48 protein-coding genes (2 of these 48 cut by a window edge) are annotated in these 57,671 nt (G+C 67.1%); 19 read left to right on the top strand and 29 right to left on the bottom strand.

The annotated features are described in order from the left end of the window. On the bottom strand, positions 1 to 349 hold the 5' portion of the coding sequence (gene folE / locus IP65_RS13240) for a GTP cyclohydrolase I FolE (RefSeq protein ID WP_231627709.1). Its footprint begins 338 nt before the window's first position; 349 of the gene's 687 nt are visible here — the first part of the coding sequence; it begins with the start codon at positions 347 to 349; its stop codon lies beyond the left edge, outside the window. A gap of 150 nt (positions 350 to 499) precedes the next feature. On the opposite strand from folE, the gene IP65_RS13245 reads away from it, so the two are divergent. After that, a complete protein-coding gene (locus IP65_RS13245) occupies positions 500 to 1,105 on the top strand; it encodes a PAS domain-containing protein (protein ID WP_022677006.1) in 606 nt (201 codons plus the stop codon). A gap of 58 nt (positions 1,106 to 1,163) precedes the next feature. On the opposite strand, the gene IP65_RS13250 is transcribed toward IP65_RS13245, so the two are convergent. Continuing rightward, positions 1,164 to 1,517 carry an energy transducer TonB gene (locus IP65_RS13250; RefSeq protein WP_156306613.1) on the bottom strand — a complete coding sequence of 118 codons (354 nt, stop codon included), beginning with the start codon at positions 1,515 to 1,517 and terminating at the stop codon, positions 1,164 to 1,166. Between the two features lie 151 nt (positions 1,518 to 1,668). After that, positions 1,669 to 3,579: a methyl-accepting chemotaxis protein gene (locus IP65_RS13255; RefSeq protein WP_054132042.1), complete on the bottom strand. Its 1,911-nt coding sequence runs from the start codon at positions 3,577 to 3,579 to the stop codon at positions 1,669 to 1,671. 160 nt (positions 3,580 to 3,739) lie between these two features. Here IP65_RS13255 and IP65_RS13260 point away from each other — a divergent pair, with 160 nt between their 5' ends. Then, positions 3,740 to 4,450 carry a peptidylprolyl isomerase gene (locus tag IP65_RS13260; RefSeq protein WP_054132123.1) on the top strand — a complete coding sequence of 237 codons (711 nt, stop codon included), beginning with the start codon at positions 3,740 to 3,742 and terminating at the stop codon, positions 4,448 to 4,450. Here IP65_RS13260 and IP65_RS13265 read toward each other — a convergent pair whose 3' ends face one another. Beyond that, positions 4,451 to 6,235 carry a hypothetical protein gene (locus IP65_RS13265; protein WP_054132043.1) on the bottom strand — a complete coding sequence of 595 codons (1,785 nt, stop codon included), beginning with the start codon at positions 6,233 to 6,235 and terminating at the stop codon, positions 4,451 to 4,453. It lies immediately after the preceding gene. A gap of 257 nt (positions 6,236 to 6,492) precedes the next feature. Between IP65_RS13265 and IP65_RS13270 the strand changes: the two genes are divergently transcribed. From IP65_RS13270 to IP65_RS13280, 3 genes are all read left to right on the top strand, one after another. Further along, positions 6,493 to 7,761, top strand: a complete 1,269-nt coding sequence (locus tag IP65_RS13270) for a hypothetical protein (protein WP_054132044.1) — start codon at positions 6,493 to 6,495, stop codon at positions 7,759 to 7,761. A 297-nt stretch (positions 7,762 to 8,058) separates the two neighbouring features. Next, positions 8,059 to 8,217 (top strand): hypothetical protein, encoded by a 159-nt coding sequence (locus IP65_RS13275; protein WP_211183277.1) that lies wholly within the window; start codon positions 8,059 to 8,061, stop codon positions 8,215 to 8,217. 120 nt (positions 8,218 to 8,337) lie between these two features. Further along, positions 8,338 to 8,583, top strand: coding sequence for a hypothetical protein (locus tag IP65_RS13280; protein ID WP_022677013.1), 246 nt, complete (start codon positions 8,338 to 8,340; stop codon positions 8,581 to 8,583). A gap of 13 nt (positions 8,584 to 8,596) precedes the next feature. Here IP65_RS13280 and IP65_RS13285 read toward each other — a convergent pair whose 3' ends face one another. The 4 genes from IP65_RS13285 to bioB are packed head-to-tail and all read right to left on the bottom strand — an operon-like array spanning position 8,597 to position 12,687. Further along, the gene (locus IP65_RS13285) at positions 8,597 to 9,865 is read right to left on the bottom strand and encodes an adenosylmethionine--8-amino-7-oxononanoate transaminase (RefSeq protein WP_054132046.1); all 1,269 of its coding nucleotides are present in this window, start codon (positions 9,863 to 9,865) and stop codon (positions 8,597 to 8,599) included. Further along, positions 9,862 to 10,482 (bottom strand): dethiobiotin synthase, encoded by a 621-nt coding sequence (gene bioD, locus IP65_RS13290; RefSeq protein WP_054132047.1) that lies wholly within the window; start codon positions 10,480 to 10,482, stop codon positions 9,862 to 9,864. Before bioD ends, IP65_RS13285 begins: the two co-directional genes overlap by 4 nt. After that, the gene (locus tag IP65_RS13295; RefSeq protein ID WP_054132048.1) at positions 10,482 to 11,621 is read right to left on the bottom strand and encodes an 8-amino-7-oxononanoate synthase; all 1,140 of its coding nucleotides are present in this window, start codon (positions 11,619 to 11,621) and stop codon (positions 10,482 to 10,484) included. The genes bioD and IP65_RS13295 overlap by 1 nt, the downstream gene beginning before the upstream one ends. 4 nt (positions 11,622 to 11,625) lie before the next feature. Further along, entirely contained in the window at positions 11,626 to 12,687 is a 1,062-nt protein-coding gene (gene bioB, locus IP65_RS13300; RefSeq protein WP_054132049.1) for a biotin synthase BioB, read from the bottom strand. Positions 12,688 to 12,890: 203 nt separating this feature from the next. On the opposite strand from bioB, the gene IP65_RS13305 reads away from it, so the two are divergent. Beyond that, on the top strand, positions 12,891 to 14,198 hold the full coding sequence (locus tag IP65_RS13305; protein WP_231627710.1) for a nucleotide sugar dehydrogenase: 1,308 nt from the start codon (positions 12,891 to 12,893) through the stop codon (positions 14,196 to 14,198). On the opposite strand, the gene IP65_RS13310 is transcribed toward IP65_RS13305, so the two are convergent. From IP65_RS13310 to IP65_RS13355, 10 genes are all read right to left on the bottom strand, one after another. Beyond that, positions 14,152 to 15,567, bottom strand: a complete 1,416-nt coding sequence (locus IP65_RS13310) for a capsule biosynthesis protein (protein WP_082350144.1) — start codon at positions 15,565 to 15,567, stop codon at positions 14,152 to 14,154. The two genes, IP65_RS13305 and IP65_RS13310, sit on opposite strands and share 47 nt — an antisense overlap. Positions 15,568 to 15,803: 236 nt before the next feature. Then, a complete protein-coding gene (locus IP65_RS13315; RefSeq protein WP_197279252.1) occupies positions 15,804 to 16,823 on the bottom strand; it encodes a glycosyltransferase in 1,020 nt (339 codons plus the stop codon). After that, on the bottom strand, positions 16,820 to 17,815 hold the full coding sequence (locus tag IP65_RS21725) for a hypothetical protein (protein ID WP_054132051.1): 996 nt from the start codon (positions 17,813 to 17,815) through the stop codon (positions 16,820 to 16,822). Before IP65_RS21725 ends, IP65_RS13315 begins: the two co-directional genes overlap by 4 nt. Next, positions 17,812 to 18,660 (bottom strand): hypothetical protein, encoded by an 849-nt coding sequence (locus tag IP65_RS13325; RefSeq protein ID WP_054132052.1) that lies wholly within the window; start codon positions 18,658 to 18,660, stop codon positions 17,812 to 17,814. The genes IP65_RS21725 and IP65_RS13325 overlap by 4 nt, the downstream gene beginning before the upstream one ends. 32 nt (positions 18,661 to 18,692) lie before the next feature. Then, positions 18,693 to 19,724: a GSCFA domain-containing protein gene (locus IP65_RS13330; RefSeq protein WP_054132053.1), complete on the bottom strand. Its 1,032-nt coding sequence runs from the start codon at positions 19,722 to 19,724 to the stop codon at positions 18,693 to 18,695. Then, positions 19,724 to 20,773 (bottom strand): hypothetical protein, encoded by a 1,050-nt coding sequence (locus IP65_RS13335; RefSeq protein ID WP_054132054.1) that lies wholly within the window; start codon positions 20,771 to 20,773, stop codon positions 19,724 to 19,726. The genes IP65_RS13330 and IP65_RS13335 overlap by 1 nt, the downstream gene beginning before the upstream one ends. Then, positions 20,770 to 26,994, bottom strand: a complete 6,225-nt coding sequence (locus IP65_RS13340; RefSeq protein ID WP_082350146.1) for a glycosyltransferase — start codon at positions 26,992 to 26,994, stop codon at positions 20,770 to 20,772. The genes IP65_RS13335 and IP65_RS13340 overlap by 4 nt, the downstream gene beginning before the upstream one ends. Before the next feature lie 70 nt (positions 26,995 to 27,064). Further along, positions 27,065 to 28,348: a UDP-N-acetyl-D-mannosamine dehydrogenase gene (gene wecC / locus IP65_RS13345; RefSeq protein WP_197279253.1), complete on the bottom strand. Its 1,284-nt coding sequence runs from the start codon at positions 28,346 to 28,348 to the stop codon at positions 27,065 to 27,067. Between the two features lie 498 nt (positions 28,349 to 28,846). Further along, positions 28,847 to 30,025, bottom strand: coding sequence for a DUF2252 family protein (locus IP65_RS13350; protein WP_054132056.1), 1,179 nt, complete (start codon positions 30,023 to 30,025; stop codon positions 28,847 to 28,849). Next, entirely contained in the window at positions 30,022 to 30,258 is a 237-nt protein-coding gene (locus tag IP65_RS13355; protein WP_028657447.1) for a hypothetical protein, read from the bottom strand. The genes IP65_RS13350 and IP65_RS13355 overlap by 4 nt, the downstream gene beginning before the upstream one ends. 171 nt (positions 30,259 to 30,429) lie before the next feature. Between IP65_RS13355 and IP65_RS13360 the strand changes: the two genes are divergently transcribed. Continuing rightward, complete coding sequence (locus IP65_RS13360; RefSeq protein WP_054132057.1) at positions 30,430 to 32,094, top strand: family 43 glycosylhydrolase; 1,665 nt, start codon at positions 30,430 to 30,432, stop codon at positions 32,092 to 32,094. A gap of 12 nt (positions 32,095 to 32,106) precedes the next feature. Here IP65_RS13360 and IP65_RS13365 read toward each other — a convergent pair whose 3' ends face one another. Genes IP65_RS13365 through IP65_RS13390 form a run of 6 tightly spaced genes read right to left on the bottom strand, consistent with a single transcriptional unit; the run spans position 32,107 to position 39,989 of the window. Next, positions 32,107 to 34,182: a TonB-dependent receptor gene (locus IP65_RS13365; protein WP_171800886.1), complete on the bottom strand. Its 2,076-nt coding sequence runs from the start codon at positions 34,180 to 34,182 to the stop codon at positions 32,107 to 32,109. 51 nt (positions 34,183 to 34,233) lie between these two features. Then, a complete protein-coding gene (locus tag IP65_RS13370; protein WP_197279254.1) occupies positions 34,234 to 36,060 on the bottom strand; it encodes a polysaccharide biosynthesis/export family protein in 1,827 nt (608 codons plus the stop codon). A gap of 41 nt (positions 36,061 to 36,101) precedes the next feature. Further along, positions 36,102 to 37,391: a hypothetical protein gene (locus IP65_RS13375; RefSeq protein ID WP_054132059.1), complete on the bottom strand. Its 1,290-nt coding sequence runs from the start codon at positions 37,389 to 37,391 to the stop codon at positions 36,102 to 36,104. Further along, entirely contained in the window at positions 37,388 to 38,053 is a 666-nt protein-coding gene (locus IP65_RS13380) for an ABC transporter ATP-binding protein (protein ID WP_054132060.1), read from the bottom strand. Before IP65_RS13380 ends, IP65_RS13375 begins: the two co-directional genes overlap by 4 nt. Further along, positions 38,050 to 38,880 carry an ABC transporter permease gene (locus IP65_RS13385; protein WP_082350148.1) on the bottom strand — a complete coding sequence of 277 codons (831 nt, stop codon included), beginning with the start codon at positions 38,878 to 38,880 and terminating at the stop codon, positions 38,050 to 38,052. Before IP65_RS13385 ends, IP65_RS13380 begins: the two co-directional genes overlap by 4 nt. 5 nt (positions 38,881 to 38,885) lie before the next feature. Beyond that, a complete protein-coding gene (locus IP65_RS13390; protein ID WP_231627711.1) occupies positions 38,886 to 39,989 on the bottom strand; it encodes an SIS domain-containing protein in 1,104 nt (367 codons plus the stop codon). 248 nt (positions 39,990 to 40,237) lie between these two features. Between IP65_RS13390 and IP65_RS13395 the strand changes: the two genes are divergently transcribed. The 7 genes from IP65_RS13395 (at position 40,238) to fdhD (ending at position 47,724) form a co-directional block, all read left to right on the top strand. Further along, the gene (locus tag IP65_RS13395; protein ID WP_054132062.1) at positions 40,238 to 41,122 is read left to right on the top strand and encodes a LysR family transcriptional regulator; all 885 of its coding nucleotides are present in this window, start codon (positions 40,238 to 40,240) and stop codon (positions 41,120 to 41,122) included. Positions 41,123 to 41,192: 70 nt separating this feature from the next. Beyond that, entirely contained in the window at positions 41,193 to 41,615 is a 423-nt protein-coding gene (locus IP65_RS13400) for an NAD(P)H-dependent oxidoreductase subunit E (protein WP_054132128.1), read from the top strand. An 11-nt stretch (positions 41,616 to 41,626) separates the two neighbouring features. Continuing rightward, positions 41,627 to 43,171 (top strand): NADH-ubiquinone oxidoreductase-F iron-sulfur binding region domain-containing protein, encoded by a 1,545-nt coding sequence (locus tag IP65_RS13405; RefSeq protein ID WP_054132129.1) that lies wholly within the window; start codon positions 41,627 to 41,629, stop codon positions 43,169 to 43,171. Positions 43,172 to 43,289: 118 nt separating this feature from the next. Then, the gene (locus IP65_RS13410) at positions 43,290 to 43,823 is read left to right on the top strand and encodes a molybdenum cofactor guanylyltransferase (protein WP_054132063.1); all 534 of its coding nucleotides are present in this window, start codon (positions 43,290 to 43,292) and stop codon (positions 43,821 to 43,823) included. Next, positions 43,813 to 46,665, top strand: a complete 2,853-nt coding sequence (fdhF, locus tag IP65_RS13415) for a formate dehydrogenase subunit alpha (protein ID WP_054132064.1) — start codon at positions 43,813 to 43,815, stop codon at positions 46,663 to 46,665. Before IP65_RS13410 ends, fdhF begins: the two co-directional genes overlap by 11 nt. Further along, positions 46,662 to 46,940, top strand: a complete 279-nt coding sequence (locus IP65_RS13420; protein WP_082350149.1) for a formate dehydrogenase subunit delta — start codon at positions 46,662 to 46,664, stop codon at positions 46,938 to 46,940. Before fdhF ends, IP65_RS13420 begins: the two co-directional genes overlap by 4 nt. After that, positions 46,921 to 47,724, top strand: a complete 804-nt coding sequence (gene fdhD, locus IP65_RS13425) for a formate dehydrogenase accessory sulfurtransferase FdhD (protein ID WP_054132065.1) — start codon at positions 46,921 to 46,923, stop codon at positions 47,722 to 47,724. Before IP65_RS13420 ends, fdhD begins: the two co-directional genes overlap by 20 nt. 46 nt (positions 47,725 to 47,770) lie before the next feature. Here the strand turns inward: fdhD and IP65_RS13430 are convergent, their stop codons facing one another. Further along, a complete protein-coding gene (locus tag IP65_RS13430; protein ID WP_022677483.1) occupies positions 47,771 to 48,124 on the bottom strand; it encodes a response regulator in 354 nt (117 codons plus the stop codon). A gap of 220 nt (positions 48,125 to 48,344) precedes the next feature. On the opposite strand from IP65_RS13430, the gene IP65_RS13435 reads away from it, so the two are divergent. The 4 genes from IP65_RS13435 (at position 48,345) to IP65_RS13450 (ending at position 53,538) form a co-directional block, all read left to right on the top strand. Then, positions 48,345 to 49,103 carry a TonB family protein gene (locus IP65_RS13435; protein WP_054132066.1) on the top strand — a complete coding sequence of 253 codons (759 nt, stop codon included), beginning with the start codon at positions 48,345 to 48,347 and terminating at the stop codon, positions 49,101 to 49,103. Positions 49,104 to 49,333: 230 nt separating this feature from the next. After that, a complete protein-coding gene (locus IP65_RS13440; RefSeq protein WP_369801292.1) occupies positions 49,334 to 51,718 on the top strand; it encodes a glycosyltransferase family 4 protein in 2,385 nt (794 codons plus the stop codon). 52 nt (positions 51,719 to 51,770) lie between these two features. Then, positions 51,771 to 53,048, top strand: a complete 1,278-nt coding sequence (locus IP65_RS13445; RefSeq protein ID WP_054132130.1) for a glycoside hydrolase family 130 protein — start codon at positions 51,771 to 51,773, stop codon at positions 53,046 to 53,048. 43 nt (positions 53,049 to 53,091) lie between these two features. Then, entirely contained in the window at positions 53,092 to 53,538 is a 447-nt protein-coding gene (locus IP65_RS13450; protein ID WP_022677479.1) for a DUF2721 domain-containing protein, read from the top strand. A gap of 48 nt (positions 53,539 to 53,586) precedes the next feature. Here IP65_RS13450 and IP65_RS13455 read toward each other — a convergent pair whose 3' ends face one another. From IP65_RS13455 to IP65_RS13465, 3 genes are all read right to left on the bottom strand, one after another. Next, entirely contained in the window at positions 53,587 to 53,895 is a 309-nt protein-coding gene (locus tag IP65_RS13455) for a polyhydroxyalkanoic acid system family protein (RefSeq protein ID WP_022677478.1), read from the bottom strand. Then, a complete protein-coding gene (locus IP65_RS13460) occupies positions 53,892 to 54,671 on the bottom strand; it encodes a hypothetical protein (RefSeq protein WP_231627712.1) in 780 nt (259 codons plus the stop codon). Before IP65_RS13460 ends, IP65_RS13455 begins: the two co-directional genes overlap by 4 nt. Positions 54,672 to 54,855: 184 nt before the next feature. Beyond that, entirely contained in the window at positions 54,856 to 56,070 is a 1,215-nt protein-coding gene (locus IP65_RS13465) for a toxic anion resistance protein (protein ID WP_054132067.1), read from the bottom strand. Between the two features lie 182 nt (positions 56,071 to 56,252). Here IP65_RS13465 and IP65_RS13470 point away from each other — a divergent pair, with 182 nt between their 5' ends. Beyond that, on the top strand, positions 56,253 to 56,996 hold the full coding sequence (locus IP65_RS13470) for an SDR family NAD(P)-dependent oxidoreductase (RefSeq protein WP_054132068.1): 744 nt from the start codon (positions 56,253 to 56,255) through the stop codon (positions 56,994 to 56,996). 119 nt (positions 56,997 to 57,115) lie between these two features. On the opposite strand, the gene IP65_RS13475 is transcribed toward IP65_RS13470, so the two are convergent. After that, positions 57,116 to 57,671, bottom strand: the final stretch of a protein-coding gene (locus IP65_RS13475) for a fatty acyl-AMP ligase (protein ID WP_054132069.1). The gene runs 1,202 nt beyond the window's last position; 556 of the gene's 1,758 nt are visible here — the last part of the coding sequence; its start codon lies beyond the right edge, outside the window; its stop codon occupies positions 57,116 to 57,118.

Genomic DNA, 57,671 nt, shown 5'->3' on the forward strand with positions numbered 1-57,671 from the left:
GCGACTGGAACGGAATATCGCGCAGCAGCACGATCTCGTCATAGCCGCCCACTTCCTCGAACGTGCGGGTCAGGTGCACGCTGGGATCTTCGCGATAGCCCTGGCAATATTCCAGCCAGGCGCGGCCAACGCGCGCCGGCGTATCGATCAGGCCTTCGCGGCTGGGATCTTCGCCAGCAAACCGCAGCAGCGTGCGGATCGCTTCCTGCACCGGCTCGGGCACGGCAGGCTTGGCCGCCGGGGCATGCTGGTGGGCGGTGTTGTCGTGGGCAGCGTGGTTGTGGCTGGCGTCATCGCAACCGTCGTGGCTGTCTTGCGCGGAGGCGAAATCGAGTGTCATCAGGTTCATGGCGGAATTCTCCGGCCCGGGGAGGCTGCGCGCAGATGCGCATCAGAGCAAGACCGGGCATGCACTTCGGACTTGCAGTTGGCAGCGGGCCGCTACAACATGGCCGAAAGGACACTGGAGCGAAGCGCGCGCCGTGCCACATGAGGAAACATGCTGATATCCGAGATGATAACGGCAAGCCCGGTCGCTGCGGTCATCAGCAACCCTCGCTTGCCTGATAACCCGATCGTGGAATGCAATGCCGCGTTCGAAGCACTGACCGGCTATGAGCGGGACGAGATCATCGGCCGCAACTGCCGCTTCTTGCGTGGGCCAGGCACCGAGCCTGACCTGACGGCAGAGCTGCGCGCCGGCATCCGCGAAGGCCGGCCGGTCTTGGTCGAGATCATCAACTACAAGAAGGACGGCACGCCGTTCCGCAATGCCGTGATGGTCGCGCCGATCTTCGACGCCCAGGGGGAGCTGGAATATTTCCTTGGTTCCCAAGTGGATGTCAGCAAAGCTGCCGATCTCGAGGCCGGCAATACGGCTGGCGCTGCCCGCGCCCAGGCGGCGCGCGATGCCGTGGCGCTGCTGTCGCCACGCCAGCGCGAAATCCTGGTGCACATGGCCGCCGGCAAGCTCAACAAGCAGATCGCCTACGAACTCGGCCTGTCGGAACGCACGGTGAAGATGCACCGCTCGTCCGTCATCCGCACGCTGGGCGTGCGCACCAGCGCCGACGCTATCCGCGTGGCGGTAGAAGCCGGGCTCTGATCCTGATTACTGGTGTTGACGAGAGGCTCGCCCTTAAGGGCAAGCCTCTCGTTCAGCATTACATCAGCCGCCAGGTGATCGGCACGGTCAGCGTGGTCGGCCCGCCGGGAGGGGCCGGCAGGTTGCCGGCGCGGCGCGGCAGGGCCAGCGCTTCGCGATCAAGCGTGGCCGAGCCAGAGCCGCCGACCAATTCGGTTTTCTCGATCGCGCCCACCGCACTGATATAGACCTTGACCTTGGCCGTGCCTTCCTCGCCGCGCATCTGCGCGGTGGGCGGATAGGTCTGCTTGGAGGCGATGATGCGCGTGACCTGGCGATACCAGTCGGCGCTTTGGGCATGGGCGGCGCCGGCCAGGCCGGCAGCGAAACAGGCAACGGCAAGGGCCGCGGCGCGCACACGGGAATGATGCATCGGGGGTGTCCTTCGTTGTCGAACAAGGGTGACGAAACAAGGGGCGTTGCAGCCGCAAGGATTCGCCTCGCCTCTGCAACGCTGCCGTTATCCCCGGCGCGGGGTTAGCATCGCCATGCGCCGCCCCTGCGGACAATTACGCAGCTGCGCGTCAGAACTCGCTCCAGTCATCCACCGCCAGGTTGCCTGCGGCCGCCGCCCGGCCGGGAGCCGGACGCGCGGGCGGGGCGGCCGGTTCTTCCGATGGCAGCGTCGCCAGAGCGAGTGAGGCCGGGCGCACGACAACTGGCGCTGGTTCGGCCGGCGGCATAGGCACCACGCGCGGCGCGGCCACAGGCGTGGCATCGCCACCGGCCAGGCGAAAGCGGCCCAGCTGTTCCATCAGGCTGTCGGTCTCGCTCGACAGGGTGCGCGTGCTGGCGGTGCTTTCCTCCACCATCGCTGCATTGCGCTGGGTGAACGAATCCATGTCTGACACCATGCGCGAGATTTCGCCGATGCCGTCGGCCTGCTTTTCGGCTGCTTCGGCAATTTCCTCGACCAGGCCCGAGACCGCGTTCACTTCGCCCACGATCTGGCGCAGCGCTTCGCCACTGCCTTCGACCAGGGCCACGCCACCGGCGATCTGCTGTGAACTCGTGGTGATCAGGGTCTTGATATCCTTGGCCGCGTCGGCGCTGCGCTGGGCCAGGGCGCGCACTTCCGATGCCACCACGGCAAAGCCCTTGCCGGCATCCCCGGCGCGCGCGGCCTCTACGCCGGCGTTGAGCGCGAGCAGGTTGGTCTGGAACGCGATGCCGTCGATCACGGCAATGATCTCGGCCATCTGGCGCGAGCTGTCCTCGATCGATCGCATGGCCCCCACCGCATCGTGGGCAATGGTTTCCACCTGGCCGGCGGTATCGCGCGCCACGCGCAGGCGGCCGCTGGTCTGCCGCGCATTGTCGGCGGTGATCTTTACCGTGCCGGTAAATTCGTTGAGCGTGCGCGCGGTCTGCGCCAGGGCATTGGCCTGCTGCTCCGATCGGGCCGAGAGGTCTGAGGAGGCGGCGGCGATCTCGTCGATGCCCAGCTTGATCGTGCGGCAGCCGGCCACGATGCGGCCCAGCACCTGGCTCATTTCACCCAGCGCGGCGTTGTAATCCAGGTGCAGCTTGCCCATCGCGCCATGGCCGTTTTCCGCCACGCGGTGAGTCAGGTCTCCCTGCGCCAAGGCAGCAAGGCCGCCGCCAATCGCGCCAATCGTCACGTTGGCTTCTTCGGCGCGGGCCTGTTCTTCGCGCGCGCGCTGCACGTCGCGGGCGAACAGCGCCTTGAACCCGTCGAGCGCGCGGGCCAGCTGGCCCAGTTCGTCTGCGCGGGCCAGGCCCGGCACGTCGATCGTGATATCGCCGGCGGCCAGGCGGTCCACCGCCGCGCTCATCCTTTTGACCGGCCGCGCCACCGTGGCCATCAGCACCACCAGCATGAACACCGCCACCACCAGCGCGGCGACGGCTGCCCCCACCATGAAGCGCTGGGCCGAGGTGTAGATCGTTGCGCTCTGTTCCGAAATCGCCCCGGCGCCCTTGGCGTTGAGATCGATCAGCTGCAGCACGAGGTCTTCCAGCGCGTAATAGTGATCGAGCGATTGCGCATTAAGCGCGGCATGGGCGGCGGCAGGATCGCTTTGCGCCACGGTGATCAGGCGATCGGTATCGGCGGTGAAATCGCGCCAGCCCTTCTCGAACTGGTCGAGCAGCGCCGTTTGCTGCGGCGTGGCGATCTCGCTGCGGTAATCGGCAATTGTCTTGTCGATCACCACTTGCGCGTTGCGCGCCAGCTTGGCCGAGCGCGGCCCGGGGGTATAGACCACCTCGGCCTGCTTGATGCGGTATTGCGAGAGATAGCTGTGCAGATCACCCAGCGATTGCGAGGCCGGCAGCCAGCGCTCGCGCATTTCGGTGGCGATCGCGTTCACCTCGCCGATGCGGTTGACGCCCACGACGCTGATCGCGGCCATCACCGCCAGCAGCACGGCAAAGGCTGACATCAGCTTGGCAGAAATATTGAAACGAAGCATGGCGGCTGGCTCCGGCGGTTTGCGGCAATCGCCGGAAAACTAGAGTGCGGGCCTTCACGGATCGGTAACCATACCCCTGTGGATCGTTGCTATCGCGGCGTTAACCATGCCGTGCATCGGGCCATTTACCGGCCTGGCCCTGATCGGGCAGGATACCGGGATGAAGATCCGATTCGCCGTGATGGCGCTTGCCGCCGCAAATCTCGCCTGTGCCTCTGCTGCCCTCGCCGCCCCCGCACGCAAGGCTGTGCCCGCCAGGGTTGCCCCCGCGCCGGCGCCCGTGCCCGATGTCGCGACCGTGGCCTTGGTGACCGACCAGGGCACCATCGTGGTCGAACTCGATGGCAAGCATGCCCCGATCAGCGTGGGCAACTTCCTGCATTACGTGGATGCCAAGCGCTATGACGGGATGACGTTCTATCGCGCCATGCACCTTGCCTGGGGGCAGCAGCCCAATGGCCTGTTGCAGGGCGGCATTCGCGATGCCGCCAAGCTGTTCAAGCCGGTGGCCCATGAACCGACCAGCCAGACCGGCATCCTGCACAAAGCCGGCACGCTGTCGCTGGCGCGGCTGGCGCCGGGCACGGCGACCTCGGATTTCTCCATCCTGCTGTCAGACATGCCCGGCCTCGATGCCGATCCGGCCAATGCCGATCCCGATCGGCAGCTGGGCTATGCCGCCTTCGGGCATGTGGTTTCGGGCATGGATGTGGTGCGCAAGATCTGGGACATGCCGATTTCGCCGACGATGGGCGAAGGCGCCATGCGCGGGCAGATGCTGGCCCAGCCGGTGAAAGTGATCACCGCGCGGCGCGTGGCAAACCAGGCGCCTGCGCCTGCGCCTGTGCCCGCGCCGGCAACGACACCCTGATCAATTGGGGCAGGCTACCGCCGCACTCTGCCCCCGGCGGAACAGCACCACGCGATAGAAGAACGCGTCGCTGCCAAAGGCCTGGTTCGGCCCGGCAACGATGTCGAGCCGATCCCCCTTCGCCAGGTCCACCGGCACCGGGCCGGGTTGCAGGCCAGTGGTCAGCACGCCCTGCCACAACGCCTTGCCATTGCGCAGCACGACGAGGTCCACCCCGTCGCCGCCCGGCGCCTTGGCAAAGCAGCCACGCAGGTCCAGCGCCTGGGCTACCGGCGCGGTATAGCGCCACACCGCGCGCAATGGCGCAGCGGCATCGCCGGCCGGCGCGGCGCTGGTGGCGTTGATGCGCAGCGGCTTGCTGAACTTGTTGCCGAAATAGCCGGTCCAGGTATCGTCCAGCCAATCGAGCGCGGTGTCGCTGCCCGCCCGGTTGCGCACGAAATAGCGCCAGGCCGGCGTGCCCCATCCCAGCAGGGTATCGGCCACCACGGCCGAGGCGCCCAGCGTATAGCCTGTGCCGACGAGCACGATGGGCTGATCGCCGATCATCGGCGTTGCCAGCGCCTGGCCGGTGGGGCCATAGGCACGCGTGCCGCTGCCCAGCACCAGCCCGCGCGGTGCGCCCCAGATCACCGTGGTATCGCTGCCCAGGCGATAGGCGAACAGCAGCGGATCGCCCAAATCCAGCCGCACCGGGCGCCCCTTGGGCAGCACGCTGGCCTGCAGGAAGCGGAACGCGCGGCCCTGGTCCTTGATCGCGGTGCCGGCAAACAGCCCCATGGTGGGAAATCCGCCCTGGTCGATCAGGGCATACCAGCTCGCCTGGCCCACCCCATTGGCGGCCAGCATCGTGGCCTGCTTGACCAGTTCGCCGGCTGCGGTGGCCTGGTCGCTGGTGGCGAGGCCAAACTCGGTGGCCCAGACCGGCACGCGCGGGCCCGCTGCATCCATGGCCAAGGCGAGTTGCACCAGTTCCACGTCCAGCCCTTCGGCGCGGTTGCGATAGGGGTGCACGGCAATCCCATCGACCTGGGCGAGCAGCCCGGCAGCAAACAGCGGGCGCAGATAACCGGTGCCGATCATGTTGGTCGATCCACCGAGCAGCGCCGGGTTGCCGCCCAGCCGCGCATGGGCCGCTGCCGCGATCCGCACATAGGCGGCCACGCTGTCGATCCCAGCGGCAAAGACCATAGCGCGGCTGCCGTTGATCTCGTTGCCCAGCTCGATCGCGGCCAGGCAGTTGCCGAACTTGTCCTTCAGCGCGCCCAGATAGGCGGCAAACGCCGTGCGGCCCTGTTCTGAAGAGACCCACAGGCCGTTGTCATACAGCGGGTTGGCAGGAATCTCCGTCAGGATCAGGCGCCGCCCGGCCTGGCACGCCGCCATCAGGTTCTGCGCCGCCGCGCTGTCCAGGGTGTAGCGCCCCTTGGCTGTCTCCCCCGCCGCCCAGGGCAGCGAATCGCGCAACAGCGGCGCTTGCGCCTGTGCCGCCAGATCGCCCACCCCGGCTGGCCAGCCCTGGCTGAAATGGGTTTGCGCACCCAGCAGCAGGGACGCGCCCACGGCAGGCGCTGCCGCCTTGGCCGCGCTTGACGTTGCGGCCGCAGGGGCCACGCCGCCGGCGCTGCTTGCCAGCGTTACCGGCGCAGCGCCTGGCGTGGCGCTGGCCGAAGAGGTGGCCTTGCCCGTGGTGATGATCACCGTCGCCGCCAGGGCGGGGGCCGCCACAATGCCGGCCGTGACCAGCAGCGACTGGCGAAACCGGGTGTTCTTAATAAGCGCCATTAGCGGCCGTCCTGCACGTTGCCAGCAACAGGCGGCAGGGATTCGCCACCCGAGAGGCACAGTCTTGCCGCAATCGTTTAACATGGCCGCTCCAGACGCGGTTGACGCCGGCGCAGTCTTCTTTGCCAGGAACATATTGGCTATTAGGGGGAAATGCGTAGCGGAGCCGTGCTCCGAAACCCCCGTGCCGCGGTTGGCAGCGCCAGCCGCCCATGCCACAACCGGGCAGGTCTCTGCTGTCGAGGGAAGCGCTACCGATGAAAGCTCTCGTCCCGCTGGCTCTGCTCATCGCCGCGCCGGCCATGGCGCAATCGTCCGGGCCACCGCCCCAGGTCGACGCGGCCATGTCCCTGCTCGACCAGGGGCATTACCTTACGGCGCGCGACAAACTGGCCAAGCTGGCGTTCGATCCGCAGGGGCGGGTGAAAGACGAATATGCCTATCAGATGTGGCAGCAAGAAAGCGTCATGGTGACTGGCGAACTCGACTTGGCAACGCTGGATCGGGCGCATTCAGCCCCATTGATCCAGCGCGACTGGATCGCGCGCGTTCAGCAGGCGGTTGCCCACGATGCGATTGCCGAAATCGTCAAGCGGGCGAAAGATACTCGCATCGTCATCCTGAACGAAGCGCATATCAGCCCGCGCGATCGCATGTTCGCCTTGCAGGTTGCCCGCGCCCTGCGCCCCTTGGGCTATGGCGTCCTGGCGGCGGAGGCGTTCTACAACGACCCGGCTGGAAAGATCATGGCGCGGCTCAGGCACGATGGCTTTGTCCGCCGTGGAACCGGCTTTTACACCCTTGACCCAGTCTATGCGCGGTTCGTCCGCGCCGCGCTCGCCATGGGGTATGCCCCTGCCGCCTATGAGCAGACCGAGGAACAATCTGCCGCCGCCCATCCTGCGGATCGGCAGGCCAACGTCGTGGCGCGCGAACAGGCTCAGGCCGAAAATCTGGCGGCATTGATGGCACGCTTTCCGGGCCAGAAGGTATTGATCTATGTCGGGCATAGCCATGTCGCCGAAGCCCCGATCAACGAGACCGGCGAAGGCAATCCCAAGATTGACTGGATGGCGGCGCGGCTCAAACGCATGACCGGTATCGATCCCTTGACGATCGATCAGGCTACGGTGACCGACCTTGATGCCGGCGCGCGCCCGGCGCAGGTGGCGGCAGCGCGCCTGTTGGGTGGGCGGCCTGGCATCTTGTTCGAACAGGGCAAGCCACTGGTGCTGGGCCAATATGCCGGCGCGGTGGACCTTCAGGTGATCCATCCTGCCCGGCGCTACCGCTTTGGCCGCCCGGCATGGCTTGCGGCCTCGGGCGCGAGACCGGTTCCGGTTCCTGCCGCGTTCAGGCCCCGGCATGGCCGCTGCCTTGTCCAGGCTTTCCCCGCTGGCGCGTCCGCTGATGCGGTGCCGCTGGATCAGGTGATGATCACGGCGGGGGAACGGGCACCGGCTTTGCTGTTGCCGGCAAGGCCGATGCGGTTTTTCAGGCAGTGCGTGCAGTTGGGAGGAAAGTAAAATCTGCCATCGCGAATAAATTACCACTGAATATTATCTGTAATAGGTATTTATAATTCTGAAATGGCGAGGGAGTGAATGATATTATGCAAATTGATTTTGAATTATATAATTGCTGAATTTCGAAATTTCCGCTTGAATTTTTTGCAGAAATTCTGCATAGGCTGCGCATCGCCCCCCGTCATGATGCAAAATCTTGGATGCAATCGGCGCCTGAGAGACCATCGTGCTCCCGCATCTGGCAGGAGAACGGCTGTGGACCTCAATCATCTTCTTTTTCAGCATCAGGTTGCCGTGATGGATGCCCAGACGCGGCAAGACCATCACGTGGGCAGCCGCTATGATCTCGTGCGGCATTATGAAACCCGCATTGCGCGGCTGCGCCAGAAGCTGGGCGTGGCAGCCTATCCGGAATGGTGCACGCTGCCTGCGGGCGAGTCAGCCGCTGCCGCCTGAGGCGGGCTGACGGGACAGCACGTCACCCATTTTTCGGCCCCGCTTCCTTCTGCCTGCGCACCATGCACGGGCGAGTGATCAACCGGCGCCCCCTGCCTCCCCCCTGCACGAGGTTTTCCCATGACAACCATCACCACCACGCGCGCGCTCAACCTGTCCATCGACGAGGGCGATGCCGCCAAGCGGTGCAAGGCCAATGCCCTGCGCATCAGTTCGATCGAGCCGCTCAAGTCTGGCGGCACGCATCTGGTATTCGTGACGATCGAGGATGCCGACAAGGCGCGCATCCTGTTCAAGTCATCGCTGGCCACCGGCCGCGTCGTGCGTTTCCCGTTCATGGGTGCATCGACGCGCCACCTCTATTGATTTCAACGCCTGGCTAGATGGCGCGCTCGGGGCGCGGCAGGGCCGCCAGCCCTTCCTCCACCACATCGCCCACCCGCGCCAGGTCTGCCGCGCTGATGCAATAGGGCGGCAGGACATAGACGGTGTTGCCCAGCGGGCGCAGCAAGACGCCGTGATCGCGGGCAAAGGCCATCAGGTGTGGCGCCAGGGCGGAAAGATAGCCGCCATCGGGCGTGGCGAAATCCACGGCGATGATCGTGCCGCAGCGGCGGGGATGTTGCGCGCCGGGCAGCGCGGCGAGGCGATCGAGCAGTGTCTGCTGGTTCTGCCCCAGGGCATCGATGCGCGCCTGCACCGGCTCTTCACGCCAGATCGCCAGGTTTTCCACCGCCGCCGCGCAGGCGATCGGGTTCGCGGTATAGCTGGACGAGTGGTAGAACAGCTTGGCCCGGTCGGTTGACCAGTGCGCGGCAAAGATCGGCTCTTGCGCCACGGTGACGGCCAGCGGCATCGATCCGCCGGTCAGGCCCTTGGCCAGGCACAGGATATCGGGCACCACGCCGGCCTGGTTGCACGCCAGCAGGGTGCCGGTGCGGCCAAACCCGGTCATCACCTCGTCGGCAATGAACAGCACGCCATGGCGGCGGCACACCTCGGCCATCGCGGCCAGCACAGCGGGCGGATAGAACAGCATGCCGCCCGCGCCCAGCACCAGCGGCTCCACGATCAGCGCAGCCGGGTTTTCGCGGCATGCGGCTTCCAGGGCTTCGATCGTGTTGGCGCCATCGCCGGTTGGAAACGGGATCGTGCCCACATCGAACAGCAACGGCGCATAGGCCGCGTTATAGACCCCGCGTTCCCCCACCGACATCGTGCCGATGGTATCGCCGTGATAGGAATGCTCCATCACCAGGATGCGATGGCGTGCCTCGCCACGGTTGGCCCAGAAGCCCAGCGCCATTTTCAGCGCTACTTCCACGCAAGTGCTGCCGCTGTCGGAAAAGAACACGCGGGTCAGCGCTTCGGGCAGCATGGCCACTAGGCCGCGCGCCACGTCTTCGGCGGGCTGGTGTGTCCAGCCGGCAAAGATCACTTGGTCCAGCCGCTCGGTCTGGGCGCGGATTGCGGCCATGATGCGCGGGTTGTTGTGGCCATGCGTGGTCACCCACCACGACGAGATCGCATCGATCACGCGGGTACCGTCTTCCAGGATCAGCGCCGCCCCTTCGCCGCGCGCCACCTTGGGAATGGGCAGTCCCAGCCCGTGCTGCCAGAACGGATGCCAGACGGGCGAGCGGGTCATGCGAAATCCTCCAGCGCAAAGCCGCGGGCAAAGGCGGCGGCCAGGGTTTCCGGGGTAAGCGGATCGAGCGGGTCGAGCCGGCCCAGGCGGCGCACCTTGCCCATCGCGGCGATGGTCTGTTCGTTATCTGCGTTCTCGGCGCCGACGAAGGCGATGCCGTGGATCGGCACGCCGCGCGCGCGCAGGGCTTCGAGCGTCAGCAGGCTGTGGTTGATCGTGCCCAGCGCCGTGCGCGCCACCACGATCACCGGCAGGTTCCACCAGGCAAACAGATCGGCATAGAGCGTGCCGCGCGTGATCGGCACCAGCGCGCCGCCGGCGCCTTCCACCACCAGGCGTTCATGATCGGGCGGCGAAAGCCGCGCCGGATCGATCTGCAGTCCGTCCAGCTCTGCCGCGCGGTGGGGCGAAAGCGGCTGCGTCAGCCGATAGGCTTCGGGCAGGATCAGTTCGGGCGGCAATTGTGCCAGCGCGACCACGGCATCGCGGTCTGCCCCGTCATCCAGGCCGGATTGCACCGGCTTCCAGTAATGCGCGCGCAGCGCACCGGCGAGGGCGGCACTGAACACGGTCTTGCCGATGCCGGTATCGGTTCCGGTCACGACATAACGGGTCATCACAGGATCTCCTCAAGGGTGGCGGCCAGCGCATCGACATCGGCCGGGGCGGCGTTGAGCGTTAGCGAAATGCGCAGACGGCTGGTCCCGGCGGGCACGGTGGGCGGGCGAATGCCGCGCACGTCAAACCCGGCGACCTGCAGCCGTGCGGCCATGGCCATGGTGCGCGCGTCATCGCCCAGGATCAGCGGCATGACCTGGCTGCCGCTGACGCTGGCGCCTAGCGGGCCGAGCCGGCGTGCGGCATGGTCGATCAGTGCGGACAGTGCGGCGCGGCGCTCTGGCTCGTCGGCGCAGATGCGCAAGGCCTCGCGCACGGCGCTGGCCATCAGCGGGCTGGGCGCGGTGGAAAAGATGAACGGGCGCCCGCGGTTGACCAGGAAATCGCGCACTACGCGTGGGCCGCACACCAGCGCCCCTTCGCAGCCCAGCGCCTTGCCGCAGGTGCGCAGCGCGATCACGTCTTCGCGCCCGTCGAGATGCGCGGCCAAGCCACGCCCATCGGGGCCGAACACGCCGGTGGCGTGCGCCTCGTCGATCACCAGGATCGCGCCATGGCGCTGCGCCACAGCGGCAAGATCATCCAGCGGGGCGCGGTCACCATCCATGGAATAGAGGCTTTCCACGCAGAGCCACAGGCGCCCGGTATGGCCCTGCGCGCGCCATTGCGCCGCCAGCGTGGCAAAGGCATCGGCATCGTTGTGCGCCGCCATCGCCGTGCGCGCGCGAGTCAGCCGCAGGCCTTCGTGGACCGAGGCGTGGATCAGTTCGTCATAGATCACCAGGTCTTCGCGCTGCGGCAGGGTGGCAATCAACGCCACGTTGCCGGCATAGCCGGCGCTGAACCACAGCGTGCTTTCGCAGCCGAAGAAAGCGGCGGCTTCTGCCTCCAGCGCCTCGTGCTCGGGATCGTTGCCGCGCAGCAGGCGTGATCCGCCCGACCCCACCGCCACGCCGCGCGCCAGGGCATCGGCTACGGCCTGGCGCAGGCGCGGTGCCTGCGCCAGGCCGAGATAATCGTTGCTGGCAAAATCCACGCCGGCGCGCGGGGCCAGCGTGCGCAGGCGGGCGCGCGCCTGCAACCCCGCCAGATCGGCGGACTGGGCCTGCCACAGATCCGTGGCGCTCACGCTGTCCATGCGATCAGGCCGCGCAGCCGCCCGAGCAGCCGCCAACGGCCTTCATCGCGCGCAGCGGCTCTTCGCCTTCCATGGGCCTCAGGCCCAGGCGCGCGAACATCGCCGCGTCGCTGTCGTCGCCGGCATTGGGCGCGGTCAGCAGCTTGTCGCCAGTGAAGATCGAGTTGGCCCCCGCGAGGAAGCACAGCGCCTGGGTGGCCTCGCTCATGCTTTCGCGGCCGGCAGAAAGGCGCACCATCGACAGCGGCATGGTGATGCGCGCCACCGCCACGGTGCGCACGAACTCGATATCGTCGATCTTGGCCATGGGCGTATCGGCCAGCATGTCGCCCAGCACGGTGCCCTTGACCGGCACCAGCGCGTTGACCGGCACGCTTTCGGGGTGCTGTTCCAGCGTGGCCAGGGCGTGGACAAAGCCGACGCGATCGGCGCGGGTTTCGCCCATGCCGACAATGCCGCCCGAACAGACGTTGATCCCGGCCTCGCGCACCACGCTCAAGGTATCGAGGCGGTCCTGGAACGTGCGGGTGGTGATCACCTCGTTATAGCGTTCGGGCGAGGTGTCGATATTGTGGTTGTAATAGTCGAGGCCGGCCTCGGCCAGCTTGCCGGCCTGATCGGGGGTCAGCATGCCCAGCGTCATGCAGGTTTCGAGCCCCATCTCGCGCACGCCCTTCACCATCTGCACGATGGCGTCCATGTCGCGATCCTTGGGGTTGCGCCAGGCTGCGCCCATGCAGAACCGCTTGGAGCCGGCATCGCGCGCCTGGGCGGCTGATTGCAGCACGGCCTGCACATCCATCAGCTTGCTCGCCGCCACGCCGCTGTCGGCCTTGACGCTTTGCGAGCAATAGCCGCAATCTTCCGGGCAACCACCGGTCTTGATCGACAGCAGCGTGCACAGTTGCACTTCACCCGCGCGGTGATGTTCGCGGTGCACGGCCGCCGCACGGAACACCAGCTCGGTAAACGGCAGGTCGAACAATGCGGCGATTTCCTCGCGGCTCCAGTCGGTGCGCACCGTCGGATTGGTGACGGGGGCTTCGAGCGTGGCAAGGTCGGACATCGGGCGACTCCGTTGTGGCGGGACGGGATGAAAGCGGTTTAATCGTGCCCTTAGTCAAAGAGCGCGGACAGGGGAAGGCCCACCGTTGCACGGGGTGAACGCGCGCTTTGCTGTCCTTTGGGCAGGGCTTGGGCCATTTGCGGATTGGTAACGCCATGGGATTATGGCCAAAGGCAATTGGCATCAGCAGGAATGGAACAGGCGTGCAGGGCAACGGGGTGTTTTCGCAGACGGGCGGTCCCAGGATCGGTGTGGTCGGGCTGGGCTATGTGGGCCTGCCCCTGGCGATTGCCTTTGCCCGCAAGTTTGCCGTGGTGGGCTTTGACGTCAGCGCCCATCGCATCGCCACCTTGCGCGCCCATCATGACTATACCGGCGAGGTTTCGGCCGAGGACCTGGCTGCATCCACGCTGGTGGTGACCGACGATGCCGCGGCCCTGGCGGATTGCCCGGTGATCATCGTGACCGTGCCCACGCCGGTGGATGAAAGCCGCCGCCCCGATTTCACCCCGGTGCAGATGGCCTGCGAAACGCTGGGCAAGGTGATCCGTCCGGGCACCGTGATCGTGTTCGAATCGACGGTCTATCCCGGCGCGACCGAGGAAGTCTGCGCCCCCACGATCGAGCGGGTTTCGGGCCTGAAGGCCGGCGTCGATTTCAAGCTGGGCTATAGCCCCGAGCGGATCAATCCGGGTGACAAGGAGCATCCGTTCGAAAAGATCGTCAAGGTCGTGGCCGGCGAAGACGCCGAAACGCTGGACCTGCTCGCCGATCTCTATGGCGCGGTGGTGGAAGCGGGCATTCACAAGGCCAGTTCGATCAAGGTGGCCGAAGCCGCCAAGGTGATCGAGAACACCCAGCGCGACATCAACATCGCCCTGATGAACGAGATTTCCAAGATCTGCGATCTGGTCGGCATCCGCACCAGCGAAGTGCTGGCGGCCGCCGGCACCAAGTGGAATTTCCTGCGCTTCTATCCCGGCCTGGTCGGCGGCCACTGCATCGGCGTCGATCCCTATTACCTCACCGCCAAGGCCGAACAGCTGGGCTATCACCCGCAGGTGATCCTGGCCGGGCGGCGCATCAACGATGGCATGGGCGCCTATATCGCGCAGCGCACGGTCAAGATGCTGGCTGGGGCGGGATGTGCGCTTAAGTCGGCGCGGGTCGGCATCCTCGGGCTGACGTTCAAGGAGAACGTGCCCGATATCCGCAATTCCAAGGTCGAGGATATCTGGCGCGAGCTGGCCGATTTCGGCATCGCCCCGCTGGTGCACGATCCCCTGGCAGAGCCGGCCGCAGCGGCGCACGAATTTGGCATCACGCTCAGTTCGCTCGATGATTTTGCCGATCTCGACGCGGTGATCTATGCCGTGTCGCACCGCGAATATGCGGCGCTGGGCGGCGCGGCGATTGCCGCGATGCTTCGCCCCGGCGGGGTGTTGATCGACGTGAAATCCGCGCTTACGCCACAAGCGCTGCCGGCTGGGGTGCAGTACTGGAGTCTGTAGGCGGCACTGGTGGCCAGGCGCCGAGGCTCACCGGGCCATGCTGCGGGACGGGCGGCGGCGCCGTGGTGAGACCAGTGGCACTGCCGGGAGCGGCGCGGCGGTAAAAGCTGCCGTTGAGCAGCGCCTCGGCCATGATCGTGCGTTCCAGCGTCAACCACAGCGCGCGGTCGGGCCTGGCCTGGGGGGCTTCGTGCCAGAAACGGTGCAGCGGGCCTTGGTAAGTAAGCCCAGGGATATCGTAGAACGCCTTGCCCATGGTCTTTGTGGCGCGCCCAGCGCCCAAGGCGCTCAAGCCAACGGTGCTGTTGATGGTGATCACCCCGCGACAATGCTGCAACAGGAGCAGGGTGGGTTGATCGTGCAGGCACAGCACCCGTTCGGCGCAACCGTGTCGCCCGGCCTCGCTCGCCACCAGGGCGCGATAGTCGCGATACCCGCGATCCATCGGGTGATGCTTGATCACCAGCAGGCAATCGGGCGGCGCATGGCGTGCAAACGAGGCGATGGTGGACGCGATGAACCCGGCCACGCCGCCGGTATCGGCATGGTGCAGCACCTGCGAATCGTTGTGCACCTGCAAGGGCACCAGGAACCAGCGCCCGCTCTCGGCCCCGGTCAGCCGTGGCAGCAGCGCGCGCTGCGCCCGGGCGCGCAGCGGCTTGCGCCAGGCAGAGCGCAGCCAGGGCAGCGCCTGCGCCAGTTCCAGCGGACGATGGTGGACATAGTGGGGAAACCGCCAGGCAAACAGCGCCCCAGCCGTGAAATAGAGCATCGCCCACAGCGCCATGCGCCAGAAAGTGGGCGGGACCGGCACGGCCGGCGCAGCGCCTTCCGGCCGTGGCCAGGACGGCCCGGCTGGCGTCGCGCCAACCAGCGCCTGGGCATCACGGGGCAGGGTGCTGTTGGCGTTGACCCCACCCCATTCGAACGTGACATGATTGGGCCGCAGATAGCCTTCCTCGAACACGCCCACCGGCACGCCGTGGCGCTGGCACACCGTGCGCGCTGCCTGGTGCATCGGGCGGCAATCACCGAACAGCATCACGCAATCGATCTGCCAGGCGGCCAGGTGCCGCTCCAGCCAGGCTGGCCATTCCGCCATCGGTCCGCGCCAAGTATGTCCGCCGGGAAAGAACACCTGGTCTCCGGCGTGGAAGTTCACTTTCCGTATCTGGGCACCGGCGCGGCGCAGATCGCGCGCGAGACGGGAAAAGAACGGCCCGACTGGACCCTGCAACAGCAAGATGCGTTTCCCCGCAAAGCTGGCCCATCCCCCGTCTGCCGCCCGCCCGTGCCAGCCAGCGCTTGCTGCCAACCGGGCATCGCGGCTTTCGCTGCCTTCGCGCACCGTGCGTCTCCGCTCCATCATGGTCGTGCCAACCCGATGATGGGTGATCGCGATCGCGCCGCGTCACCAGCGCGGAAACAACCGTTTCGCAGGCAGTAAACGCCCGATTTCCGTGGGGTTGGTGGCAAGGCAGCGTGTGGCAGATCGCGCAGCACCGTAACGCGCCACCGGAATGGGCCCTATGCCGCTCGCCCGCCTGGCAAAGCCTGTTCGATATGGAGCCATTCCGCCGGCCGTTTGCCGCTGGCGTTGCAGGATCAGACCCCGGCCACCGCCGCCACTTCGGCCAGGCGGCGGTCCCAGGTGTGGTGCGCGGCGACATGCGCCGCGCCGGCGCGGGCGCGTTCCAGGTCATCCCGCTGCGGGCCGTGGCACAACCGGGCAAACAGGTCTTGCGCCTGCGCGCCATCGCTGACCACGTGGCAGTACCGGGCAAACAGCGTATCCACCGATCGCGCGGCAGAGGTAACGGCAATGCCGCCACAGGCCAGGATTTCCACCAGCCGGCGGGAAAACATCGTGGCCGAATCCGTCACCGTGTTGACGTTGAGCGAGACCAGGTTTTCCTTGTAGATGCGCGCGGTTTCGGCATGGGCTACGGCCGGATGCACGGTCAACCCGGCGCTGGCGGGATAGCGATAGATCGATGATGGCCGCGCCGAATTGCGGTCATAGACCGTCAGCCCCAGGCCACTGTTTACCGCTGCGGCAAAGACCATGTCCTGCCAGGCACGGCGCGCCGGGTGCACATGGGTGGAATAGCTGCCGACGAAATTGGCCTGGCGGCGGGCAAAGGCAAACCCGGTAAAACGGTGATAGGCCGGCTGCACCGGAAACGGCAGCACATGGACCGAAGCACCCGCGCCCATCGCCGCGCGATAGCGCGCCAGGCAATTGGCATCGACGGTAAAGACATGATCGAACAGCCGCGCACTGGCGATGAAACGGTCGAAATGAACCCCGTCTTCCTTGTTCCAGAACACCGTGGGAATGCCCATGTCGCGGGCGATGCGCACCAGCACGCGCAGCCGCCGGTTGGAACGCAGCCAATGGTCGGGATAGCTGGCCACGCGATATTGCCAGGTCTGTCCCCATCCGGCCCAGGTGCTTTCCACCAGCAGCATGTCGGGCCGCGCGGCGGCCAGCAGGCGGTGAAAGCCATAGGCTGTGGCCAGTGCCGGCACGTCGATGATCTGGCATTCCGGCGCCAGGCAGGCGCGCGTCAATTCATCGGCCACCAGCGCGATCTTGAGCCGGGCAAAGGGCGCGAGGATCACGGCAGTGCCCGCCCGCCATCGAGCAGAAAGCGCGGCGCCGTGGCGCTGCCCGGCGGACACCACGATAGCGCCACGCGCGATCCGCGCACGATCACGCGGCGGTCTGCCGGCAGGTTGCCGAAATCGTTGCCGGTTACGCGAATGCCGGTGGAGGGGCATTCCCCGCCCGCCTTGGTGCAGGCATCAGTGCGCGTCATGTCGCAGAACCACTCCTCGATGGCCGGCGCGCCATCGGCATCGCGGAAATGGTTGGCGCGGATCGTGGCCCCGCCCGAGGCATCGCGCAGCTTGATCGCGCTGCCGCAGAAATCCTGAAAGGTGTTGCCCTCTATCTGTGCGCCGGTGGAATGGCTGGCCAGATAGATCGCATGGAGGCCGCCGCATTTATCGCGCGGGGCATTGCGGATGGTGTGGAAGAACACCCCGCGCACCACGGTATCGCGCGCATTGACCAGGCGGATCGCGGCGGTCGACAGGGCCAGGCCTGGCGCGGAGCCCGTGTCCGTGCCGATCTGCGCCAGCACCAGGTTTTCCAGCACGGTGCCCCGGTTGAACGCGGCCGGATCGTTGCGATTGCCGTTGAGGCTGATCGCCGTGGCATAGTGCGCGATACGCAAGGCGCGCACCGTCAACCCGCTGTCGCGCCCCTCCGCGCCGCGAAAGTGCAGCCAAGTGTCGCTGCCATCGCCCACGAACGCTGGATAGGTGGCCGGATCGGCGCTGGTCCCGGCCAGGGTCAACGGGCCATGCAGGCGCCGCCCGTCGATATCGGTGCTTTGCCCGCGATAGACGCCGGGCAGCACGATCACGCGGGTTTCCTCGCCCGCCGGTGCCTGCTGCGCACGGGCGATGGCCGCGCCCAGCGTGGCGAGCGGCGTCTTGGCGCTGCGGCCATCGGCCGCATCGTTGCCATCGGGCGCCAGATAGAGCGTGGCCCCGTGCGCAGCGATCGGGGCCAGCAAGGCCAAGGCGACAAGCCCGGGGCGGATCATGCCGCCACCGCCTCTGCCACCGGCAGGCGCAGCGCCAGCGCGGTGCCGAACCGCGCATTGTAGGCGGCAATCGCCTGGTCCAACCTTGGCGCATGGCGCCCCATCGCCGCGTGGTCGGCCATGTCCAGCGCCGTCGCCCGCGCGCTGCCGGTGGCGCGCGCCGTGGCGTTGCGGTTGTCTGTCGTGGTGGCAATGCGGGTGAGGTCTTCGGGTGAAGGCGCCAGGCCCAGCGGCGCAAACAGCTGGCGCCCCAGCCAGGCAGGCTTGTCTGCCGCCGCGATGAAGGCATCGAGATCGAGCGGGCTGATCCGGGTGTCGGGACCCTCGGCGGCCGGCGCATCGGCAATCGCACGCGCCTGGTCCAGGCTGTCGCAATACCGCGCTACGAACTGGTCCATGTCGTCGGAAAACCATGGCATGGCTTTGAGCGAGAGCCAGCAATCGGCCGGGTTGCGGATGCAGTGCAACCACACCAGCCGGGCAAATGCCGGCTGCACGATGGCACGGATCGCGGCGCTCTGCCGCTCCATCTGTGGGCATTTGAAGCCGTGCAGATCAGCCCCCGGCTTGCTGATCCGCCGCGCCTTGGACAGCAGCGTAAACAGGTCGATCACGCCCTGCGCGCGCTTTTGCCGGTAATAGTTGGCGGCATACCCCGTGGCATAGGCGCGATCACCGGCGGCCAGGGTGGCGCGAATGGTCTGCACTAGGCCACTGCGGATCTCGCCCTGCAGGCACAGGCGCGGATGGGCATTGAGGAAATCGGCAAACTGGCGCGTGCCGCAGCGGGGCATGCCGCACAGCACGATGAAGGTTTCAAGCGGCAGGCGCTGGGATGGGGGCACGGGCGTCGTGGTCCTTGGCCAAGAGGGGGGTGTCACAGCGTCTCGGTAATGCGGCCTTCCTCGCAGATCGCCTCCGGCTCGGCTGCGGGAGCGTGGCCCTGCGGGCCAAAGGTGCTGGCCAGCGGGCCGGTGAAGAAATGGCGCATCACCAGGTCCACCCCCATCGCGTTCACCGTGCGCAGATCGGGGTTGAAGAACATGCCCCGGCTGGGATGCCCGGTGATGATCTCATAGCTGGGGAAATAGGCGATATCGTCATGATCGGCGGCGAGATCACCCGCCACGGCGCGCAGCACCGATTTGGAATAGACCGTGGCCGGCAGCACATGCTCCGCGCTGGCCGTGGCCATCAGCGGCACGGGCGAAACCGTCAGCAGCATGCGCGCGGCGGGGTTCACCTCTTTCACCAGGGCCCAGAACGCGGCCATGTCGGCCAAGACCTCGGCATGGCGCAGATTGCGAAAGGCATGGGCTGCGGAATCGAAACTGCCCGCCAGCGTGCCGGGCGCGGTGGGATAGACCGTGCCATCGGCCAGGCTTTCCCAGCATTCGGTCAGGCCCAGGGTGAACACTATGACATCCATGGTTTCCAGCATGGTGCGCACCGCCCCCAGATGCAGGCGCCGCGCCAGCAGCACCGTGTCGGCCGTGGCGTGCCCGGCGGGATCGACGGCAGGGCGCAGCGCGTCGTAAAAGCGGCCCTCGCGCTCCCACACCACCTCGGCCGGGCGCCGGCGGCCCAGCGCCTCTTGCGCCAGTTGCAGCATCTGCCGCGCGGTATAGACGTTGCCATAGCGGCACGAAAACACGCCATAGCCAAACCGCCGCGCTTCGTCCGCATCGGCAAAGACCGGCGGCGGCGGCTCGCAATCGAGGAAGTGCGCGCCGCGCGCGGCCAGGGCATGGCCGATATGCTGGGCAAAGCAGCTGCCGGCCGTGGCTATGCGGTCTTCGGGCGAGAGCGCGATCGGGTCCCACAGTTCGGCAATGTCTGCCAAGTGGCGCTCGGCCACGGCGCTCGTCCAGAAGGCGCGCGGCGGCAGGCCGCGATAGGGGTTGCGCATCAGGCAGGTTCCTTGGCTGGTGCAGGCAATGACGTAGTAGGCGTGGCGGCATCGGCGCTGGTGAACTGGTGCCGCAGCCAGGCTTCCAGCCGCGTGCTGGCGGCTTGCGCGGCGGCATCGACCTGGCCGGGCTTGGCCTTGGCCGGTTTGCCGCCGCCCGGCACTGTGGGCGGGGCCGGGCGCTGGCGCAGCGCATGCCAGGTGTCGAGCAGATCGGCCGGCGTGGCGGTGGGGCTGATCACGGCGGCGCGCAACCAGTCGGCATAGGCATCGCGCGGCAGGCTGTGGCCGTGAACGCCATGGAAATCGCTGTGGAACAGCACGCGATCGGCCTCGGTCAGCCCGGCAATCGCCGCCGCAAATGGCAGCATGTGCGCGCGGCGATGGTGCCGATCGCCCAGCGACTGGATATAGACCACCAGGTTGCGAAAGCCCGCGCCATAGAGCGCGGTGCAATCGGCCATGATCACCCCATCGAGCGCAGCATTGCTGGCCAGCGCAGGCCAGCACGCCGCGCGATAGGCACTCACAAGCGGAGCGTGATAGCGGGCGATGCGGGTCTGTGGGTTGCCCACCACGGCAATCGATCCGGGCATGGCGTGCGATTGCGCCAGGGCGGCGAATCCGCCGCCCGACGTGCCGAAAAAGATCGTGCGTTCGATGCCCCAGGCCTTGGCCATTTCGGCAAAGGCGCGGGCAAGCAGCGCGGGCGTGTCGAAACCCTGGTGCCCGGCATACCAGGCGATGGCAAAATCGCCCGGCACCTGCAGCGAGGGATCGCTCACCGACACCTGAATGCAATCGGCCAGATCGGGATTGAAGCCGTTGAACACCCCGCGGTGGCGTCGCGCCGGATCGGCCGCGCCGTGCAGGCTCACTACCATGCGCGTCGCCTGCGGAACAAGGCGCACACGGAATGCAATCGGCACCGTATCCCGGCCGCGTGGGGCCAGAAGTGTGTGGGTGCGCACGTTGAAGCGGTTGTCACCGGGGCGCAGCGTGGCGAGCTTGCGGCGCAGGCTGCGGACAAAGGCGCTCATGTTGGTCATTGCGCCGCCTCCAGCATCAGCGGTGTATGATCCAGTGCCAGCAGCGGGTGCAGCAGGCGCGCCGCGCTCTCGCCCACCCCGCGCCAGGTGCGCTCCGCCGCAACCCATGCGCGGCCCCGGCGGCCCAGCCAGGCACGCAAGGCTGGATCAGCGATCAGCCGCGCCAGCGTCTCAGCCAAGGCAGGCACATCGCCCTTGGCAAAGGCCAGCCCGGTGTGCCCATCGGCAATCATCTCGGCCAGCGCGCGCACGTCGGAAACTACCACGGCCTTTTCCATCGCCAGCGCTTCCAAAGGCTTCATCGGCGACACCATTTCGCAGACCGGCCAGGGCTTGCGCGGGAACGGGCAGATATCGATCAGCGAATACCAGCTTTCCACCGCTTCATGCGGCACGCGGCCGGGCATGATCAGCCAGTCGGCAAAGCCGCTGTTCTCGGCCATGGCGGCAATCGCTGCGCCAATCGGGCCGTCCATGGTGCTGCTGGTATTCTCGCTGCCCACCAGCAGCAGGCGGAACGCGCAGCCCTGCGCCTTGAGCAGCGCGCACGCAGCGGCAAGATCGTCCAGCCCTTCGTAATCCACGAAAGTGCCGATGTAGCCGATCACCGGCACGTCCGCAGGAATGCCCAACTGGCGGGCCAGCGCAGCATCGCGTGGGCGCGGGGTGAAGCGTGCCGGATCGCAGGAATTGGGCAGCAGCGCGATGCGGCTTGGCGCCACGCCGCGTGCTGCCAGTTCCTCGGCCATCGGCGTGGTCAGCGTGAAAACCTGGTCGGCCGCCTGGGCAATCGCGGCCTCCAGCCGTTCCTGCACCTGATAGGCCGGCGTCGCGCGATAGCTTTCCTCGCGCGACATCTTGGTCACTTCCCAAAAACCGCGCACTTCATAGGCAAAGGGAATGCCCAGCCGTCGCGCCGCGATCAGCGCGGGCAGCGCCACGAGATGGTTCGATGCCGCCATCACCAGCGCCGGGCGCAGCGCGCGATAGCGTTCTTCCAGCGCGCGGGCGGCGGCGGGAATATAGTGCACATAGCGCAGATCGGTGCGGGCCGGCGTGGGCGTGCGCAGATAGGGCACACCGTCGATCACGTCAGCCTCGGGCACGGCGCTGTCCGCCAGGTCTTGCAGCACATCATGGGGAAAGCCCGGCCGCGTCATCGCCAGCACATCGCAACCCGCCGCGATCAGTCCGTCCGCCAGGCCATGGGTGCGCGTGGCATAGCCGCCGGTGGCATAGGGCAGGCTGTTGTGTAGCATGTAGCAGATACGGCCTGGCACCGGCGCGAGCAGCCGTGGCCCGCGCGGGGCGATCAACTGGAGCAGGTCCAGCTGCCCGGCCAGCCCCAGGCCCAGGCGCTCGATCCGGGCCTGCGCGAAAGGATTGGCCCGCGCATCGGGATGGTGGCGCATTTCCAGCATCCAGCGCGCGCAGTGGTCAAACGCCCCCGCGCGCTGTGCGGCGGCATAGGCGCCGGTGAGGGTGCTCAGGCCCCGGTCGATCGCCACGGCGGCCTCGGCGGCTTGCTTCTCCGCCGCCAGGTGGCCCGCTTCGCCTGCCGCCTTGCCCAGGCGCAGCCATTCGCGCGCGGCTTGCGCCGCATCGGCAAACGCGGTGGCAGCCATGGCGGCGTTCACGCTGGCCAAGTCATCGTCGCCCAATGCGGCGATCAGCCGGGGCGCGTCGGCCACGATCCAGCCACTTTCATCCACTTCGGCGAGGTCCGCCGCCTCATCCTGCGCATCGATATCGCGGCTGGGCAGCGTCTGCGTGATGGCTTGTGTGATGCTGGCCCAGTCGCGGTGGGCGGTGGCATGGTCGCGGGCGGCCTGGCCCATGCGGTGGGCCATGCCGGGATCACGGGCCAGGGTGGCGATGGCCTGCGCCAGGTCTACGGCATCGCTGGGGGCGAAGAACAGCGCAGTTTCGCCCTCCTGCGCCTCGGCACGGAACACCGGGAGATCGGGCACCACGGCGGGCAGGCCCAGGGCCATGGCGTCGACCAGCTTGATCGGCGGCACCAGTTCGGTCACCGCGCTGCGGCGGCGTGGCAGGCAGGCGATGTGGCAGGCGGCCATGCGTGCCCGCGCGGCATCGGGTTCGAGGCGCCCGGTGAAACTGACGGCCTGCGCCAGGCCCAGGCGCGCGGCCTGCTCTTCCAGGCTGTCGCGCAAGGGGCCATCGCCCATGATCACCAGATCGATGCGCAAGCCCTGCGCATGTAGCATGGCCAGGGCATCGAGCAGCAGGTCCAGCCCTTCATAGGCGACGAGCGCGCCGGCATAGCCGATCGTGGTGGTGGCGTGGCGCGCGGCGGCAATCCCGGCAAAGGCAGGCGCGTCGATGCCATTGGGCAGCAAGGCCAGGCGCGCGGGATCGAGGCCCCATTGCCCGATGACATGATCGGCCAGCGGCGCCGAGATGGCAAAGACGCGATCGGCATGGCGCGCCACGAAGGCTTCCAGCTCAAGGCCCAGGGCATGGCGCTGGCTGCCGGCAAAGCCGGGTACATTGGCCGCGCGGCTCATTTCCCACAGGCCGCGCAGTTCATAGTGGAAGGGAATGCCCAGACGCCGCGCCGCGATCAGCGCGGGCAGGGCGTTGACGTGGTTGGACGCGGCGTGGATCGCGGCGACGCGGCGTGCCTTGGCCAGGCGGGCAATGCCCACGCTGGCCCGCTCGATATAGATATCGAGCGGCAGGGCCTGGCTGGGCTGGCGCACGTGCTGCCAATCAAGGCCCTCATGGCTGCTGGCCAGGGCCTCTGGCGTGCCGTTGCTGTCGGCGCGGTCCCAGGGATAGCCGGCGCGGGTCAGCGCCACCAGATCGACGCCTTGCGCCAGCAGTGCGCGCAGCAAGGCCTGGGTGCGGGTGGTATAGCCGCTGGTGTGCCAGGGCAGGGCGCTGGCAGCGCAATAGAGCAGGCTTTGCGGGCGCGGGTCATAGGCCGGGGCAGCCACAGGCGGCAGGTCTGGCAGGGCCTGCGCCATGGCGGCCAGGGCCTGGATTTGCTGCGCGCGGCTGCTTTCCGATCCGCTGAGCGCGGTATCGGCCGGCAGGCCGGCAAGCAGTGCAGCGGGCCGGGTCAGTTCGCCGGCGTCATAGAGCCGGAATGCCAGCCATTTCGCCCGCCACGGTTGCGGATCGGCGGCATAAGCCTGCTCGCCCAGCCGGGCTGCCCCCAGAGGATCGCTGTCCTGAATCTGGCGCGCCTCTTCGGTCAGGGTACGGGCCAGCGCCTGGGCCTGGGCCCGTTCCCGCGCCGCTTGCGCGGCGGCCAGTTCCGCCGGATCGGGGGCCGGTTCGGGCGCGGGTGGATGCAGGATCTGCTGGATGCGCCGCGCTTCCGATCGGCTGAGCGGCAGGTCAGCGGGCAGGGTCTGCAACAGGTCTATCGCCCGCGCGGTTTCGCCCGCCTCGTGCAGGCGCAGGCCGAGCCACTTGGCGCGCCAGGGCTGCGGATCGGCGGCATAAGCCTGCTCGCCCAGCCGGGCCGCCGCCAGTGGATCGCTGTCCTGAACCTGGCGCGCCTCTTCGGTCAGGGTGCGGGCCAGCGCCTGGGCCTGGGCCCTTTCTCGCGCGGCCTGCGCGGCGGCCAGTTCCGCCGGGTCGGGGGCCGGTTCCGGCGCGCGTGGATGCAGGATCTGCTGAATGCGCCGCGCTTCCGATCGGTTGAGCGGCAGGTCGGCGGGCAGGGTCTGCAACAGGTCCATCGCCCGCGCCGTTTCACCCGCTTCGTGCAGGCGCAGGCCCAGCCATTTGGCGCGCCAGGGCTGCGGATCGATCGCCTGGGCCTGTTCCGCAAGTGCAATCGCGGCTGGCAGATTTGTTGCGGCTAGGGCGCGCGCCTCGCGTGTCCACGTAGCTGCCCGGGCCAACACGTGTTCGGCAGCACGGCGCGCGGCATCGGCGTCGTCTGTGGCGGGCGCAGCCGGCTCGGGCAGTGACTCCGGTTCTGGCTCCGGTTCCGGTTCCGGTTCCGGCTCGCGCAGCATCAGGGTGATGGCGCGGGCGATGGTGTCCCAGTCGCGGTGGGTTGCGGCATGGTCCTGGGCGGCCTGGCCGATGCGGCGGGTCATGGCAGGATCGTTGGCTAGGGCGGCAATCGCGCGCGCCAGGTCGGCGGCATCGCCGGGGGTAAAGAACAGGGCGGTTTCGCCCTCCTGCGCCTCGGCACGGAACACCGGCAGATCGGGCACCACGGCGGGCAGGCCCAGGGCCATGGCCTCGACCAGCTTGATCGGCGGGATCAGTTCGGTCACGTCGCTGCGGCGGCGCGGCAGGCAGGCGATGTGGCAGGCGGCCATGCGCGCCCGTGCGGCATCGGGTTCGAGCCGGCCGGCAAAGGTGACGGCCTGCGCCAGGCCCAGGCGCGCGGCCTGCTCCTCCAGGCTTTGGCGCAAGGGGCCATCGCCCATGATCACCAGATCGATGCGCAAGCCCTGCGCATGCAGCATGGCCAGGGCATCGAGCAGCAGGTCCAGCCCTTCATAGGCGACGAGCGCGCCGGCATAGCCGATCGTGGTGGTGGTGGCTTGGCGCGCGGCGGCAATCCCGGCAAAGGCCGACACGTCGATGCCATTGGGCAGCAAGGCCAGGCGGGCGGGATCGAGGCCCCATTGCCCGATGACATGATCGGCCAGCGCCGCCGAGATGGCAAAGAGCCGATCGGCATGGCGCGCCACGAAGGCTTCCAGCTCAAGGCCCAGGGCATGGCGCTGGCTGCCGGCAAAGCCGGGTACATTGGCCGCGCGGCTCATTTCCCACAGGCCGCGCAGTTCATAGTGGAAGGGAATGCCCAGACGCCGCGCCGCGATCAGCGCGGGCAGGGCGTTGACGTGGTTGGACGCGGCGTGGATCGCGGCGACGCGGCGTGCCTTGGCCAGGCGGGCAATGCCCACGCTGGCCCGCTCGATATAGATATCGAGCGGCAGGGCCTGGCTGGGCTGGCGCACGTGCTGCCAATCAAGGCCCTCATGGCTGCTGGCCAGGGCCTCTGGCGTGCCGTTGCTGTCGGCGCGGTCCCAGGGATAGCCGGCGCGGGTCAGCGCCACCAGATCGACGCCTTGCGCCAGCAGTGCGCGCAGCAAGGCCTGGGTGCGGGTGGTATAGCCGCTGGTGTGCCAGGGCAGGGCGCTGGCAGCGCAATAGAGCAGGCTTTGCGGGCGCGGGTCATAGGCCGGGGCAGCCACAGGCGGCAGGTCTGGCAGGGCCTGCGCCATGGCGGCCAGGGCCTGGATTTGCTGCGCGCGGCTGCTTTCCGATCCGCTGAGCGCGGTATCGGCCGGCAGGCCGGCAAGCAGTGCGGCAGGCCGGGTCAGTTCGCCGGCATCGTATAGCCGGAATGCCAGCCATTTCGCCCGCCACGGTTGCGGATCGGCGGCATGGGCCTCTTGCGCGGCCTGCGCGGCCGCCACGGGATCAGACTGGCGCAGCGCTCGTGCCCGTGCCGCATGGGCGTCGGCCCGCGCGATCCGCGCGCGGCGTTCGTGTTGCTGGGCCTTGCGCGCGGCCTGGGCCTCTGCCCGTGACAGAGCCATGGGTGACAGGCGCGGCAGAGGCGGGAGAGCGGCGGGAGGCGGAACCTGTGCCAAGGCATCGTCCTGCGCCGGGGTGGCTTCGGGTAAGGCGGGGATGGCGGGGGAGGGACGCGTTGCCGGACGGCGCAGCGCAAGCAGCGCGGCAGGCATGCCGAGCCAGCGCTGCGGCTTGCGCCAGCGCTGCAACAGTGCGTCTCCCAGGCGATAGGCCGGCGAATCTTCCAGCGCCGCCACGCGTGTTTCGTAGCTGGCCAAGGCGCGTTCGTGCCGCTCGGCCTGCTGCGCCGCGGCCAGGCGCGCGTGCTGGGCGGCGGCGCGCCACGCTGCCGCCTCTGCGGCATAGGCGGCGAGATCGGCTGCGAGCAGTGCCGCGCTGTCGCCACGGTTGACGCACGGAGCGGCGGCGGCATCTGCGGCAGCGTCGCTGTGGTCGCCATCGCCGGGGGAGATACCGGCGCCGTCATTGCCGCCTTGCATGACCCCGCTTTCCTGGCCCAGCGCTGGTGACAGGGCCAGTGCCGATGCCGTTGCCAGCGCGGGTGCAGGGCATGATGGCGCGGGCAGCGCATGGGCAAGGGTTTGCGTGTCGGTCATCGGCTCCCCACGGCGCCCCGGCGAGGCGGGGCGAGCATAGCTGTGGCGAACACCCGATCCGAAACGCATGGCCGGTAGCGGTGGCATGGCGCCACCTTGGCCGCGTCATCCGCCGGCCCGGCTGCGTATAAGACAGCAGGCCTTGCGGATCGGGTGCTCAGTCCGTCCAGATCCCGCGCGCGTCGACGATCTCCACCCCGTCGCGCCGCTTGGGCGAAACGGTCTTGAACGGGCGATGGTCAACCAGCAGGGTCCAGACATCGGCTTGGTCGAGGGCGGCAAAGCCATCGATCAGTTCCACGCCGCAGGCCGCCAGCGCGGGCGGCAGCACGGCAATGTTGGGTTCCACGACCAGCAAGGGCCGGGTGAAATGGGTGGACAGGTCTTTCACGATATCCACCGCCGGGCTTTCGCGCAGATCGTCGATATCGGGCTTGAAGGCGAGGCCAAAGGTGGCGACGCGCACCTGATCGGGCGTGCAGCCCTTGCGCGCGGCGACGGCGCGGGCGGCGGCCAGCACCTTTTCAACCACCCAGTGTGGCTTGCTGTCGTTGACCTGGCGCGCGGTGTGGATCAGCCGCGCCTCTTCCGGGCTGCGGTTGACGATGAACCACGGGTCCACCGCGATGCAGTGTCCGCCCACGCCCGGGCCGGGCTGCAGGATGTTGACGCGCGGATGGCGGTTGGCCAGCCGGATCAGTTCCCACACGCTGATGTCCAGCTTGTCGCAGATGATCGACAGTTCATTGGCAAAGGCGATGTTCACGTCGCGAAAGGCGTTTTCGGTCAGCTTGCACATTTCCGCGGTACGCGCTGTGGTCACCACGCATTCGCCCTTCACGAACGTGCTGTAGAGCGAGACCGCCTCGGCCGAGCAGCGCGGGGTGAGGCCGCCGATCACGCGGTCGTTCTCCACCAGTTCGCGCAGGACATGCCCGGGCAGCACGCGTTCGGGGCAATAGGCCACGGCGATGTCTGCCGCCTCGCCCGCGTCTTGCGGGAAAGTCAGGTCGGGCCGTGCCTGCGCCAGCCACGCGGCGATCTGCTCGGTCGTGCCGACCGGCGAGGTGGATTCGAGCACCACCAGGTTGCCCTTGGCCAGAACCGGGGCGATCGCGTTGGCAGCCGCCTCGATATAGGAAAGGTCCGGCTCGTGCCCATCGCGGAACGGGGTGGGCACGGCGATGAGGAAAGCGTCGGCGGGTTCGGGTCGCAAGGTTGCGCGCAGGCGCCCTTCGCGGGCAGCGGCGTGGACGACCATGTCAAGGTCAGGCTCCACGATGTGGATGCGCCCCTTGTTGATCGTCTGCACGGCGATTTCGTTGACGTCCACACCGATCACTTCGATCCCGCGCGAGGCGAAGACGGCGGCCGTCGGCAGGCCGATATAGCCAAGGCCGATCACGGAAACCCGCTTGAAGCGGTGGGCTGGGGTCATCATCTCTTCGGTTTCATCCCTCAAAGGCGCCGCAGTGGCCATGGCGCATGCCCCCTTTCCTACGTGATATCCCGTGGCAAAAGCCTTAAGATTGCAGAGCCCCGGGCTTTGGACGGGATGCCGATGGCGGCACGCCCGGCCAAAGCCGCGAAACCGGTGCGCAGTGGGCCGCCATGGCGGACGGTGGTTCGGCCAGTGGATGGCAGACCGGAGCCACCGCCGCGCGGGCGACCGTATTGCGAGTGATCGGCGGCGTGTTGCTGCCGGTGAAAGGATCATTCCCCAGTTCCGCCCGCCTCGCGAGCCCAGAAACCTCCGGAAGCAATCAATCGCGGACGCGGCTAAAGCGCCATCCGCACAAATACTGAGTATTTAACTTCGTTTCGGATGCGACCCGCTGCATGCATAAAGCTGGCGCACGATTTCACCCGCGCCACAGGGCGGGAATCGCTGCGGATTCGGGTTTTCCGGGAACGCTCAAGCCGCGTCAGTGGCGCCGCATCACGCCAGGCGGCGGCAATGGTCGAGATAGCCCGCCTCGTGCCGGGCGGCGAGATCGACCACGCTGCGCCACAGCCACGATGGTGCCTGGTCGTCGGCAGGGGCTGGTTGCAATGCGTCTTGCCAGGCGCGGCGCACATCGTCGCTCATCTGCCGGGCATGGGCCATGCCGACGATATAGGCGAGATAGGAGGCCGCCGACACGGCCTGGCGGCGCGAGAACTGCTCCACCTCGATCTTGAGGTCCTGCGGCGCCAGTTCGCGCAGCACCACGGGCTTGCCCAAGAGATGGGCCGGGATCATCCGTTCCCCCAGATTGGGCGCCAGCGCACAGGCCCCCGCAACCACGCGCGCGGCCGGGTTGCTGGGCATCGCCACCCCATCGGCAGCTGGCGCCACGGAATGCACCGCTTCCTTGATATCCACCAGCGCCAGGTATTCCGGGCCTTTGTCCTGCGCGCCAACGCCAAGCACCACGGCATAGCGCAGCCGGCCCAGCGAACTGCATCCCTTGCGCCAATAGGCCGCATCCAGCACGCGCACCCGCCCTTCGCCGGCATGCCCGGCCAGGGCCAGCGCCTTTGTCCGCACGGTTGGATCGTCGAAAAGAGCAGTAATGGCGTCGCGTTCGGCCGCCGCCAAGGGCCAGAAACGCTTGCCCAGCGGCAGGCTGGGCGTGGGGCCGTCGATCCGCTCGTTGGCAAGATGACGCCATTTGCGCCCGGCCGCACGGCGACGCACCGCGCGCACCACCTTTGGCTCGGTGGGATCGTCTTCGGGCTCGGGGGAAAGCGCGCGGGAATAGCCGTCGATCATCGCGGCCAGCATCTGCGCGGTGACAATGCCCGGTAGGTCTGAACTGCGCGCCGCCGTTTCCAGCGAAAGGCCCAGGCGAATAAGATCTAGCGCCGGATTGCCGATCACCGTCTGGTCAAGATCGCGGATCTGGACAGCAAAATCGTGGTGCCGATCGGCCAGCGGCCCGAGATTGCCAAGATGGCAATCGCCACAGATCCACACCTTCGGCCCCACCGGCACTTGGGCCATAGCCGGCGAGGCTTCCAGCCATTCATAAAATTGTGCCGTATTGCCGCGCACATAGGCGTGCACCGAGCGCGCCATTTTCAGCGCCCGGCGCGCCTCCAGCGCGGCATGCCGGCGTTCCGGGGTGATCTTCAACCCGGATGGCCTGCGTGCGCAGCGGCCTTGGCTTCACGGGCCTTCTTGGCATAGTGGTGATGGGCAACGATGCAACCTGCCGCAGCACCGGCCAGCGCATGGCCCTTGCCAACGAAGTGACCGGCAACGCCGCCCGCCATGGCGCCGCGGATGCATCCCTTGGCCATGGCCGGCTGGACCGAAACGGTCGCAGTGGCAGCCATCGCAGCGATCAGAACCAGAGCCTTGCGCATCGAGAAATCTCCTTTGGGGCGATAAAGCGCGGGGTGGAGGATGTGTTCCATGACAATTTGGTCATGGCCGCTGCACCGGCCCGCGCCTCCGGCCAGCCACGGCTGATGCCACCTTGCCATGCGCCAGCGCCCCGTTCATACAAGTATGATAATTCTAATCTGGAGAAGCCGATGCAAACCCGCCGCGCAACCATCAAGCTCGCGCTCGCCAGTGCCGTGGCAGGCTCGGGCGTCGGGGCGGGCGCGGCGTCGGGGCAGGCGCTGGCAACCGACGACCGGCGTGCCTGCCCCGCGCTTGGCCAGTCGTTCCGGCCTGCGTGGCCCCACGGAATCGAGGGCCAGCGCAAGGCCGACATGGGCGATGGGCGCTATCTCAACCCCATCCTGGCGGGCGACTATCCCGATCCTTCGGTGCTGAAGGACGGCGATGATTATTACATGACGCATTCGTCGTTCGATGCAGCGCCCGGGCTGCTGATCTGGCATTCGCGCGATCTGGTGAACTGGCGCCCGCTCGGCCCGGCCCTGGCCAAGCCCCTGGGCACCGTGTTCGCCGTCGATATTGCCAAGCATGGCGATCGCTATTTCATCTACATCCCGTTCATGAAGGCGCCGTGGTCACCGCCGCTCGCCAGTTTTGCCAATATCTACGTCATCCACGCGCCGTCGATGGAAGGGCCGTGGAGCGATCCCATCGATCTTGGGATCGGCGAACTGATCGATCCTGGCCATGTCGTAGGCGAGGATGGCCACCGCTACCTGTTCTTCAATGGTGGCAAGCGGGTGCGCCTGACTGCCGATGGCCTGGCCACCGCTGGCCCGGTCGAAACCGCCTATCAGGCATGGCATTATCCCGATGACTGGATCACCGAGGCGTGGTCTCCCGAAGGGCCCAAGCTGTTTCGCCGTGGGCCGTGGTTCTACCTCGTCAACGCAGTGGGTGGCACCAGTGGCCCGGCGACAGGGCACATGGTCGCGGTCGCACGGGCGCGATCGATCAATGGACCCTGGGAGAATTGCCCGCATAACCCGATCGTGCGCGCCACATCGGATGCCGACCCGTGGTGGTCGCGCGGCCATGCCACCGTTGTGGAAGGGCCGGGCGGGCGCTGGTTCATGGTCTATCACGGGTATGAAAACGGCTATCTCACGTTGGGCCGGCAAACCTTGCTCGAGCCCATCGAATGGACCGCCGATGGTTGGTTCCGCGCCACTGGGGGTGATCTCTCACAGCCGCTGGCCAAGCCTGGCGGCCAGGCGTTGCCTCATGGCCTTGCGCATTCCGACGACTTTGCCGCCGATGGACTCGGTCGCTTGTGGTCGCTCTATGCCAGCGCGCCTTCGGACAGCGCACGCGTGCAGGTGTCTGGCAACAGCCTGGCGCTGGCTGCCAAGGGCAGCAGTCCGCAGGATGCAACGGTGCTGACCCAGCAAGTGGGGGACTGCGCCTATGCGATCGAGGTGGATGTCGAACTGCAAGGCGAAACGCAGGGTGGCCTGCTGCTGTTCTTCGATGACCGGCTGTTCCTGGGCATGGGCATCGATGGACGGCGCATGATCAGCTATCGGGGCGGCAAGCCCACCTATTGGCAGGAACCGGCGCCGCCCACGCGCCGCTTGCACATGCGCATCACCAACGAACGGCAGGTGGTGACCTTCTACTACAGCCTCGATGGCCAGGCTTGGACGCGCCATGGCGTGCGCAGCTATGTCGAGGGGTATAACGCCAACACGCTCGACAATCTGCTCAGCCTGCGCCCGGCATTGTTCGCTGCCGGCAAGGGGCAGGTGGTGTTCCGCGCCTTCCGCTATCGCGCCCTGCCGGACCCGGCCTGATGCCGGCACGGTTCAGCCCAATGTCTTGAGCAGCTTGAGCTGAAATTCCGTGGTGCGCTGGCGCCAGGATGATCCCTGCACGAGCGGCGCGGAGAGTTCCTGGCGCGTGCGGCCCGGCACGCGCAGCGTAGCCGAAAGCGACAGCGTGCGATCAAAGCTGTGCGTCATGATCATGCTCGCTTCGCCCCAGGCAGCGTCGCGCACCTGCCAGGCGCGCGACGGGCTATTGTAGGACCATTGCACCTGCGCCACGTCAGCCGGCACGTCGCCCCGCGCGGTTCCGCTCCATTCCAGCGTGCCGTTGGTGCTGGCGCGCATGGTGTGCAGCAACTGCTGCCCGCCCGGCACATCGATCGGGTTGCGCTGGTCGAACAGGTTGGCGCTGGCGCTGAGCTTGACATGGCGCAGCAGCGGCGCGCTCAGATCGAACTGCGCGCCGGCGCTGCGGCTGCGGCCGGCATTGACATAGCTATAGATGCTCGCCCCTGCCGTAGTGGCGGCATAGGTCGTACTCCACACGTTGCTGGTCGTGCGCCAATAGGCAGTGAGATTGGTTTCGATCGCACCGCGCCGGTATTGCAGGCTGCCTTCCCACGATGCGGTGGTCTGATCCCGCAACGCCGGGTTGCCCTGGAACTGGGTGAGCGGGTCTTCAACCACGGTATAGGGACGCAGATAATCCAGCGGTGCCCGCTCGATCCGCTTGCTGTAGCTGGCCGCCAGGGTCAGCATCTTGCTGCTCGCGAACTGGATATGCAGGCTCGGAAAAACGGCGGTGCGGCCAAGCACCAGGCGGTCTTCACCCGGGCTGTCGATCTGGCGCAGGTTGCGTTCGGCGCGCAGGCCCGGGGCGATGGTCAGCTTGCCCAGCGTCTGCTGCAGCGTGGCATAGGCCGCCAGCGTGGTGCTGCGCCCGGCAAAGCGATCGTTGGCAAGGGTTGCCGGTGCGCCGTCGCTTGCCTCGCTGCTCAGGGAATAGGCCTGCGATGTGCTGTCGCGGTGCCAACTGGTGCCCAGCGAAAGCAACCGGTGCGCGGCGATCGGGTGCTTCCAGTCCACCTGCCCGTCGATCGTGGTGGTGGGATTGCGCAAGACCGTGGCAAAGCCACCGCCGTTGCTGAACCGGGCCACGGTTTCATCCCGCACCACGGGGTTGGTATAGAGCTGCGCCGTGGCGGTGAGAGTCTCCCCCTCGCGCGTGCCGCGATGATCGACATCGAGTTCGCCGGTCAGGAAACTGGCCATGCTGCTCAACCGCCGGGTTTCGGCAAAGCTGCTGAAATCGGGGGTGAGGCCCTGATAGCTGGCGCGGGTGTGGGTGATATCGTGGCCGCCTCCACCGCCCAGGCCCAGCGACACGGTGGTCTTGGCGTCGATCTCATAGGTCGCCTTGCCGCTCAGCCGGCCGTCGGTGCCGCCGGTATCGGTCTGCCCCGATCGCGTATAGGCCGTGGCCGCACCGCCACCATCGGACTCGACGCGGCGGCTGGCGGCATCGTGTGCGCGCACCATCGTGCCGATATTGCCGCCGGCTTTCAGTTCATAGCTCCACCGCCCGCGTCGGTAATGCAGCGTCGTATCGAGCAGGCCATGGCCATAGCTGGAGGTTTCCACGCTGGCATTACCCGACCAGCCGGTGCGCTGTGTCTCGCGCAGCACAAGATTGATCACGCCGCCTGTGCCTTCGGCGGAAAACTGCGCCGAAGGGTTGGTGATCACCTCGATCCGCGCGATATCGCTGCCGTGCAGGGTGCGCAGATATTGCTGCGCATTGCCGGCGTAGGGATGCCCATCGACATAGATCCTGGCGTTCCCGGCGCCCAGCAACAGGATCTGGTCATCAGGGGTTACCGTCACGGCGGGCAGCCCGCGCAGCAGTTGCAGCGTATCCTTCTGCGCCGATTGCGGCGTTTGCTGCACTTGATAGGTGCGCCGGTCGATATGCAGGGTGGCGGGCGTGCGCGCGGCAGTCACCTCGATCACGTCGGCCGCGGGCGGCACCGGCGTCGTGGCCGATACTGCCGGAACGGCCGGTTCGATCGTCGGTGGCAATGCGGCGATCATGCGGTCTCCGGCGGGCTGAGGCACCCAGCATAGGGGCCGCGCGCCAGTCATGAACAGCAAAAAGCACAGCGAGGATCAAAGCCCTAGCACCACTTTGGCGCTAACCGCGATCTGATAGAGGATCTGCGTCATGTCCTTGAGGATCTGGCGCGACTTGGTGTCGATGCGTGGCAGCACGAGCAGATCATCGCCGCTGCGCACCGCGCGGCTTTGCGCGGCCACTTCCTCGAAACTGCCATCGGCATGGGCCACCACGATCCGGCGGGCGGCGCTTTTCTGGGTAAAGCCGCCGGCCCGCTCGACATAGCTGGTGGCGTCAAGCCCGGCCTGCCAGGCCACGGCATTGGGGAACAGCACTTCCCCGCTCACCAGCACCAGCCCATCGCGCGTCGGCACGCGCAGCAGATCGCCGTTTTCCAGCAGCAGGTCATCGCGCGCGGGGCCTTGCCCGATCACCACCTGGCCCAGGGGCTGCACCTTCCGCGCGCGGTCGATCCATTGCAGGATCAGGTCAGCCTCGTTGTGGCGCAACTGGCTTTCATCATTGGTGCCCGATCGCGCGGTCAGCGCGGCCTGCTCCAGGCTGTGCAGGCTGGCGTCGAGCATGGTTTTCTGGCGGTCCTTCACGCTTTGCCGGAACAGTTGGATGCTGGTGGCATCCGATCGCTCGGAAAAGCGGATCTGGCGCAACAAGTCGCCCAGGCGCGCGCCATAGGGCAGCACATATTCCTGCCGGCTTTCATGCTCTCCCTCGATCCGCACGGTGATCGTGCCGTTTTTCTGGTCCGAGGTGAACTCGATGGTATCGCCATTGCCCACCGGCAAAGCGCCGGCCTCGCCCAGTGGGCGATAGTCGACATTGCGGATCGGCCCGGTGGCGCGGGTAATGCGCATGTGGGTGGCAACCGGCTGCGCCCCGGCGAGCAGGGCGACATCGGCCGTGGTGGGATGGGCATTACGCGGAAATTCAAAGACATTGGCATTGTTGGCGAGGCCCAGCACCGTCACCGTCTGTTGGCGCGGGCCGACAAAGATCACGTCGCCATCGGCCAGCGGCAAGGGCGGCATCACCCCGCGAAACAGGAACTGGTAGAGGTTCACGTGCGCGCGCACCTGCTCCCCGCGCTTGACCTCCACATCGATGAACGTGCCGCGATCGGGATCGATGCCGCCGGCGGCATCGAGATAGTGCAGCAGCCCGTCCATGCTCGTCCCGTCATAGAGCCCCGGTCGCCGCACGAAGCCGCCGACGAACACCCGCACCGGCTGCGCCTCTGCCAGCGAAGCATAGACATAGACATTGCTGCGAAACGTGCCCGCCGCCGCCCCGGTGATCACGCGTTGCAGATCCTGGTTGCGCACCCCGGCCAGATGGATCGGGCCGACGTTGGGCAGGAACACGTTGCCTTGCGGGTCCACGGTCTGGACCTGGGCATATTGGAATGCGCCCCACAGCCGCAGCACGACCTGATCGCCCGCGGTGATCACGTAATCCGGGTTGAAATGCGCTGCGCCCGCGCGGGCAAACGCGCCGGTGAACAGCTGCGCACCGAACACCGGGCTGATCGCGTTGGCAACATACTGCCCGGAGGCGGCCGCATTGCCTGGCGCCACCGCCGGGGCCGCGCCGTCCACTGGCACCGGCTGCGCAGGATCGGGGCTGGCGGTCGGCACGGCAAGCGGAATGGCGGGCAGGCTGGCGCCGTTGCCGCCGGTATTGCCCATGGCATTGGCAATGGCAGCCAGCGTTGCCGGATCGGCGCTTTGCAGCATCTGGCCCATCAAGCCGGGGGGCAGTCCCTGCGCCAGGGCTGGCAAAGGCGCGGCCAGTGCGGCGAAGGTGAGCGAAAGGCCCAGCGCCAGCCGACCAGGGCTGGGCAGGGGGCGGCAGGTGCGGCGCATGGGTAGGCGCTCCTTTTTGGCAAACCGAAGGGTGGGAAAGATCAGTCGACGTGGTCGCGCACCACCGACACCAGCAGCAGTGCGATGGCCGCAGCAAGAAACGCGGCGAGCGTGAAGACCAGGGCGTTGTAGAGCCGGCGCGGGCGCGCGGGATATTCGGGCAGGGTTGGCGCCTGGACCACCGAGATTTGCTTCATCGCCTGCATCGCGGTGATCCGCCCCTTTTCCAGCGCGGCCAGCGTCGTCTGGTAGAGCGACTGGCTGAACTGCGCTTCCTGCTGCAATTGGCGGAACGCATCAGCCCGGCGGTTGAGCGCGCCCGGCTCGGGCGCGGCGGCGCGGGCGCGCTCGCGTGCCAGTTCGGCATCGATCGCGCCGATCTGCTGGCGCACGGCCACCACGTCGGGATGGGCCGAAACCAGGTAGGCTTCCAGCGTGCCCAACTGCGTCTGCAAGGCGCTTTTGCGCGCTTCGAGCTGGGCAATCGTGCCGGCCACGGCATCGAGCGTGCCATCGGGCGACACCATGCCTTCCCGGCTCTGGAAATCGAGCACGGCCTGGCGCGCCTGCTGGTTGCGCTTGCCCATCTGCGCTGCCTCGCTGGCCAGGAAATCCACCTGGGTCTGGGCCAGGCGGTGATCGTTGGCGTTCATGAAGGCGGCGCCCTCGTGCAGCATGGCCGCCACGATCGCCTGCGCCGTGGCGGGGTCATAGGCGCTGGCCTCCACATGAAGCACGCCGGCATTGTCGTCATAATCGACGCGGACGCGCGCTTTCATGTAATCGCGAAAGCGGGCCATCGGCGCGTTGGCGGCACCCAGGCGCGACAGCCAGTCGTGGCGATGATCGGCATAGTGCGCGCGCAAATGCAGCCGGGCGTCGAGCCGGGCGAGCATGTCTTGCGAAAGCAAGTGGTTGCGCAGCAGCATCTGGTCATTGCGGTTGCCACCGCCCGCGCCAGCCAGGCCCGACAGCAGGCCACCCAGCCCGCCCGGATCGATCGCGCCCATGTCGGCCCGCTGCACGACCACGTCGGTTTCGGAAACATAGAGGTCAGACGCGATCAGGCACCAATAGGCGGTGGCGAGAAGGCTGGCCGCGCCGGCTAGGCCCAGCACCAGATGGCGAATCCGCGCCGCGCGCCAGCGCGGGCGCAGGCTGGGCGGCAGCGTGGTGGCGCCTTGCGCTTCGCGCGGGCCCGACAGCGGCAGGGCTGGCGCCTCTCCCGGCCCGGCGTCCTGCTCGGGCAGATCGGCCGGGGGGCGCCGCCGGCGCGCGATCGGCGCGGCAGGGGCCGGGGGGGCAGGCGGATAGGCAAGGTCGGTGCTCATGCGGGCAGGGTGTCCTTGTAGGCCGCGATGGCGTCTCCCAGCCGGTCGAACCAGGTCAGCCTGCCCTGGTGGAGCAGCATGCCGGCAGTACAGAACCGCTTGAGCGTGCCGGGATCGTGGCTGACCATGATCACGCTGGCCTGGTTGGCGCGGCGGCGGAATTCCTCGGCCGCGCGCGCGCGAAAGCTGGCATCGCCGGCAGAGGTCGCTTCATCGGAAATGTAGACGTCAAAATCGAACGCCAGCGAAATGGCAAAGCGCAGGCGCGCCGCCATGCCGGTGGAATAAGTGCGGATCGGCTGGTCGAAACGTTCGCCCAGCGCGGCAAATTCGGCAATGCGCGCCAGGCGTTCGGGAATGTCATCCTCGTGCCCGTGGATGCGGCAGACAAAGCGCGCATTCTGGCGCCCGGTCAGCGTGCCTTGCAGGCCGCCGCCAAAGCCCAGTGGCCACGATACGCGGCAATGCCGCTCCACCGCGCCGCGCGTCGGCTTGTCCACCCCCGCCAGAATGCGCAGCAGCGTGGATTTGCCCGCGCCATTGGCGCCCAGGATACCCACGCTAACGCGTGGCGGGATCACGAAATTGACGTTGTCGAGCACCCAGGGCCCCGCGCCATGCGCGGTCATGTAACGCTTGGACAGGCCGCGCCCGACGATCATCGCGCACCCACCTTGTGCGCCAGGCGCAGTTGCAGCGCGAGGCCGAGCAGCAGCAGCCCGAGAACCCAGGCAAAGAGATAGCCGGCATCGGTTTCGGGCACGGCCTGATAGCTGTCTGACAAGGCCATGCGCACCAGTTCCACGCCATGGGCCAGGGGATTGAGCATCAGCAGCGCGCGCCAGTCGGCCGGCAGCGAGCCAAGTGGAAACATTACCCCCGAAATCATGTAGAGCGGCCGCAGCACGATGTGCAGCACCTGGCGCGTTTCGCGCATCAGCGTAGTGCAGGCCGAAACCACCATGCCGAACGCCACGCCCAGCAGCCACATCGCCGCGCAGGCCCCCATCATCGCCAATGGGAACTGCGGGGCAAAAGGGTGGCCCCACAGCGCAAGGAGCGCGATCAGCAGCAGAGTGATCACCAGCCAGCTTGCTCCTTCCAGAAGCCCGCGCGCCACCAGCGTGTCCACCGGCTTGACCTGGCGATAGGCAAACAGGGCGGAATTATCGGCCGGGGCGCCGGCCACGTGGTCGGCCGTCTTGCGGAACAGGAAGAAGGTCTGGATGCCGACCATGATCCACACCGGCGTGTCGAGGTTGCCCACGCTATGCACCCGCACGGCGGAATAGAGCGCCAGCAGATAGGCGACGTGGAACACCGGCTCGAACAGCACCCAAGCCCAGGAAATGCGCGTGGCGAACAGTCGGGTGAGTGCCTCACGCAGCATCAGCGCGCGCCAAACCGACCAGGTGACCGCCAGCGAGGAGCGCGCAGGAGCAGCCGGGCCGGCAAGATCAGGAGAAGGCGGCAAGACGGGGAAGGGCATCGCCGTTACGCCGACGCCGCCTGGGCCGGACGATCCCAGGCAAACAGCGCCTGAGGGTTCCGAGGGGGCGGAGGCACCGCTGCCGCGCTTTCGGGCGCCGGGCCAGCGGCGAGCGTGGCGCAGTCTGCCATGCGCACCACGCCGACGGGCAGCGGGGCGCCTGCGCCTTCCACCACGAACAGCGCGGTGACGTTGGCTTGCCTCATCACGGCCAGCGCGTCTGCGGCGCGGGCATCGGCGCGCACCGTGCGCGGGGCATGGGTCATCACGTCTTCGGCGCAGGAAGTCAGCAGGCCATGGACATGGCGGCGCAGATCGCCATCGCTGATCGCCCCCACCAGGCAGCCGGCGCGATCGACCACGCCGGCGATGCCCAGGCTCTTTTCGGTCATTTCCAGCAGCACGTCGCGCATCGGCATGGCCATGGGCACTAGGGGCACGGCATCGCCGCGATGCATGATGTCGGCCACGGTGGCCAGGCTGGTGCCGATGGCGCCGCCTGGATGAAGCTGGCGCAGCTGTGCATGCGTCGTGCCCCGCGCCGCCATGGTGGCAATCGCCAGCGCATCGCCCAGCGCCAGCATCAGCGTGGACGAGGTAGTGGGCGCGACATGGGCCGGGCACGCCTCGCGCGCCGGGGGTAGGACCAGGCCAATATCCGCGCTGCGCAGCAGGATCGAATCCGCCTGCGCACTGATGCCGATCACCGGGCAACCCAGCTGCGCGGCGTGGGCCAGGATCGGGCTGAGTTCGGGCGTGTTGCCCGAATTGGACAGCACCAGCAGCAGATCGTCAGGCGTGAGCATGCCCAGGTCACCATGCGCTGCCTCTGCCGGGTGGACGAAGAAGGCCGGCGTGCCGGTGGCGGCGAGCGTCGCCGCCAGCTTGCGCCCGACATGCCCCGATTTGCCCATGCCGCTCACCACCACGCGTGACTTGGTGGCCAGGAGCAGGTTCACCGCATCGGCAAATCGGGCATCGAGCGTGCGCGCCAGGCGATCGAGCGCGTCGGCTTCCGTCTGGATCACCCGGCGCCCCCGCGCCAGCAGGTCTACCGCCGGCATCGCGCCCGGTGCGGGTTGTGCAACGATCTGGCCCTCTGGCTTCATGAAATCACCGTCCCCCTTGCGCCGGTCCCGAATGCCTGCCCCACGTGCGGGCGTCAGCGCGATCCGTGCCGCCGCCCATCGGGATGGCCCTTAGTAATCCCTACTGGATCGCCATGCGGCGCCTGTTCCCACGGAAATGAAGCGATAACCGCGTCGCCGCTGGCTCTGGCGGCGGCTTTGGGCCATGCCTGCCCGTGCGTTTCGTGATAGAAACAGCCTCTCAATTTTCGAGGGAGTTTGCCCCACTCATGCAGCTGCGCCACTTGCGCTATTTCGTGGCCCTGGCGCGTCAGCGCCACTTCGCACGCGCTGCGGCGGAATGCGGCGTGTCGCAGCCCACGCTGTCGGCCGGGCTGGTGGCGCTGGAACAGGATCTGGGCAAGCGCCTGGTAGAGCGTGACCGGCGCTTTATCGACCTGACGGCGCAGGGCCAGGCCATGCTGCCCTGGGCCGAACAGATCCTTGGCGCGATGGGCAGCATGACCCAGGCCGTGGCGGCCACCGCCGCACCATTGGCGGGGCGGTTCCGCCTTGCCGCCATTCCCGCCGCGCTGCCGCTCGTCGGCCGCTTTGGCGATGCGCTGCTGGGCCGCTATCCCGGGCTGCACCTCGCCGTCCACCAGGCCACCAGCCGGGTGATCGAACAGGATCTCCAGGCGTTGTCGTGCGATGCCGGGTTGACCTATCTCGATCACGAGCCACCCGCCAACGTCATCGCCGTGCCGTTGGCGCAGGAACGCTATCTCTTTGTAACCCATGGCGATGCCGCGCGCGAAAGCGGCGCGGCGATGGATTGGGCAGAGGCCGCTGCCATGCCGCTGTGCCTGCTGCACCAGGGCATGCAGTATCGCCGCATCCTCGACGCGCAGTTTGCCGCACGCGGCCTGGCCCTGGCGCCGCGTGCTGTGGCAGACAGTTATGTCGCGCTGCTGTCGCTGGTGCAGTCGGGCCGCTTTGCCACGATCATCCCCGATAGCTATGCCGCGCTGCTGACCGGGCTGGATTGGGCGGCGATCCAGCCGATGGAGGGCGTCGAAACTGCGCGGCGGCTGGGGCTGGTGGTGCTTGATCGCCAGCCGATGGGGCCATTGGCGCTGGCTGCGCTCGACGTGGCGCGCGCTCTGGCGGCGTGATAGAGAAATTCTATCAAACTTTGCGCAATTCGATTTGACCACGCGCGCCAACGGGGCGACATTTCGCGCCATGACCGAACCTGCCGAACTGGACCGGATCCTTGCCGCGCACGCCGGGCGCGAGGGATCCCTGCTGCCGATCCTGCATGATGTGCAGGCTGTCTTTGGCCATGTGAGCGAAGCAGCCGAGCGGGCGATTGCCCATGCGCTCAATCTCAGCCGCGCCGAAGTGCGCGGTGTGGTCAGCTTCTATCACGATTTCCGCACCGCGCCCGAATCGCGCCCGGTGGTCAAGCTGTGCCGCGCGGAAAGCTGCCAGGCACGCGGCGTGGAGGCACTGGCCGCGCGCCTTCGCGCCGATGGGCCGGTGAAGGTGGAAACGGTCTATTGCCTGGGGCTTTGCAGCGTGGGGCCGAACGCGATGGTGGGCGACACGCTCCACGCCCGGCTTACGCCTGAAAAGCTCGATGTTCTGGTAGGAGGCCTGGCATGAAGGACGTGGGCATGAGCACGACCGTGCGCATTTCCGACGACGCACTGGCCCTCGCCTGTGGCGCCGATGCCGTGGCTGCCGCCTTCGCAGCGGCGGGCTGCACGGTGGAGCGCGTATCGAGCTGGGGCATGCACTGGCTTGAGCCCATGGCCGAAATCGACGGGCAAGGATTCGGCCCGCTGGAGCCGGCCGACGTGCCTGCCGTGCTGACCGGCACCAGCGACAAGGGCATCGGCCCGATCGCCGATCACCCCTTCATCGCCAGCCAGCAGCGCTTTACCTTCGCCCGCGCCGGCAAGACCCGGCCGTTGAGCCTTGAGGATTACGCGGCGCATGGCGGCTGGGCGGGTCTTGCCCGTTCGCGCGAAATGGGGCCTGAAGCGACGATTGCGGAAGTCATGGCCTCCGGCCTGCGCGGCAGGGGCGGGGCGGGCTTTCCCGCCGCGATCAAGTGGACCACTGTGGCCAAGGCGCCGGCCACGCCCAAATACATCGTCTGCAATGCCGACGAGGGCGACAGCGGCACCTTTGCAGATCGCATGGTGATGGAGGGCGATCCCTTCATGCTGATCGAAGGCATGGCGATTGCCGCCCATGCCGTCGGCGCGGCGAAGGGCTATGTCTATATCCGCAGCGAATATCCCCATGCCATCGCCAAGATGCAGGCCGCGGCCCAGGCGGCACGTCCGCATATCGCCCCATTCGAGGTGGAAGTGCGCGTGGGCGCGGGCGCCTATGTCTGTGGCGAGGAAACCTCGCTGCTCAACAGCCTGGAGGGCAAGCGCGGCGAAGTGCGGGCCAAGCCGCCACTGCCCGCGCTCGAAGGGCTATTCGGCAAGCCCACCGTGGTCAACAACGTGCTGACCTTGGCGGCAGTGCCGTGGATTCTGGCGAACGGCGGCGCGGCTTATGCCGATGTCGGCTTTGGCCGGTCCAAGGGCACGATGCCGATCCAGATCGCCGGCAACGTGAAGTATGGCGGGCTGTACGAGGTCGGCTTTGGCATCACGCTGGGCGAACTGGTCGAGGTGGTCGGCGGCGGCACGGCCACGGGCCGGCCGGTGCGCGCGGTGCAGGTGGGCGGGCCATTGGGCGCCTATCACCCGCCGGCCGATTTCCACCTGCCGTTCGATTATGAAAGCTTTGCTGCCGCCGATGGCCTGATCGGCCACGCCGGCCTGACCGTGTTTGACGATAGCGTGGACATGAGCGCGCAGGCCCGCTTTGCCATGCAGTTCTGCGCCGCCGAATCCTGTGGCAAGTGTACGCCATGCCGCCTGGGTTCCACGCGCGGCGTCGAAGTGATCGACCGCATCCGCGCCCGCCAGGGCCGCAGCGCCGATGCGGTGGAAAGCCTACCGCAGATCCATAACGCGAAAAAGCGCGCGCGCGGCCTGGCCGACGAGATCGCCCTGCTCGAAGACCTGTGCGAAACGATGAAGTTCGGCTCGCTTTGCGCGCTCGGCGGGTTTACGCCCTATCCCGTGCTCTCGGCCCTGCGCCGGTTCCCCGAGGATTTCGGTGCGGTGCCGGCTGACGCGGAGGCAGCCGAGTGATGGCGCCTTGCTGCCAAGGGGCTTCGTCAAGCTCAGCCCGAACGGGTTTCAAGGGTGTGAAAACCCAAATCCCGTTCGCCCTGAGCCTGTCGAAGGGCACCAGCGCAGGGGTGCGCCCATGATTCTGGGCGCCGTCCTCGCTGGAGGCCAATCCACCCGCTTTGGCAGCGACAAGGCTGTGGCCGAACTGGCAGGGCAAAGCCTGCTCGCCCATGCCGTGAATACCCTGCAGCAGCAGTGCGGCACGGTCGTGGTTGTGGGGCGGGATGATGCGCCGGCGCCCTGTCTGCCCGATCGCCCGCGTGCCGGCATGGGGCCGCTGGGTGGCATCGCCGCCGCGCTCCACCATGCCGCTGGCCACGGGTTTGATACCGTGCTCACGGTCCCGGTCGACAGTTTTGGCCTTGCCGCCGATACGGCTGCCCAGCTTTCCCCCGCGCCTGCCTTTTGCGAAAGCCAGCCGGTGATCGGGCTGTGGCCGGCGAGCGCCGCGCCTGCGCTTGATGCGTTGCTGGCCAGCCCGGCCAAGCACAGCTTGCGCGCGTTTGCCCAAGCGATAGGCGCGCGCCCGGTTGCGCTCACCACTATTCCCCACAATATCAACACCCCGGCGGATCTCGCCGCCGTGCAGGAGCTTCCCCATGGGCTATGAACGCCAGGCCGATTTCGGCACCCCCGAGGTTCGTTCCGACAGCCAGGTGACGCTGGAAATCGATGGCCGCGCCGTGACCGTGCCGGCCGGCACCACCGTCATGCGCGCGGCGGCCGTATCGGGTGGGTCGATCCCCAAGCTGTGCGCCACCGACAACCTCAAGCAATTCGGCTCGTGCCGCCTGTGCTTGGTTGAAATCGACGGCATGCGCGGCACGCCGGCGTCGTGCACCACGCCGGTGGCCGATGGCATGAAGGTTCATACCCAAAGCGAAAAGCTGGCCAGGCTGCGGCGCGGGGTGATGGAGCTTTATATCTCCGACCACCCGCTCGACTGCCTTACCTGTAGCGCCAACAACGATTGCGAGTTGCAGGACCAGGCCGCTGCCGTGGGCCTGCGCGATGTGCGCTATGGCTATGAGGGGGCCAATCACCTGGAGGCGCAGACCGACGCCAGCAATCCCTATTTCGATTTCGACGCCACCAAGTGCATCGTCTGTTCGCGCTGCGTGCGCGCCTGCGATGAAGTGCAGGGCACCCTGGCGCTGACGGTGGAAAGCCGCGGCTTCGGCTCGCAGATTTCGGCGGGCGTGAAGTCTGACGATTTCCTCTCGTCGGAATGCGTATCGTGCGGCGCCTGCGTCCAGGCTTGCCCCACTTCGGCGCTGATGGAAAAGGCCGTGACCGAAATCGGCAAGCCCGAGCGGGCCGTCGTCACCACCTGCGCCTATTGCGGCGTGGGCTGCACGTTCCGCGCCGAAATGCGCGGCGAACAGCTGGTGCGCATGGTGCCGTGGAAAGACGGCAAGGCCAACCGTGGCCATTCCTGCGTCAAGGGCCGCTTTGCCTGGGGCTATGCCCAGCATCAGGACCGCATCCTGAAACCCATGGTGCGTGACAGCATCGACCAGCCCTGGCGCGAGGTCAGCTGGGACGAAGCACTGGGCTTTGCCGCCAGCCGCTTCAAGGCGATCGCCGCCAGCCATGGCAACAATGCCCTGGGCGGCATCGTGTCGAGCCGCTGCACCAACGAGGAAGGCTTCCTGGTGCAGAAGCTGGTGCGCGCAGGCTTTGGCACCAACAACGTCGATACCTGCGCCCGCGTGTGCCATTCGCCCACCGGCTATGGCCTCAAGACCACGTTCGGCACGTCTGCCGGCACGCAGGATTTTGATTCGGTCGAAGACAGCGACGTGATCCTGGTGATCGGCGCCAATCCCACCGATGGTCACCCGGTGTTCGGCAGCCGGATGAAGCGCCGCCTGCGCCAGGGCGCCAGGCTGATCGTGATCGATCCGCGCCGCACCGATCTGGTGCGCAGCCCGCATGTGGAGGCAGACTATCACCTGCCGCTGCGCCCCGGCACCAATGTCGCAGTGCTGTCCGCGCTGGCGCATGTGATCGTGACCGAGGGCCTGGTCAACGAAGCTTTCGTGCGCGAACGCTGCGATTGGGACGAGTTTCAGCACTGGGCCGAATTCGTGGCGCAAGAGCGCAACAGCCCCGAATTCCTCGAACCTGTCACCGGCGTTCCCGCCGATCTCGTGCGCGGGGCGGCGCGGCTCTATGCCACGGGCGGCAACGGCGCGATCTATTACGGCCTGGGCGTGACCGAACACAGCCAGGGCTCCTCCACCGTGATGGCGATTGCTAACCTCGCCATGGCGACGGGCAATATCGGCCGGCGCGGCGTGGGGGTTAACCCCTTGCGCGGGCAGAACAACGTGCAGGGCGCCTGCGACATGGGCAGCTTCCCGCACGAGCTTTCGGGCTATCGCCATGTGTCTGATGCCGCCACGCGCGCGCTGTTCGAAGCGGAATGGGGTGTCAGGATTGATCCCGAACCGGGGCTGCGCATTCCCAACATGCTCGATGCGGCCACTGATGGCCTGTTCAAGGGGCTCTACATCCAGGGCGAAGACATCCTCCAGTCAGACCCTGATACAAAGCATGTTGCGGCGGGCCTGGCGGCGATGGACTGTGTCATCGTGCATGACCTGTTCCTCAACGAAACCGCCAACTATGCCCATGTCTTCCTGCCGGGCTCCTCGTTCCTGGAAAAGGACGGCACTTTCACCAATGCCGAACGCCGCATCCAGCCGGTGCGCAAGGTGATGGAGCCGCTCAATGGCTATCAGGACTGGGAAGTGACACAGGAACTGGCGCGCGCCATGGGCCTCGATTGGAACTACACTCACCCCAGCGAAATCATGGACGAGATCGCGCGGCTCACACCCAGCTTTGCCGGGGTGAACTATGCCCGTCTCGATGCCGAAGGGTCGTTGCAGTGGCCGGTCAACGATACCGCGCCCGATGGTTCGCCGATCATGCACGTCGATGGCTTCGTGCGCGGCAAGGGCAAGTTCGTGGTGACCGACTATGTGCCCACTGACGAGCGCACCGGGCCGCGTTTCCCGCTGCTGCTCACGACGGGGCGCATCCTCTCGCAATACAATGTCGGCGCGCAGACCCGGCGCACCGAAAACAGCGTGTGGCACGCCGAAGACGTGCTGGAAATTCACCCGACCGACGCGGAAAACCGCGGCATCAACAGCGGCGACTGGGTGCGCCTGGCCAGCCGGTCGGGCGAAACCACGCTGCGCGCCACGGTGACCGATCGCGTTGCGCCGGGTGTGGTCTATACCACGTTCCACCACCCTGCCACGCAGGCCAACGTGGTGACCACCGACTATTCCGACTGGGCCACCAATTGCCCGGAATACAAGGTGACGGCGGTGCAGATCACCCCGTCCAACGGGCCGAGCGAATGGCAGGAAGACTATGCCGCGCAAAGCCGCCAGGCGCGGCGCATCGCCGGCAGCGCGATGGAGCCGGCCGAATGAGCGGGCAAACCGAAGCCAAGCTGGTCTATATGGCCAACCAGATCGCCCGCAACCTGGTGCACGAGCCGCACCCGGCGGCGGCTCTGGCCGATCACCTGCACGCGTTCTGGACCCCGGCGATGCTGCGCCAGATATTTGCCCACCTTGCCGCCCATGGCGAGGACGGGCTCGATCCGATCGCCCGCACGGCCCTGGCCGAACTGGCCGCGGGCCACGCCCCGCCACCGCAAACCAAGGCGACCGACCCCGCGTACCATGGCGCCGATGCCGGCTGACCTGCCGCCCGGCGCGGTCGACCACGCCTTTGTCGAACATTTCGCCGATGGCCGCCCGCCCGTGCCGCGCGCCCGCGCGCTGGCGCAGGAAGCGCCCGTGGCGATCGAGATCAATGGCCTGGGCTATGCCGTAATGATGGCCACACCCACCGATATTGAAGACTATGCGCTGGGCTTTTGCCTGTCGGAACAGTTGATCGCCGATCCTTCCGGTTTCGTGGCGGCGCAGGCGGCGCAGATCGAGGGGCGCGGCTGGATCTTGCGGATCACGCTGACCATGGCCGATGCTGCCCCGCTGATGGAGCGCGCGCGGCTGCGCCTGTCCGAAGGATCGTGTGGCCTGTGCGGGATCGAAAGCCTGGAGCAGGTCTTGCGCCCCTTGCCGCAGGTAGGCGCGGCACTGGCCGTCAGCGATGCGGCAATCTTTCGCGCCACCGCAGCCATGGGCGATCACCAGGCGCTAGGCCGTGCCACCCGCGCCGCCCATGCCGCCGCATTCTGCACGGGCGATGGCACGATCCAGGCGCTGCGCGAAGACGTTGGTCGCCACAACGCCTTCGACAAGCTGGTCGGCGCTATGGCGCGTGCCGGGATCGATCCGGCCAGCGGCTTTGTCGTGCTGACGGCGCGGTGCAGCTATGAACTGGTGCAGAAGGCGGTGATCGCCGGGGTGCCGCTGCTCGTCACCGTATCGGCGGCCTCGACCCTCGCGGCAGAGCGCGCGCAGGCGCACGGGCTGCGGCTGGTCAGCCTGGCGCGGGACGACAGTTTCCTGGAAAGTTGAGCGACCCGGCCCGGGAAAGTTGGCCTGCCCGCCGGGAATAAGCGGCTCAGCGCGCGTCGGCGAGCGTGGAGAGTGCCTCGCGCAGCGCTTCGAGGCTGACCGGCTTGGGCAGCATCGGCGCTTCGGGCGCGCCGGCATCGGGATCGAACGAGGCATGCCCCGACAGATAAAAGAACGGCGTGCCTTCCTCGCGCAGGCGCAGCGCTACTGGCACCGAGGTGGTGTCGCTGCCCAGTGAAAAATCGAGCAGGGCGGCATCGACCGGGCCTTCGTCCAGCGCCGATAGCGCCTGGTCCACCGTGGCCACTGCCGTTACCTTGTCATGGCCGAGGTCTGCCAGGTTTTCCTCCAGCAGCATTGCGAGCAGGGGCTCGTCCTCGACAACCAGAATTCTCATCATTGCAATCCTTGGTGGCGTTTGTTGGTGCCGGGCGCGAAGGCGCGGCACAACGCCAATTCCACAAAACCCTACCCCATCTGCGGCATACGCGAAACTGCCGATGATACGAATAGGGTTGCATCCAGGGGGTCTATCCCCTGATTGCAACGCTTTGGCCCGTTTTTCGCCCGGATCATGCCCTTGGGAACCAGCGCGATGCGCCAGGGATTATGGCTTGGCCATGGCCCCGCGCGCGATTCGTTTTCCTTACGAGACCCCCGGTCTGGATGTCCGCTGGCAGCGCCAGCTGTTGATCGGCGGCGTGGTTGCGCTGCTCCATGTCGGCCTGATTCTGGCGCTGGTGCACGGCCTGGCTGGGGGCATTGTCGCGCTGCGCCTGCCCGATCCGGCGTTCGTGCTCTACGCTCCGCCCGAACCCACACCCACGCCCACCCCGCCGCCCAGCAGCAGCAGCATGCGGCCAAGCCATGCCGCTTCGGGGGCTGCCGGGGCGATGGGGCGCAAGGCGCGGCCCAAAGAAATCATGGCCCCGCCGCCGCGCATCATTATCCCAGCTCTTCCCGCCGCTCCCGTGGCGGGGACCGGCGATGCTGCCCGATCTGGTGCTGGCACCACCGGCATGGGTAACGGCGGTGCAGCGGCCGGTGTTGGAACCGGTAGCGGCGCTGCAGGAAATGGCGATGGTGGTGGCGGGGCGCAGCGCGTCGCCAAGATCGCCGGAGACATCACCGCCGCGCGCGATTATCCCGCCGCCGGCCGCGCCGATCGTGCCGGCCGCCAGGTGGTGATCGTGCTGCGGGTGGATACGCAGGGCAATCCGGTGGGGTGCCGCGTGCAACAGGCCAGCGGCAACGACGAAGCTGATGCCATCACCTGCCGCCTGGCTATGCAGCGCTTCCGCTTCCGCCCGGCGCGCGATGCGCAAGGCCAGGCGATAGAAGCCGAATATGGCTGGCGCCAACGCTGGTGGGCGCCCTAACATGTGTTAGCGTGGCGCGGAAACCTTGTTGTTTTTGCAGCGCCGCACCTGTGAGTCGCCTTTTTTCAGCGACAAAATCAGCACGTAACGTGACGATGACGTTGCGGCGCAATGCAACTTTATCCCGGTTCCATCGTTGGTTCATCGAACAGACATATTCGGGGCGAGCCAGCCAGATGACACGTGACCTTTCCACTTCCTTGCGGCGCGCCACCCCTGTTGCAGGGGCCGTGCTTGATTTCTTCGGTACCGATGCAGCTTCCCGTGCACCCGCCCGCCGCGTGGCGCTGATTGGGGGCTTCGCGCCGCGCAAGTGCGGCATTGCCACGTTTACCACTGACGTGTTCGAGCAGCTGGGGCTGCATCACCCCGAGCTGTCGGTCGACCTGCATGTCATCGACAGCCCGACCGAGCCGCTGCCCTATCCCGATGCGCGCAGCGTGATCCGGGCCGATCAGCCCGAAGACTATCGCATTGCCGCGCGGCGCATCAACGAGGACGCCGTCGATGCGGTGTGGCTTCAGCATGAATATGGCATCTTTGGCGGCGAAGCTGGCGCCATGGTGCTCGAACTGCTCGATCGCGTGGCCGCGCCTCTGATCGTGACGCTGCACACCGTGCTGGCCAGCCCTTCTGCCGAGCAGCGCGCGGTGCTCGATCATATCCTCGATCGCGCCAGCGGCGTCATGGTCATGAGCGAACATGGCCGCGATGTTCTGGCCGCGGTCTATGGCGTCGATCCCAAGCGGGTTACCGTGATTGCCCACGGCGCACCCGATCGCCCGTTCGGGCGCCATGCCCAGTTCAAGGCCCGCGCTGGCCTTGAAGGTAAGAACGTGATCATGACCTTTGGCCTTTTGGGCCAAGGCAAGGGCCTGGAAACCGCGATCGAGGCCTTGCCGGCGATCGTCGCGGCACACCCCAACACGGTGTATCGCATTGTCGGCGCGACGCATCCCAACCTGGTTGCCGCAGAAGGCGAAGCCTATCGCGACAGCCTGATGGACCTGGCGCGCCAGCTGGGCGTGGCCGATCACGTGCTGTGGGAAAATCGCTTCCTCGAAACCGGCGAACTGCTTGACCAGCTTGAAGCCTGCGACATCTACCTCACGCCTTATCCCAACCTGCAGCAGTCCACCTCGGGCACGCTGAGCTATGCCGTGGCGCTGGGCAAGGCGGTGGTTTCCACGCCTTATCTTCACGCGCGTGAACTTCTCGCCGATGGCGTAGGCGCGCTGGTGCCGCCGCGCTCGGCGCAGGCGCTGGCGGATGCCGTCAACGCGTTGCTCGGCGATCCTGCGGCGCTCGATGCCATGCAGCGCCGCGCCTATGCGCGTGGCCGCGAAACGATCTGGCCGCGCTTTGCCGAAAGCTGCGCCCAGTTGGTCAACACTGTGGCCGCCACCGCGCCGCAGCTGCCGCCGTTGACCGCCACGCCGGGCACCAGCGGGGTCTGGGCGATGTGTGACAGCACCGGCATGTTGCAGCATGCAATCGGCGTGGTGCCCGATCGCCGCCATGGCTATTGCCTGGATGACAATGTCCGCGCGCTGATGCTGATGGGTGTGGCCGATAGCATTCCCCTGGCCGAGCGCCAGCGCTGGGCCACGGTCTTCGCCTCGTTCGTCCAGCACGCCTGGAATCCCGAGGCCGGCCGCTTCCGCAACTTCATGGCGTTCGATCGCTCGTGGTGCGAAGACGTCGGCTCGGAAGACAGCAATGGCCGCGCCCTGTGGGCCTTGGGCCATGCCGTGGCCCACGCGCCGGACGCCGGCCTGGGCGCATGGGCGCGGCAGTGGTATGACATCGTGCTCGACCCGCTGGGCAGTGTGGAATATCCGCGCAGCATCGCCTTTGCCGTTCTCGGCGCGGCACAGGTTCTGGCGGTGGAGCCCGATCACCGTCCCAGCCGTGCGATGGTCGAACGCGGCGGCGCGGTGCTTCATGCCTTGCTGGCCGAAGGGCGGCGCCCCGATTGGGCGTGGTTCGAAGCCATGCTGGGCTATGACAACCCCCGCCTGCCCGAGGCGCTGATTCGCGCAGGCCATCTCATGAACCGGGCAGACTGGCTGGAAAGCGGGCTGGAAGCCTTGCGGTTCATCGTGGCGCAACAGACCACTGCCACAGGTCAGTTTCGTGCGATTGGTTCGGAAACCTTTACCCCGCCTCATGCCGTATCTTATGAAGCCAAGCCATTCGACCAGCAGCCGCTGGAAGCCTGGGCCGCGGTGGAAGCATGCGCGGCAGCCTGGCAGGCCGAAGCCAGCTGGGACGAGCACGGTGCGCGCGGCGCTTCGCAAGCGCTGTGGCGCAGCCATGCCCAGGCCGCCTATCGCTGGTTCCTGGGCGCAAACGACCGTGCCCAGCCGCTCGGTGATCTGGCTAGCGGGCGGTGTCGCGATGGCATTACCCCGCGCGGCATCAATGCCAATTGCGGTGCCGAATCAATCCTGGCATTCCAGCTGGCACATTATGCGCTTGCCGAGTTGGAACGGGCCAGCGGCCCGCGCGTTGGCAGCGAAACCGCAGCCCTTGGCCAATCGTTTGGCCCATCCAGCAAGGTAAGGAGTGTCCTTGGCGACCGAGCCTACAAATCCCAGTCTCACGCCAGCTGACACGGTGGCGGCCAACCCTGTGGGAACGCGCCCCGACGGGGTGGGCAACGGCCTGCGCATTCTTGAGCAACGGCTTCATGCCGATCCGTCACGCGTCGTGCTGCGGCCCTTTCATCTGGGCTGGCAGGGCGGCGCGGGCGGCGGCTCGCGCGCGGCGCGGCTGGTCGCCGATGTCCTCTCGCTGGACGAGGCAGAAGCGGCCGAGGAATACGCCCGCGTCTTGCGCGATTTCGAGGAGCGTCATTGGCAGACCGAGCAATTGTTCGAGGAACGCTATGTCGAGGTGCGCCAGGCGCTTGACCTGGATGACGGCGCCATTCCGCCGGTGCGGCGGCGCCTGATCGGGGCCTATTTCTGCCACGAATATACTTATGCCGCGGCAGCCTTGATGAACCCGTCGATCGTGCCCCATCCCGATCAATCGGGGATGCTCGATGGCGCGGTGCGCTTTGTCATGAGCCTGCGCGCGGTGGGCGAAGGGCATATCAGCTCGATCGTGTTCCGTGAGGGCGTGGCCAATGCGGATGGCAGCTTCCAGCTGTGGCCGCAAAGCGCGTTTGCCACGGCCATGCTGCCCGACGCCAGCACTCCGCCCGCCGGTGACCAGATCGTGGCCTTGCATCGCCATGCCGAAAGCACCCTGTCGAACAGCGTGATCTTCCCCGTGACCGAGCAGCAGCGCGGCGGGCTGGAAGACCTGCGGCTGGTGCGGTTCGATCACGGCGGCGGCGATTACGAATGGATCGGCACCTATACCGCCTATTCGGGCAGCTCGATCCGCTCGGAACTGCTGCGCACGCGCGATTTCCGCCGCTTCGGGCTTGAGCCGATCCAGGGCCGCGCCGGGCGCAACAAGGGCATGGCCCTGTTTCCCCAGGCGATCGACGGGCGCTATGCCATGGTCGGGCGCCAGGATGGCAAGAACCTGTTCCTGCTGCGCTCAGACCGGCTGGATTGCTGGGACGATGATGGCGTCTTGCTGATGGAGCCGAAATTCCCGTGGGAATTCGTGCAGATCGGCAATTGCGGCAGCCCGATCCTGACCGATCAGGGCTGGCTTCTGCTCACCCACGGGGTGGGCGCGATGCGCAAGTATGCCCTGGGCTGCGCCCTGCTCGATCGCGATGATCCTTCCCGCGTCATTGCCCGCAGCAAGGTGCCGCTGCTTACCGCCATCGATGCCGATCGCTATGGCTACGTGCCCAACGTGGTCTATACCTGCGGCGCGCTGATGGTGGAGGATAACCTGCTGGTGCCCTACGGTATTTCCGATAGCGCGGTGGGTTTCGCCACGATCGGCGTGGATGATATCCTCGATCTGATGGAATGACCGTGCTTGCCAGGGCCGCGTTCTTGGCCGCAAGAGGGACGGCATGATCGCGCAAACCATCCAGCTGTCGCTCGCCCCGGTCTTCGTGCTGGTGGCGATCGGCAATATCATGAACATCCTCACCACGCGGCTGGGACGCATCGTCGATCGGTCACGCCACTTGCAGCAGCTGCATGCCGAAACCACCGGCGTGGCGCACGATGCCGTGGTGGTAGAAATGCGCTATGTCGATCGGCGCATCCAGCTGATCGGCCGCGCGCTCCTGCTGCTGGTGCTCTCGGGCCTGGGCATCGGGGTGACGGTGGGGTCGCTGTTCTTCAACCAGATCACCGGCATCGCGCATCTGGGCGATGTCACGGCCACCACGTTCTTTATCGCCATTGCGCTGTTGATGGTGGCGCTGATCTATCTGCTGCTGGAAACGCGGCTGGTCGCCAGCACCCTGCGCCTGCCGCCCGAATTCCTGGAACTGGAACGCAAGGACCTGTGAAAAAATCGCTGCCGAACGCGCAAGGTTCGGCAGCGATCTGGCCCCATATCAGGCCAGCAGCTTTTCGCCCTTTTCGCGGATCATCCCCTCGATCATGCCGCGGGCAAAGCCAAGCCCGGCGGGAATGTCCACGTCAAACAGCACCTGGGTATCTTCCAGCGTCACCTGGCTGGGGATGGTAAAGCCCATGGCCGATACCGTCATGGTCAGGTGATCGGCATCGTTCCACTGCGTTTCGACCTGGGCCATGCCGCCGATCAACTCGCTGGCCTTGCCCGAGGCATCGCCCAGGCGGGCCTGCATGCGCGCGCGGACCTCGTCCTTGCCAAGAGAATGGGGCAGGGCAATTTGCATCATGTCTTCTCCACTGGCGGAACAAGGCGCACGGGGAGCGCGCCGTTGTCGGCCAAAGCATCGCCTTCCAGCGCATCGCCATAGCGATAGTCAAGATAGCGGCCGCGCACGGCCAGGGCATCGATGTCTCCGGCGGCAAGCTGGCGGGTGATCTGGTCGATCTCGCCACTGATGCGGGCCAGGCCATCGGCCAATTGCTGATCGGCATTGCGGCCGCCGCGCTCTTCCTGGCGCAGATGGGTCGGGATGCGCCGCCAGCTTTCGACCATGCCGGGCAAGTGTTCGCCCACCAGGCTGCGCACTTCGGCCACGGCCGGCTGGCTGGCGTCGATCCCTTCCAGCTGCGCACCCAGCCCATCGAGCTGCGCGCCGATCTGATCCACCAGCCGCACCGCCGGGGCGGGCAAAGCCGGGGCCTGCGCTTCCAGCCACAGCTGCGTGCGGCCCACCATGGTGCGCACGTCGCCCCGGTTGATCGTCGCGAGGTCCGGCACCTTGAGCCGGGGATAGGTGGCAAAGAAACCCACCACGCCGATCACCGCCAGCACCGTCAGCAACAGCCCGACGAGGCCGATCCCGTCGATCACCAGGCCCAGCGCCATGGCCGCGACCAGCACCACGCCCACCGCCATCGCGATGCGCGCGGCCTTCTTGGCCACATGCTGCCGCTTGAGTTCGGCCGAGCGCAAGCCGATCGACCGCCGCCGTCCGCCGGCGCGCTGATGCGCCAGGCTGTCGCGCGCGGCGCGCAGGATGTGGTCGGATTGCGAAGCAGTCATGGTTTGGCCTGTGTTGAGGACGTATGGGTTCTGGGTTTCCACCACCCCCCGACCCCCTCCTCTGAAGAGGAGGGGGAGAAGAACGGTAAAAGCCCTTCCTCTGACGAAGACGGGGAGAAGGGACGTAGAAGCCCCCTCCTCTCCAGAGGAGGGGGTTGGGGGTGGTGGAAACCTGACGCCGGCATCACCCCTCCAGGCTCAACAGCGACGGTGCGCTGGCCTGGGTGGTGTTCTTGGCTGCGCCTTCGGCCCGGGCGATATAGCCCTTGGACTTTTCCACCTCGCCCGACAGCGTGTCGACCGTCTGCTTCATGGCGTCGAGCGCCTTGAGCTTGAAGGTATCGATCGTGTCCATCGTGTCATAGATGTTCTGGAACGCGCGCTGCAGCGTTTCCAGCGGGATTGTGCTGGACGCCGCCATTTCGTGGATACGCCCGGTCTGCTCGCGCAGCAGCTTGCCGGTGGAATCGATGATGTTGGCGGTGGTGGTGTTGAGCGCGGTGATCTGCTCCAGCACCAGGCGCTGGTTGGTCATCGCCTGCGCCACGGTCACGGCGGTGCGCAGCGCGGCCACCGTGGTGGTGCTGGCGCGGTCCACGCCCTTGACCAGTTCGACGTTGTTCTTCTTGACCAGGTCCAGCGCCAGATAGCCCTGCACGGTCACCGCCATCTGCGTCAGCAGATCCTGCAGGCGCTGGCGGGTATAGAACAGCGCGCTCTCGCGGATCGCCTTGGCCTTGGCCGGGTCGGTATGATCGAGATCGGCGGCGGCATCTTCCAGCTTGGTATCGAGCAGGCGGGCAATGGTGATCATCTGCTCCAGCTGGCCCATCCCCTCCCATAGCTTCTGCCGCTCCACATCGATGGCGGCATTGTCCATCAGCAGCTCGTCTTTGCCGGCGGCAAGGCGTTCCAGGATCGCCTTGATGTGCCCCTGGGCCGAGACATAGCCGTCGAAATACTTCTTCATGCTGTTGCCAAAGGGGATGATGCCCAGGATCTTGCGCCCCGAAGACAGGTTGCCCTTGCGCGCTGGATCAAGCTCTTCGATCGTGCGGCGCAGCTGCGCCAGATCGGCGCCCACGCCCGAATCCTTGTCCATCGCGCGGATCGGGCGATCGAGGAAGCGGTTGGACATGCCCGCCGCCTGGGCGATTTCCTTGCGGCCCATGGCCGTCAACTGGTCCACCCGCTTGCCGAATTCGGGGCTGGCCGCGTCCTGGGCCAACAGTTCGGTGACAAAGGCGTCGGCCTTGGCTTCCAGCTTGCCGCGCGTTTCCTCGGCCACGGGAACCAGCCCGGCGGCCTGCTGCGGGGCAACCACCGGCACGGGATCGGGCGGGGTCAGCGTAATACCGGGCGCCTGCTCTGCGGTGGTGGTCGAAGGGGTCGATGCCATGACGCGGTCCTGTCTTTTCCTCTGCGGATCGGGTGTTTGCCCTCCGCGCGTGGAAGATGGCCCCGGCCCGCGCGCTGCGCAAGGCGCTATTCCGATGAACGGCCCATGCGTTTCGCCCGGCGGCGCAGGCGTGCCCTTTCTGCCCGCTCGACAGTGGCGGCCCTGGCGCACAGGCTTTGGCCATGACAGTACACGATGAGCAAGCGCCGGGCCGCCACGTGGCGGTGTTCGGTGCATCGGGCGGCATCGGCGCCGCACTGGTGGCGGCGCTGGCGCGGAAAGACGATGTTGCCGTGGTCCATGCCGGCGCCCGCCGCCCCGTTGCCGCCACTCCCAAGGTACGCCCCTTCACCTTTGATTATGAAGAAGAAACCAGCGTGGCCCAGGCGTGCACCGCGCTGGCGCGGCACGGCCCGCTGGACCTGGTGCTCGTCGCCACCGGGCAGTTGACGCTGCCTGATGGTACCGCGCCGGAAAAGAGCGTGCGGTCCCTGGCCAAGGCATCGCTGGCCCAGCAGTTTGCGATCAATACGATCGGCCCGGCGCTGATCATGGCCCATGTCCCGGCCCTGCTGTCCCGCGATCGGCGCGGGGTCTTTGCCGTGCTCTCGGCGCGGGTCGGCTCGATCTCCGACAATCGCCTGGGCGGCTGGCACGGCTATCGCGCGGCAAAGGCGGCGCTCAACATGCTACTGCGCGGGCTGGCGATCGAACTGGCCCGCAGCCATCCGCAGGCCGTGGCCGCCGCGCTTCATCCCGGCACGGTGGATACCGCGCTGTCTGCCCCGTTCCAGCGCGGGGTGAAGCCCGAAAAGCTGTTTAGCCCAGATTATTCGGCCGGTGCCCTGCTGCATGTGCTGGAGCGGCTCGGCCCGGCCGACAGCGGCAAGCTGTGGGCGTGGGATGGGGCGGAAATTCCGTTTTGAGCTGAGCTACAAACCCTCCCCCCGACCCCATCCCGCAAGCGGGAGGGGGGGAGAAGGTCTAGCTCCCCTCCCGCTTGCGGGAGGGGGTGGGGGAGGGCCTGTTCCCCCCTAAAAACCAATCAGGCCGCCAGGCTATAGGGCTCGATTTCACCCGACAGGTACAGCTTCTTGGCCTTGGCGCGGCTCAGCTTGCCCGAGCTGGTGCGCGGCAGGGTGCGGGGCGGCACCAGTTCGACCACGCAGTTCATGCCGGTGATCGAGCGTACCTTGTCGCGGATCTGGTCGCGCAGCTTCACCCGTTCTTCCGGGTCCGAGACGCGGCAGTGCACCAGCACGGCCGGGGTTTCCTCGCCATTTTCGGTTTCTACCGAGAACGCGGCAATGTCACCCTGGTGGAAGCCGGGCAGCTGTTCCACTGCCCATTCGATATCCTGCGGCCAGTGGTTCTTGCCGTTGATGATGATCATGTCCTTGGCGCGGCCAACGATGAACAGGTAGCCCTGCGCGTTGACGTAACCCATGTCGCCGGTGTCGAGCCAGCCGTCGACCATGCAGGCCGCGGTCGATTCGGGATCGCGGAAATAGGAGTGCATGACCGAGGAGCCGCGGCACCACACCTTGCCGATGTGGTGGTGGGCCAGTTCTTCGCCATTCTCGCCGCGAATCGCCACTTCC

The sequence above is a fragment of the Novosphingobium sp. AAP1 genome (assembly GCF_001295765.1).
Classification (GTDB): Bacteria; Pseudomonadota; Alphaproteobacteria; order Sphingomonadales; family Sphingomonadaceae; genus Novosphingobium; species Novosphingobium capsulatum.

Coding starts and splice junctions, on each gene's coding strand:
- IP65_RS13430 (WP_022677483.1), bottom strand. CDS start 48,124: ATGATGAGAATTCTGGTTGTCGAGGACGAGCCCCTGCTCGCAATGCTG.
- IP65_RS13250 (WP_156306613.1), bottom strand. CDS start 1,517: ATGCATCATTCCCGTGTGCGCGCCGCGGCCCTTGCCGTTGCCTGTTTC.
- fdhD (WP_054132065.1), top strand. CDS start 46,921: ATGGCGCCGATGCCGGCTGACCTGCCGCCCGGCGCGGTCGACCACGCC.
- IP65_RS13330 (WP_054132053.1), bottom strand. CDS start 19,724: ATGCGCAACCCCTATCGCGGCCTGCCGCCGCGCGCCTTCTGGACGAGC.
- bioB (WP_054132049.1), bottom strand. CDS start 12,687: ATGTCCGACCTTGCCACGCTCGAAGCCCCCGTCACCAATCCGACGGTG.
- IP65_RS13340 (WP_082350146.1), bottom strand. CDS start 26,994: ATGCCACCGCTACCGGCCATGCGTTTCGGATCGGGTGTTCGCCACAGC.
- IP65_RS13385 (WP_082350148.1), bottom strand. CDS start 38,880: ATGCCCTTCCCCGTCTTGCCGCCTTCTCCTGATCTTGCCGGCCCGGCT.
- IP65_RS13435 (WP_054132066.1), top strand. CDS start 48,345: ATGGCCCCGCGCGCGATTCGTTTTCCTTACGAGACCCCCGGTCTGGAT.
- IP65_RS13360 (WP_054132057.1), top strand. CDS start 30,430: ATGCAAACCCGCCGCGCAACCATCAAGCTCGCGCTCGCCAGTGCCGTG.
- IP65_RS13280 (WP_022677013.1), top strand. CDS start 8,338: ATGACAACCATCACCACCACGCGCGCGCTCAACCTGTCCATCGACGAG.
- IP65_RS13375 (WP_054132059.1), bottom strand. CDS start 37,391: ATGAGCACCGACCTTGCCTATCCGCCTGCCCCCCCGGCCCCTGCCGCG.
- IP65_RS13410 (WP_054132063.1), top strand. CDS start 43,290: ATGATTCTGGGCGCCGTCCTCGCTGGAGGCCAATCCACCCGCTTTGGC.
- IP65_RS13285 (WP_054132046.1), bottom strand. CDS start 9,865: ATGACCCGCTCGCCCGTCTGGCATCCGTTCTGGCAGCACGGGCTGGGA.
- IP65_RS13405 (WP_054132129.1), top strand. CDS start 41,627: ATGAGCACGACCGTGCGCATTTCCGACGACGCACTGGCCCTCGCCTGT.
- IP65_RS13470 (WP_054132068.1), top strand. CDS start 56,253: ATGACAGTACACGATGAGCAAGCGCCGGGCCGCCACGTGGCGGTGTTC.
- IP65_RS13400 (WP_054132128.1), top strand. CDS start 41,193: ATGACCGAACCTGCCGAACTGGACCGGATCCTTGCCGCGCACGCCGGG.
- IP65_RS13370 (WP_197279254.1), bottom strand. CDS start 36,060: ATGCGCCGCACCTGCCGCCCCCTGCCCAGCCCTGGTCGGCTGGCGCTG.
- wecC (WP_197279253.1), bottom strand. CDS start 28,348: ATGATGACCCCAGCCCACCGCTTCAAGCGGGTTTCCGTGATCGGCCTT.
- IP65_RS13335 (WP_054132054.1), bottom strand. CDS start 20,773: ATGACCAACATGAGCGCCTTTGTCCGCAGCCTGCGCCGCAAGCTCGCC.
- bioD (WP_054132047.1), bottom strand. CDS start 10,482: ATGACCCGTTATGTCGTGACCGGAACCGATACCGGCATCGGCAAGACC.
- IP65_RS13310 (WP_082350144.1), bottom strand. CDS start 15,567: ATGATGGAGCGGAGACGCACGGTGCGCGAAGGCAGCGAAAGCCGCGAT.
- IP65_RS13245 (WP_022677006.1), top strand. CDS start 500: ATGCTGATATCCGAGATGATAACGGCAAGCCCGGTCGCTGCGGTCATC.
- fdhF (WP_054132064.1), top strand. CDS start 43,813: ATGGGCTATGAACGCCAGGCCGATTTCGGCACCCCCGAGGTTCGTTCC.
- IP65_RS13260 (WP_054132123.1), top strand. CDS start 3,740: ATGAAGATCCGATTCGCCGTGATGGCGCTTGCCGCCGCAAATCTCGCC.
- IP65_RS13390 (WP_231627711.1), bottom strand. CDS start 39,989: ATGAAGCCAGAGGGCCAGATCGTTGCACAACCCGCACCGGGCGCGATG.
- IP65_RS13420 (WP_082350149.1), top strand. CDS start 46,662: ATGAGCGGGCAAACCGAAGCCAAGCTGGTCTATATGGCCAACCAGATC.
- IP65_RS13450 (WP_022677479.1), top strand. CDS start 53,092: ATGATCGCGCAAACCATCCAGCTGTCGCTCGCCCCGGTCTTCGTGCTG.
- IP65_RS13455 (WP_022677478.1), bottom strand. CDS start 53,895: ATGATGCAAATTGCCCTGCCCCATTCTCTTGGCAAGGACGAGGTCCGC.
- IP65_RS13265 (WP_054132043.1), bottom strand. CDS start 6,235: ATGGCGCTTATTAAGAACACCCGGTTTCGCCAGTCGCTGCTGGTCACG.
- IP65_RS13355 (WP_028657447.1), bottom strand. CDS start 30,258: ATGCGCAAGGCTCTGGTTCTGATCGCTGCGATGGCTGCCACTGCGACC.
- IP65_RS21725 (WP_054132051.1), bottom strand. CDS start 17,815: ATGATCCGCCCCGGGCTTGTCGCCTTGGCCTTGCTGGCCCCGATCGCT.
- IP65_RS13465 (WP_054132067.1), bottom strand. CDS start 56,070: ATGGCATCGACCCCTTCGACCACCACCGCAGAGCAGGCGCCCGGTATT.
- IP65_RS13295 (WP_054132048.1), bottom strand. CDS start 11,621: ATGGACAGCGTGAGCGCCACGGATCTGTGGCAGGCCCAGTCCGCCGAT.
- IP65_RS13255 (WP_054132042.1), bottom strand. CDS start 3,579: ATGCTTCGTTTCAATATTTCTGCCAAGCTGATGTCAGCCTTTGCCGTG.
- IP65_RS13395 (WP_054132062.1), top strand. CDS start 40,238: ATGCAGCTGCGCCACTTGCGCTATTTCGTGGCCCTGGCGCGTCAGCGC.
- IP65_RS13275 (WP_211183277.1), top strand. CDS start 8,059: ATGGATGCCCAGACGCGGCAAGACCATCACGTGGGCAGCCGCTATGAT.
- IP65_RS13380 (WP_054132060.1), bottom strand. CDS start 38,053: ATGATCGTCGGGCGCGGCCTGTCCAAGCGTTACATGACCGCGCATGGC.
- IP65_RS13460 (WP_231627712.1), bottom strand. CDS start 54,671: ATGACTGCTTCGCAATCCGACCACATCCTGCGCGCCGCGCGCGACAGC.
- IP65_RS13270 (WP_054132044.1), top strand. CDS start 6,493: ATGAAAGCTCTCGTCCCGCTGGCTCTGCTCATCGCCGCGCCGGCCATG.